The sequence below is a fragment of the Streptomyces sp. NPDC037054 genome, from assembly GCF_055606745.1.
The window spans coordinates 339,025-394,232 of sequence record NZ_JBVJSJ010000005.1; the positions used below are offsets into that span (position 1 = coordinate 339,025).

General features: G+C 71.4%; 51 protein-coding genes, 1 tRNA gene and 1 pseudogene (1 of these 53 running past the window's edge). 31 read left to right on the forward strand and 22 right to left on the reverse strand.

Annotated features, from left to right (window positions below):
* Nucleotides 1-89: 89 nt before the first annotated feature.
* The 7 genes from sepX to ACZ7D7_RS15000 all read left to right on the forward strand — a co-directional run bounded on the left by sepX (nucleotide 90) and on the right by ACZ7D7_RS15000 (nucleotide 3,758).
* The gene (gene sepX, locus ACZ7D7_RS14970) at nucleotides 90-1,358 is read left to right on the forward strand and encodes a divisome protein SepX/GlpR (protein WP_470824619.1); all 1,269 of its coding nucleotides are present in this window, start codon (nucleotides 90-92) and stop codon (nucleotides 1,356-1,358) included.
* Between the two features lie 72 nt (nucleotides 1,359-1,430).
* A tRNA-Ala gene (locus ACZ7D7_RS14975) sits at nucleotides 1,431-1,504 on the forward strand.
* Nucleotides 1,505-1,618: 114 nt separating this feature from the next.
* The gene (locus tag ACZ7D7_RS14980; protein WP_470824621.1) at nucleotides 1,619-2,239 is read left to right on the forward strand and encodes a TetR/AcrR family transcriptional regulator; all 621 of its coding nucleotides are present in this window, start codon (nucleotides 1,619-1,621) and stop codon (nucleotides 2,237-2,239) included.
* On the forward strand, nucleotides 2,190-2,666 hold the full coding sequence (locus ACZ7D7_RS14985; RefSeq protein WP_470824622.1) for a DUF6463 family protein: 477 nt from the start codon (nucleotides 2,190-2,192) through the stop codon (nucleotides 2,664-2,666). Before ACZ7D7_RS14980 ends, ACZ7D7_RS14985 begins: the two co-directional genes overlap by 50 nt.
* Before the next feature lie 165 nt (nucleotides 2,667-2,831).
* Nucleotides 2,832-3,059 (forward strand): transposase, encoded by a 228-nt coding sequence (locus ACZ7D7_RS14990; protein ID WP_470824624.1) that lies wholly within the window; start codon nucleotides 2,832-2,834, stop codon nucleotides 3,057-3,059.
* Complete coding sequence (locus ACZ7D7_RS14995; RefSeq protein ID WP_470824626.1) at nucleotides 3,043-3,453, forward strand: IS3 family transposase; 411 nt, start codon at nucleotides 3,043-3,045, stop codon at nucleotides 3,451-3,453. Before ACZ7D7_RS14990 ends, ACZ7D7_RS14995 begins: the two co-directional genes overlap by 17 nt.
* A gap of 29 nt (nucleotides 3,454-3,482) precedes the next feature.
* A complete protein-coding gene (locus ACZ7D7_RS15000) occupies nucleotides 3,483-3,758 on the forward strand; it encodes an integrase core domain-containing protein (protein WP_470824627.1) in 276 nt (91 codons plus the stop codon).
* Nucleotides 3,759-4,015: 257 nt separating this feature from the next.
* Here the strand turns inward: ACZ7D7_RS15000 and ACZ7D7_RS15005 are convergent, their stop codons facing one another.
* From ACZ7D7_RS15005 to ACZ7D7_RS15020, 4 genes are all read right to left on the reverse strand, one after another.
* Nucleotides 4,016-4,615, reverse strand: a complete 600-nt coding sequence (locus tag ACZ7D7_RS15005; protein ID WP_470824628.1) for a hypothetical protein — start codon at nucleotides 4,613-4,615, stop codon at nucleotides 4,016-4,018.
* On the reverse strand, nucleotides 4,612-6,540 hold the full coding sequence (locus tag ACZ7D7_RS15010) for an alpha/beta hydrolase (protein ID WP_470824630.1): 1,929 nt from the start codon (nucleotides 6,538-6,540) through the stop codon (nucleotides 4,612-4,614). The genes ACZ7D7_RS15005 and ACZ7D7_RS15010 overlap by 4 nt, the downstream gene beginning before the upstream one ends.
* 7 nt (nucleotides 6,541-6,547) lie before the next feature.
* Entirely contained in the window at nucleotides 6,548-7,012 is a 465-nt protein-coding gene (locus tag ACZ7D7_RS15015) for a hypothetical protein (protein ID WP_470824631.1), read from the reverse strand.
* A gap of 298 nt (nucleotides 7,013-7,310) precedes the next feature.
* On the reverse strand, nucleotides 7,311-7,787 hold the full coding sequence (locus tag ACZ7D7_RS15020) for a GNAT family N-acetyltransferase (protein WP_470824632.1): 477 nt from the start codon (nucleotides 7,785-7,787) through the stop codon (nucleotides 7,311-7,313).
* Between the two features lie 75 nt (nucleotides 7,788-7,862).
* Between ACZ7D7_RS15020 and ACZ7D7_RS15025 the strand changes: the two genes are divergently transcribed.
* Nucleotides 7,863-8,666, forward strand: coding sequence for an exodeoxyribonuclease III (locus ACZ7D7_RS15025; RefSeq protein WP_470824634.1), 804 nt, complete (start codon nucleotides 7,863-7,865; stop codon nucleotides 8,664-8,666).
* 48 nt (nucleotides 8,667-8,714) lie between these two features.
* On the opposite strand, the gene ACZ7D7_RS15030 is transcribed toward ACZ7D7_RS15025, so the two are convergent.
* Entirely contained in the window at nucleotides 8,715-10,046 is a 1,332-nt protein-coding gene (locus tag ACZ7D7_RS15030) for a recombinase family protein (RefSeq protein WP_470824636.1), read from the reverse strand.
* 311 nt (nucleotides 10,047-10,357) lie between these two features.
* Here ACZ7D7_RS15030 and ACZ7D7_RS15035 point away from each other — a divergent pair.
* A pseudogene (locus tag ACZ7D7_RS15035) lies at nucleotides 10,358-10,642 on the forward strand (IS5/IS1182 family transposase); the annotation flags it as partial.
* 42 nt (nucleotides 10,643-10,684) lie between these two features.
* Here the strand turns inward: ACZ7D7_RS15035 and ACZ7D7_RS15040 are convergent.
* Entirely contained in the window at nucleotides 10,685-11,200 is a 516-nt protein-coding gene (locus ACZ7D7_RS15040; protein ID WP_470824638.1) for a DinB family protein, read from the reverse strand.
* 80 nt (nucleotides 11,201-11,280) lie between these two features.
* Complete coding sequence (locus ACZ7D7_RS15045) at nucleotides 11,281-11,901, reverse strand: MerR family transcriptional regulator (RefSeq protein WP_470824836.1); 621 nt, start codon at nucleotides 11,899-11,901, stop codon at nucleotides 11,281-11,283.
* A gap of 175 nt (nucleotides 11,902-12,076) precedes the next feature.
* Between ACZ7D7_RS15045 and ACZ7D7_RS15050 the strand changes: the two genes are divergently transcribed.
* The 4 genes from ACZ7D7_RS15050 (at nucleotide 12,077) to ACZ7D7_RS15065 (ending at nucleotide 15,682) form a co-directional block, all read left to right on the forward strand.
* On the forward strand, nucleotides 12,077-13,591 hold the full coding sequence (locus ACZ7D7_RS15050) for a flavin-containing monooxygenase (protein WP_470824640.1): 1,515 nt from the start codon (nucleotides 12,077-12,079) through the stop codon (nucleotides 13,589-13,591).
* Nucleotides 13,588-14,517, forward strand: a complete 930-nt coding sequence (locus tag ACZ7D7_RS15055; protein WP_470824641.1) for an alpha/beta fold hydrolase — start codon at nucleotides 13,588-13,590, stop codon at nucleotides 14,515-14,517. The genes ACZ7D7_RS15050 and ACZ7D7_RS15055 overlap by 4 nt, the downstream gene beginning before the upstream one ends.
* Nucleotides 14,514-15,401, forward strand: coding sequence for an SDR family oxidoreductase (locus ACZ7D7_RS15060; RefSeq protein WP_470824642.1), 888 nt, complete (start codon nucleotides 14,514-14,516; stop codon nucleotides 15,399-15,401). The genes ACZ7D7_RS15055 and ACZ7D7_RS15060 overlap by 4 nt, the downstream gene beginning before the upstream one ends.
* A gap of 101 nt (nucleotides 15,402-15,502) precedes the next feature.
* Nucleotides 15,503-15,682, forward strand: coding sequence for a hypothetical protein (locus tag ACZ7D7_RS15065; protein WP_470824643.1), 180 nt, complete (start codon nucleotides 15,503-15,505; stop codon nucleotides 15,680-15,682).
* A gap of 91 nt (nucleotides 15,683-15,773) precedes the next feature.
* On the opposite strand, the gene ACZ7D7_RS15070 is transcribed toward ACZ7D7_RS15065, so the two are convergent.
* Nucleotides 15,774-19,010 carry a S41 family peptidase gene (locus ACZ7D7_RS15070; protein WP_470824644.1) on the reverse strand — a complete coding sequence of 1,079 codons (3,237 nt, stop codon included), beginning with the start codon at nucleotides 19,008-19,010 and terminating at the stop codon, nucleotides 15,774-15,776.
* 227 nt (nucleotides 19,011-19,237) lie between these two features.
* Between ACZ7D7_RS15070 and ACZ7D7_RS15075 the strand changes: the two genes are divergently transcribed.
* The 4 genes from ACZ7D7_RS15075 to ACZ7D7_RS15090 all read left to right on the forward strand — a co-directional run bounded on the left by ACZ7D7_RS15075 (nucleotide 19,238) and on the right by ACZ7D7_RS15090 (nucleotide 23,321).
* Nucleotides 19,238-19,837: a TetR/AcrR family transcriptional regulator gene (locus ACZ7D7_RS15075; protein ID WP_470824645.1), complete on the forward strand. Its 600-nt coding sequence runs from the start codon at nucleotides 19,238-19,240 to the stop codon at nucleotides 19,835-19,837.
* A 108-nt stretch (nucleotides 19,838-19,945) separates the two neighbouring features.
* The gene (locus ACZ7D7_RS15080) at nucleotides 19,946-22,246 is read left to right on the forward strand and encodes an MMPL family transporter (RefSeq protein WP_470824647.1); all 2,301 of its coding nucleotides are present in this window, start codon (nucleotides 19,946-19,948) and stop codon (nucleotides 22,244-22,246) included.
* A 206-nt stretch (nucleotides 22,247-22,452) separates the two neighbouring features.
* Entirely contained in the window at nucleotides 22,453-22,962 is a 510-nt protein-coding gene (locus tag ACZ7D7_RS15085; protein WP_470824649.1) for a YbaK/EbsC family protein, read from the forward strand.
* An 83-nt stretch (nucleotides 22,963-23,045) separates the two neighbouring features.
* Nucleotides 23,046-23,321 (forward strand): DUF1876 domain-containing protein, encoded by a 276-nt coding sequence (locus ACZ7D7_RS15090; RefSeq protein WP_470824650.1) that lies wholly within the window; start codon nucleotides 23,046-23,048, stop codon nucleotides 23,319-23,321.
* Between the two features lie 40 nt (nucleotides 23,322-23,361).
* Here the strand turns inward: ACZ7D7_RS15090 and ACZ7D7_RS15095 are convergent, their stop codons facing one another.
* The 8 genes from ACZ7D7_RS15095 to ACZ7D7_RS15130 form a co-directional block, all read right to left on the reverse strand.
* Nucleotides 23,362-24,369: an MASE1 domain-containing protein gene (locus ACZ7D7_RS15095; protein WP_470824651.1), complete on the reverse strand. Its 1,008-nt coding sequence runs from the start codon at nucleotides 24,367-24,369 to the stop codon at nucleotides 23,362-23,364.
* Nucleotides 24,370-24,419: 50 nt separating this feature from the next.
* Nucleotides 24,420-25,250, reverse strand: a complete 831-nt coding sequence (locus tag ACZ7D7_RS15100; protein ID WP_470824653.1) for a PP2C family protein-serine/threonine phosphatase — start codon at nucleotides 25,248-25,250, stop codon at nucleotides 24,420-24,422.
* A gap of 176 nt (nucleotides 25,251-25,426) precedes the next feature.
* Complete coding sequence (locus tag ACZ7D7_RS15105; protein WP_470824655.1) at nucleotides 25,427-26,596, reverse strand: serine hydrolase domain-containing protein; 1,170 nt, start codon at nucleotides 26,594-26,596, stop codon at nucleotides 25,427-25,429.
* Nucleotides 26,597-26,678: 82 nt separating this feature from the next.
* Nucleotides 26,679-27,140: an organic hydroperoxide resistance protein gene (locus ACZ7D7_RS15110; protein ID WP_470824657.1), complete on the reverse strand. Its 462-nt coding sequence runs from the start codon at nucleotides 27,138-27,140 to the stop codon at nucleotides 26,679-26,681.
* A 134-nt stretch (nucleotides 27,141-27,274) separates the two neighbouring features.
* Nucleotides 27,275-27,745, reverse strand: a complete 471-nt coding sequence (locus tag ACZ7D7_RS15115; RefSeq protein ID WP_470824658.1) for a MarR family winged helix-turn-helix transcriptional regulator — start codon at nucleotides 27,743-27,745, stop codon at nucleotides 27,275-27,277.
* Nucleotides 27,742-28,539 carry an energy-coupling factor ABC transporter ATP-binding protein gene (locus ACZ7D7_RS15120; RefSeq protein WP_470824659.1) on the reverse strand — a complete coding sequence of 266 codons (798 nt, stop codon included), beginning with the start codon at nucleotides 28,537-28,539 and terminating at the stop codon, nucleotides 27,742-27,744. The genes ACZ7D7_RS15115 and ACZ7D7_RS15120 overlap by 4 nt, the downstream gene beginning before the upstream one ends.
* A complete protein-coding gene (gene cbiQ, locus ACZ7D7_RS15125) occupies nucleotides 28,539-29,300 on the reverse strand; it encodes a cobalt ECF transporter T component CbiQ (protein ID WP_470824660.1) in 762 nt (253 codons plus the stop codon). The genes ACZ7D7_RS15120 and cbiQ overlap by 1 nt, the downstream gene beginning before the upstream one ends.
* A 1-nt stretch (nucleotide 29,301) precedes the next feature.
* Nucleotides 29,302-30,348: an energy-coupling factor ABC transporter permease gene (locus tag ACZ7D7_RS15130; protein WP_470824661.1), complete on the reverse strand. Its 1,047-nt coding sequence runs from the start codon at nucleotides 30,346-30,348 to the stop codon at nucleotides 29,302-29,304.
* A gap of 202 nt (nucleotides 30,349-30,550) precedes the next feature.
* On the opposite strand from ACZ7D7_RS15130, the gene ACZ7D7_RS15135 reads away from it, so the two are divergent.
* Complete coding sequence (locus ACZ7D7_RS15135; protein WP_470824663.1) at nucleotides 30,551-30,928, forward strand: SsgA family sporulation/cell division regulator; 378 nt, start codon at nucleotides 30,551-30,553, stop codon at nucleotides 30,926-30,928.
* A gap of 16 nt (nucleotides 30,929-30,944) precedes the next feature.
* Here the strand turns inward: ACZ7D7_RS15135 and ACZ7D7_RS15140 are convergent, their stop codons facing one another.
* The 3 genes from ACZ7D7_RS15140 to ACZ7D7_RS15150 form a co-directional block, all read right to left on the reverse strand.
* A complete protein-coding gene (locus tag ACZ7D7_RS15140) occupies nucleotides 30,945-32,609 on the reverse strand; it encodes a penicillin-binding transpeptidase domain-containing protein (protein WP_470824664.1) in 1,665 nt (554 codons plus the stop codon).
* A 199-nt stretch (nucleotides 32,610-32,808) separates the two neighbouring features.
* Complete coding sequence (locus ACZ7D7_RS15145) at nucleotides 32,809-34,443, reverse strand: penicillin-binding transpeptidase domain-containing protein (protein WP_470824665.1); 1,635 nt, start codon at nucleotides 34,441-34,443, stop codon at nucleotides 32,809-32,811.
* Between the two features lie 148 nt (nucleotides 34,444-34,591).
* Nucleotides 34,592-36,334, reverse strand: coding sequence for a dolichyl-phosphate-mannose--protein mannosyltransferase (locus ACZ7D7_RS15150; protein ID WP_470824666.1), 1,743 nt, complete (start codon nucleotides 36,332-36,334; stop codon nucleotides 34,592-34,594).
* Between the two features lie 96 nt (nucleotides 36,335-36,430).
* Between ACZ7D7_RS15150 and rsmI the strand changes: the two genes are divergently transcribed.
* The 9 genes from rsmI (at nucleotide 36,431) to ACZ7D7_RS15195 (ending at nucleotide 48,687) form a co-directional block, all read left to right on the forward strand.
* Nucleotides 36,431-37,279 (forward strand): 16S rRNA (cytidine(1402)-2'-O)-methyltransferase, encoded by an 849-nt coding sequence (rsmI, locus tag ACZ7D7_RS15155; RefSeq protein ID WP_470824667.1) that lies wholly within the window; start codon nucleotides 36,431-36,433, stop codon nucleotides 37,277-37,279.
* 492 nt (nucleotides 37,280-37,771) lie between these two features.
* A complete protein-coding gene (locus ACZ7D7_RS15160) occupies nucleotides 37,772-38,662 on the forward strand; it encodes a TatD family hydrolase (protein WP_470824669.1) in 891 nt (296 codons plus the stop codon).
* On the forward strand, nucleotides 38,659-40,029 hold the full coding sequence (locus ACZ7D7_RS15165) for a ubiquitin-like domain-containing protein (RefSeq protein WP_470824837.1): 1,371 nt from the start codon (nucleotides 38,659-38,661) through the stop codon (nucleotides 40,027-40,029). The genes ACZ7D7_RS15160 and ACZ7D7_RS15165 overlap by 4 nt, the downstream gene beginning before the upstream one ends.
* 120 nt (nucleotides 40,030-40,149) lie before the next feature.
* The gene (gene rsmA / locus ACZ7D7_RS15170) at nucleotides 40,150-41,073 is read left to right on the forward strand and encodes a 16S rRNA (adenine(1518)-N(6)/adenine(1519)-N(6))-dimethyltransferase RsmA (RefSeq protein WP_470824670.1); all 924 of its coding nucleotides are present in this window, start codon (nucleotides 40,150-40,152) and stop codon (nucleotides 41,071-41,073) included.
* Nucleotides 41,070-41,963 (forward strand): 4-(cytidine 5'-diphospho)-2-C-methyl-D-erythritol kinase, encoded by an 894-nt coding sequence (locus ACZ7D7_RS15175; protein ID WP_470824672.1) that lies wholly within the window; start codon nucleotides 41,070-41,072, stop codon nucleotides 41,961-41,963. Before rsmA ends, ACZ7D7_RS15175 begins: the two co-directional genes overlap by 4 nt.
* 134 nt (nucleotides 41,964-42,097) lie before the next feature.
* Nucleotides 42,098-43,912 (forward strand): ABC-F family ATP-binding cassette domain-containing protein, encoded by a 1,815-nt coding sequence (locus ACZ7D7_RS15180; protein WP_470824673.1) that lies wholly within the window; start codon nucleotides 42,098-42,100, stop codon nucleotides 43,910-43,912.
* Between the two features lie 214 nt (nucleotides 43,913-44,126).
* On the forward strand, nucleotides 44,127-45,887 hold the full coding sequence (locus ACZ7D7_RS15185) for an outer membrane protein assembly factor BamB family protein (RefSeq protein ID WP_470824674.1): 1,761 nt from the start codon (nucleotides 44,127-44,129) through the stop codon (nucleotides 45,885-45,887).
* 55 nt (nucleotides 45,888-45,942) lie between these two features.
* Nucleotides 45,943-47,769 (forward strand): outer membrane protein assembly factor BamB family protein, encoded by a 1,827-nt coding sequence (locus ACZ7D7_RS15190; RefSeq protein WP_470824676.1) that lies wholly within the window; start codon nucleotides 45,943-45,945, stop codon nucleotides 47,767-47,769.
* A 210-nt stretch (nucleotides 47,770-47,979) separates the two neighbouring features.
* The gene (locus ACZ7D7_RS15195; protein ID WP_470824677.1) at nucleotides 47,980-48,687 is read left to right on the forward strand and encodes a helix-turn-helix transcriptional regulator; all 708 of its coding nucleotides are present in this window, start codon (nucleotides 47,980-47,982) and stop codon (nucleotides 48,685-48,687) included.
* A gap of 22 nt (nucleotides 48,688-48,709) precedes the next feature.
* Here ACZ7D7_RS15195 and ACZ7D7_RS15200 read toward each other — a convergent pair whose 3' ends face one another.
* Together ACZ7D7_RS15200 and ACZ7D7_RS15205 are read right to left on the reverse strand one after the other, a co-directional pair.
* A complete protein-coding gene (locus ACZ7D7_RS15200) occupies nucleotides 48,710-49,024 on the reverse strand; it encodes a hypothetical protein (RefSeq protein WP_470824678.1) in 315 nt (104 codons plus the stop codon).
* 21 nt (nucleotides 49,025-49,045) lie between these two features.
* A complete protein-coding gene (locus ACZ7D7_RS15205; protein ID WP_470824680.1) occupies nucleotides 49,046-50,725 on the reverse strand; it encodes a sodium:solute symporter family protein in 1,680 nt (559 codons plus the stop codon).
* A gap of 191 nt (nucleotides 50,726-50,916) precedes the next feature.
* On the opposite strand from ACZ7D7_RS15205, the gene galT reads away from it, so the two are divergent.
* From galT to galK, 3 genes are read left to right on the forward strand one after another with little or no spacing between them, the layout of a single operon-like run.
* Entirely contained in the window at nucleotides 50,917-51,978 is a 1,062-nt protein-coding gene (galT, locus tag ACZ7D7_RS15210; RefSeq protein ID WP_470824681.1) for a galactose-1-phosphate uridylyltransferase, read from the forward strand.
* Nucleotides 51,975-52,952: a UDP-glucose 4-epimerase GalE gene (gene galE, locus ACZ7D7_RS15215; RefSeq protein ID WP_470824683.1), complete on the forward strand. Its 978-nt coding sequence runs from the start codon at nucleotides 51,975-51,977 to the stop codon at nucleotides 52,950-52,952. Before galT ends, galE begins: the two co-directional genes overlap by 4 nt.
* A gap of 27 nt (nucleotides 52,953-52,979) precedes the next feature.
* Nucleotides 52,980-54,143: a galactokinase gene (gene galK, locus ACZ7D7_RS15220; protein ID WP_470824685.1), complete on the forward strand. Its 1,164-nt coding sequence runs from the start codon at nucleotides 52,980-52,982 to the stop codon at nucleotides 54,141-54,143.
* Between the two features lie 26 nt (nucleotides 54,144-54,169).
* Here the strand turns inward: galK and ACZ7D7_RS15225 are convergent, their stop codons facing one another.
* Nucleotides 54,170-54,625, reverse strand: a complete 456-nt coding sequence (locus ACZ7D7_RS15225; protein WP_470824687.1) for a GNAT family N-acetyltransferase — start codon at nucleotides 54,623-54,625, stop codon at nucleotides 54,170-54,172.
* Between the two features lie 185 nt (nucleotides 54,626-54,810).
* Between ACZ7D7_RS15225 and ACZ7D7_RS15230 the strand changes: the two genes are divergently transcribed.
* A protein-coding gene (locus ACZ7D7_RS15230) for a LuxR C-terminal-related transcriptional regulator (protein ID WP_470824689.1) crosses the window boundary here: on the forward strand, nucleotides 54,811-55,208 show its 5' portion. It continues 370 nt past the right edge of the window; the window shows 398 of its 768 coding nt (coding positions 1-398); the start codon lies at nucleotides 54,811-54,813; its stop codon lies off the right edge, out of view.

The following is a 55,208-nucleotide window of genomic DNA, read 5'->3' on the forward strand; positions in this document are numbered from 1 at the left end:
CAAAAAATGTTCGAAATATCAGCCAGATCGTGCGACACACCGGCGCAATTGGCGGATGGCCTCACGCAAACCCCTCTACCGTGTGAGGCGTGAGCAGCAGCGGCCTCATCTACGCAGTCATCGTCGGGGCCTGGGCCGCCTACTTGGTGCCCATGTGGCTCCGTAGGCAGGACGAGCTGAACGAGGCCCGTCCTACGGAACGCTTCAGCACGGCCATCCGGTTGCTGTCCGGACGGGCCGCCATGGAGCGCCGATACGCCAAGGACCTGCGGGCGCGCTCCACCGACGAGGTGGAGTACGACGTCGAGGACCCGGACGCCGTCACCGACTCGGTGGACGTCCGGGCCTTCGCCGTGTCCAAAACGCGCCCCCAGACCCAGGTGCCCGTCGCCCCGCCCGCCTCCGAGCGGCCGGAACCGGCCACCGCCGCCCCGGACCGGGCGCGCGTCCCGGCAGCCCGCCGCGAGCCGTCGCCCCAGACGGCACAGGCAGCACAGGCAGCGCAGGCGGCACAGGCGGCCGCAGCGCGTGCCCGGCGCTCGAAGGTGCTCGCGCGCCGCCGGCGTACGACGGTCGTGCTGTTCCTCGCCTTCACCCTCGGCGCGATCGTCGCCGCCGTCGGCGGGCTCACCTTCCTGTGGGCGCCCGGCGTGCCCGCGGTGCTGCTCAGCGGCTACATCGCCTACCTGCGCTCGCAGGAGCGGCGCCGCTTCACGTACCAGATGGACCGCCGCCGGGCCGAGGCCGCCGCGCAGCGGCTGCGCGAGCGGCACCGCCAGCCGCGCCGCCGCGCCGCCGCCGAGCCCGTGGCCGACGAACCGGAAGAGGGACCGGCGCCCGAGCCGGACCCCGGTCTGTCGGCGCTCGCTGCCGACCGCCGGGCGCTCGTCGAGCAGACCGACCACGCCGAGTGGGTCGACCAGCAGCGCGAGCGGCAGCGGCTGCCCGGGCAGGGCGAGAGCTGGGACCCGGTCCCGGTGCCGCTGCCGACGTACGTGACCGCGCCGGTCGCGCCGCGCGCCACGGCCGACGTGGACCTGACGGGTCCGGACGCCTGGAGCTCGGCACGGTCGAGCGCCGTCGCCCGGGACCCGGAAGGCGACGCGGCGGCCGACGCGGTGGCCGACGCCACCGCCGAGTCGGAGAAGCCGGGCGCCGCCGAGCCCCGCAGCGGATCCGCCGCGGGGTCCCGCACCGATTCCCGCGCCGAGTCCCGAACGGACGATCGCGCCGGCGAGGCCGGCGGCCGCAGTGACGCCCGCCGGGCCGCGTCCGCCCGCCGGGCCCGGGAGCGGGGCCGGACGCCGCTGTTCGACCAGTACGAGGACGGGGGCCGGCCGCGCGCCGCCAACGAGTAGGCGTCCGCCCCGTCCTCGGGGAACGGATTTCCAAGCACCCCGATCGGGGTGCTAAAGTTCCACTCGTTGCAAGGGCCTGTGGCGCAGTCCGGTAGCGCACCTCGTTCGCATCGAGGGGGCCAGGGGTTCAAATCCCCTCAGGTCCACCGCAACAACTGCCAGGAGCAGTTGGGGAAATCCCGTCCGATCGAAAGATCGGGCGGGATTTTCGCGTTTCCCAGCCCCGTGCTCCATACCATACGGTATGGTACGGTCGAGGTATGGCGAGCAAGCGGGACTGGCTGGAGGCAGGGCTCAGGATTCTGGGCGACGAGGGCGCGCCCGCGCTCACCGTGGAGCGGCTGACCGCGCTCCTCGGGCTGACCAAGGGGTCCTTCTACCACCACTTCAAGGGCATGTCCGGCTTCAAGGCCGACCTCCTCGCGCACTACGAGAGCGAGCACACCAGCCGCTACATCGCCGAGGTTGAGGGCGCAGGCGGCACCGCGTGGGGCAGGCTGCACCGGCTGATGGACCTCGTCCTGGACGACAAGGGCGGCAGCGACCGCCTCGAGACCGCCATGCGCGCCTGGGCGCTCCAGGACGCCGACGCGCGCGCGGTCCAGGAGCGCGTCGACGGGACACGCGTCGGCTACCTCACGTCGCTCGTCCACGACCTCGGCGCCACGGACACGGAGGCGGGCGCCGGGGCGGACGCCGGACCGCTCGCCCGGCTGCTGTACCTCCTGCTGGTGGGGGCCCAGCAGGTACTCCCGCCCGTGCCCGCCGAGGACCTGCGGGAGATCTACGGACTGGCGCTGCGGCTGGCGCCACCGGAGGAAGGGGCACCACATGACGGAACAGATACAGACGCAGGCGCAGGTGCGGGCACCGCGGACTAGCGCGGCGGCCCGCTGGACGCCCAGGCTCATCATCGCGACCGCCGCGCTGCACTTCGTCTGGGCGTTCGCCCAGCCCAACGCCTGGTCGGCGATCGCCGGTGACGGCTTCGTGCGCACCGCCGTCGACACCGGCGCCGCCGACTACTTCGAGCGCGAGGCCAGCATCTGGTTCATGGCCAGCGGCATCGCGCTGCTCGCCCTGGGTACGCTCGCGGGCCACGTGCTGCGGGCCACGGGCCGCCTGCCCGCCCAAGTCGGCTGGTACCTGCTGGCCCTAGGGGTGCCGCTGAGCGTCATCTACTTCCCGGTCACGGGCAGTTGGGCCCTGCTCGCGATCGGCGTGCTCGCCCTCGTCGCCGCACGGCGGGGGAACCGCCCGGGCCAGAAGTCCGCGAGTGGCAGTAGGTGGCTGGCTTCGAGTGAGTAGGAACCCGGTGGCCGACATCTGGCAGGTCGGCCAGGACGTGAGCTTCGCTGTCGCCGAGACCTTGCGGCGAATCCGGGACAAGCATTTTCGTTGAGCTGACCCGGATTTTGTAGCGGCCCTGAAGCCAGGCATGCCCGCCTCGGCAGATGGGAGAACACAGGTCCGGTGCCTGCACCACGGGAGTACCCCGACGCGCTGCGTGAGCGAGCGATCCGCGAGGTTCAGACCTCGGGCTGTCCGGTTGCGCACGTCGCCCGGGATCTGGGCATCCACAAGGAAGCCCTGCGGCAATGGGTCCGTCAGGCCGGGGCCGACCTGGGCGACCGGCCCGACCTGCTCAGCACGGCCGAAAGCGTGAACTCGCCTAACTCCGCAAGTGGAACGCGGAGTTGAGAAAGGCGAACGAGATTGCGAGACCTACGGTGCCCGCAGGATCCACCGCCAGCTGCGACGCGAGGGAGTCACCGCAGGTCGCTACACCATCGAACGCCTCATGCGCGAGGGCGGCCTTGAAGGCGTCATCCGTGGCCGGCGACGTCGCACAACGGTGCCCGAGCCGACCGCCCCGCGCCCGCCGGAGCTGGTCAACCGGCTCTTCACCGCGAGACGGCCGAACCAGCTCTGGGTAGCTGACCTGACCTATGTCCGGACCTGGTCCGGCTGGGTCTATGCCGCGTTTGTCCTGGATGCGTACTCACGGACGATCGTGGGATGGCAGACCGTAACCCACATGCGCACCGATCTCCCGCTGGGACGCCCTGGAGATAGCGCTGTGGCGCCGGGGTAACAAGAAGGGATCGGGCCTGATTCACCACAGTGATCGCGGCAGCCAATACGTTCGATCCGCTGCAGCGAACGACTGATGGACGTCGGCGCGGCCTGCGTCGGTGGGCTCCGTACGACAACGTCATGGCCGAGGCACTCAACGGCACCTTCAAGGCCGAACTGATCGAACACCAAGGCCCCCTGGCGGATGCTGACCAGGCCGAACGCTCCGTCGTGCAGTGGGTCGGCTGGTGCAACACCGAACGCCTGCACTCCGCACTCGACTACCTCCCACCCGAGGAGTTCGAGGCGGCCTACTACCTTTGATCAATCCGAACGCCGCCTGAAACGCACACGATTGGCCGCTACGAAACTCGGGGCAGCTCACTTCACCGCTGAGGAGCTGGTTTGAGGCCTTGCTGAACGGGCTCGGTGGGTGGTGGCGAAGGGCGGCATTGTGGATCTGTCGAGGAGGCGTCACCGCCTCCATGATCGCCGTTCGGCCCACGCAGTCACCGGCAGTGCGACCGAACACAGGGACACGCTGAAGAAACGGCTTGTGGCCAGCCTGTCATTGGTGACTCTCAATCTCCCGGCGTTGACGGCGAGGCAGAAGGGAGGGGAGCGGTTGATGACCAGAAACCTGAGTGAGCATTGGGTCGTGGGATGGGATAATCATAGTCAGGCCCGTTGGCCGGAGTTGTGGGATCGGTGACATCGGATGGCTCGACGCATGGGGAGTCGACTGAAAAGACAACCTGTCCTGCACCGCCGACAACGACGGAAATGCCGAACCCGGCCGACGACTGAGCGAAAATTGCTGGGAATTTTTCACTCTTGTTCACGGACTTGATCCGGTAACCGCTTTTCTCCCAGAAACGCTGTACGACTCCCAGGAAGTTGCCCCGGCGCTCTTTGGAGATTATCGTCATCACTGTGCGTGAGCGAGACACGTCACAGCTTCCCTTGGAAGTACCACTGTGTGTCCACTGAACTTCCGGCTTGACTGCCTTCAAAGTTGCATCGAGCATCGAATCTGCGTGCTCGGCTGCCTGTTGCATGTTCATAGCTGTCCTGCGGCTCTCCTCTGAACCCTGGCTTTGAGTACTGGATGAAGTGTCGCAGCCGACCAGTGCTACGAAGCTTATGGCGAGGGTGAGCAATGTGTGTGATTTCTTGCTCACCGAGGTCGCTCCATCTGAATCTGATCAGAATTTCCCGATACGATCAAAGCGATATTGGTGGCGGACACTTTGTCCTTCTCCGGGTTGAAGTAATTTGAGTGAGCAGGTGTTGGGCCTTCTCCATCGATGAAGGGTCGTGGCCCGTCGTCGACCTCAAAACGACGAGCGCCGAAGTCCTTGCTGGCTGGATCGGTTCCGAACCAGATCTCACTCGGGTCGGTCTGAGCGTCTTGCGCCTCGTGCCCCGCGATTCCACCCACAACGGCACCCGAAACTCCGCCGACCAACCCGCCGATGGGGCCACCCATTCCCAGCCCCAATACCAGGCCCGCAGATCCTCCGCCCGCAGCCCCCGATCCCATCCCTCCAGCCTCGTGCTGATTGGGAAGCTTCGTGACTGGGTCGTTTTCCGCTGCTCCTACGAAGACGTGCTCCTTTCCCACATTGAGGTCCGTTGCGTGGTCAGCTCCCGTTCCTGGGCTGCCGATCAAAATGATGTCGTCGGCGCCGGGGATTCCGCCTTGCTGCTGGGCTGCCTGGCCCACAGTCAGCGATCCGTAGGAGTGACCGATTGCGGTGATATGTGGATCATCGTTTTGGTTCGTCGCCGCAATTCCCGCCATGAATTGATTGTAAGGCGGGGAGCCTGCTTTGGCGTGATCCATGCTCGTCACGTCTGCGTTGTTCAGGAATTCAGAGGCGGGAAGCTGGGGAGCGTCGTACCCCAGCCACACAATTGAAGCCGAGGAGGAATTGTAGACCTGTGCCTCGATTGCCGTGTCACGCGCTCTTTTCAAGTCGTTCGCGGCGAAGTCCGAATCGAGGGATGTTCCTAGGCCAGGCACGTATGCGGATACATTCCTTGAGGCGTCAGGATTACCATAGCTGACGATGGCCCGTCCGTTTCCCTCGTCCCCGATGCCGAGTAGATACATGGGTGGAATTTTAGGGTCAGGGTTTCGCAGTTGTTGATCGATCGATACGAGCCCAGCCAGCATCGTTCTGGATTTCTCGTCGTCCTGAACGGATAGTTTTCCTATGAGGAGCTGCAGGTTTTCTCGGTTGGCCTCGTCCCGGACCGATGCTGGTATGCCGTCCAAATTTCCGATCACATCAGGGTGCAGTGCCAGGTATTCGTCCCGCTGTTCCTGGGTGAGCTGGTCCCACCATTCCTTGCGGGCGGCGGGGGAATCATTGAAGGGGATTTCGTCTTTCAAGTAATCTGCCGCAGCCTTGCCAACAGCTGTGGAGTCGGCGGCGGCGTCGGCCCAAGTCCTTGCGTTGACTGTCAGTCCGGGAGCTGCTTTGAGCTTGCTGAGCGCCTGTTGGTACCGTTCATCGATCTCGGTGGCCTCGCGCAGTGCGTGGGCGATGCGGTCCGCGATGTCCTGGGCACTCGCCGAGTGTGGATTGCCACGGTGAGGGTCGATGTCGCGATTTCCCGTGCCCAGTGTGTACAACCCGTTGGTGTCGGGGCCGGCTAATCCTCTGTTGCTGGGGACTAGCATCCCGTTGTTTCCCGCGGCCGTGCCGCCGGGAAACTTGTCCCCGGTCAGCTCGTTCTTGCCATCGGCGGGAAATGTGACATCGCCGCTCGCGCTGACCGGGTAACCGAGGGCTGCCGCATCCTCAAGCGCCTCGATCAGGCGACGTCTGGGAGCTGAGATTTCTGATGCGAAGCCGTTGAGGGATCCGCTGATCAGGCCGCACTCAACTTGGGCGTAGTGGAAGTTCTCCGAAAGCTTCTTCAACTGCTTTTGCGCCGCATCCGCAGCTTCGCCTTCGTTGGCCTTCTGCATGGCTGAGGAGATCTGTTTGTCAACGCGTTCCCTGGCCGCGTCGGCCATGTTGCTGACTGCACGGTATCCGTCGGCTGCCTCTGCGTACTCGGACGGGTCGAGGGTTTTGAGCGTCTTGACGTCCATCCTTTGATCACTGTCCCCTACTGCCGACAGGGGACGTTTCTTCGGGGCCGATCCTCAGTTTGGCGATCTCTGCCTTGATGGCCTCGTCAGTCCGGAGTTGGTCGCTGCCGGTCTTATGCAGGACGCCGGCCAGTCCTGAACACAGCTCGCTGATGTCCTTCAGCCGACGCTCCCAAGAGGCGTAGACGCCCTTCTGGGCTGAGGCTGTCAGGCACCCGGACCGCCTGCCGAGGCCTGTCTGGCCGTCCTCCAGCTTCGTCAACGCCTTGCCGAGGCTGTCGTGCAGGTCGCTGACGCCTTCCCCTGCTTTTGACCAGGCAGACTTGTCTGACCTCATGACGCCTGACGGGGGGCCGTAGACGTCTCCCGTGCTGGTGCCGCCCCGATCGGCCGGTAGCTGATTGAGTTGCATGTGCGCGGATTGCCGGTCAACTGCCGCTGCCTTGACCTGCTCCCACTCCTCCCACGCCACGTGAACCCTCCCCGTTTTGGTTGTGGACCGTGAGTGTGCGACCGCAATGCTGCGGTGATCGGGACGAAGGTTAGCGTCTCCTCGCGATGTGACCCATCGGTACAGGCCACTCCGGCTCGAGCGGGATTGAGGGGCGTCGCCGATACGCTGGAAGCGTGGCGGCGCCCGATGGGCTCATGGTCGGCAAGTCTGCGGGGGTCATGGTCTGGTGTGGCCTCTAGGGACGTCTCACTCCATTGCGTGAGGTCCCGTGGGTGCGGTTTCCCTGGCCCGGCAGGTCCGCGAGCCCCCGGCCCGGTCAGAGCCGCTTCGCGTAGCAGCGGCTTTCCTTGTGGAAGCGGTAGTAGCCGAACTTCTCGCACGGCTCGTAGCCGCTCGACGTGTAGAGGGCTATCGCCTCCGGCTGCTTCGTGCCGGTCTCCAGGATCATGCGGGTGCGGCCGGCCGCTCGGGCGTCCTCCTCCAGGGCGGCCAGGATGCGGCGGGCCAGGCCGCGACCGCGCATGACCTCGATCACGAACATCCGCTTCAGCTCGGCGTCGCCGTCCCGGTGGCCTTCCTCGCTCGCGTCCTGGGCACGCCAGCCGCCGGTGGCCACGGGGGAGTCATGCTCGTCGTACGCGATGAGATACAGGCCGTTCGGCGGCTCGAAGTCGGCCGGGTCGAGCGGGGTGGCGTCGCCGCCGTCGCCGTAGCGGACGTCGTACTCGGCCTGGACCTCGTTGTTGAGCTTGACGGCGTCGGGGTGGTCGAAGGCGACGCGGCGAATGTTCATGCTAGGCACCGTATATCAATTCATTCGATTCGTTCCAGGACAGGAGCCTGTCCAGTGTGCCGGTATCGTGCCGGGGTGCTGACTGTGACCTCTGTGAACGTGAATGGACTGCGGGCCGCCGCGAAGAAGGGCTTCGTGGAGTGGCTCGCCGACACCTCCGCCGACGTGGTCTGTCTTCAGGAGGTGCGCGCGGAGCCGCAGCAGCTTCCCGAGTCCGTCCGGGAGCCCGACGGCTGGCACGTCGTGCACGCGCCTGCCGCCGCCAAGGGCCGCGCCGGCGTCTCCCTCTACACCCGCCGCGAGCCCGACCGGGTGCGCATCGGCTTCGGTTCGGCCGAGTTCGACGGCAGCGGGCGGTACGTCGAGGCCGACCTGCCCGGTGTGACGGTCGCCTCCCTCTACCTGCCGTCCGGTGAGGTCGGCACCGAGCGGCAGGACGAGAAGGTCCGCTTCATGGGCGAGTTCCTCGCGTACCTCAAGGAACTGCGCGAACGGGCCGCAGCCGACGGGCGCGAGGTCCTGGTCTGCGGCGACTGGAACATCGCCCACCAGCGCGCCGACCTGAAGAACTGGCGCGGCAACACGAAGAACTCCGGCTTCCTGCCCGAGGAACGCGCCTGGCTCGACCAGGTCTTCGACCCGGCCGACGGCGGCTACGTCGACGTCGTGCGCGCCCTGCACCCGGACGTCGAGGGACCGTACTCGTGGTGGTCGTACCGGGGGAGGGCGTTCGACAATGACGCAGGATGGCGTATCGACCTGGCCGTCGCGACGCCGGGGCTGGCCGGTCGCGCGGTCAAGGGCTTCGTGGAGCGGGCGGTGAGCCACGACCGGCGGTGGTCGGACCATGCGCCTGTGACTGTCGTATTCGAGACCTGACCACGGCCTGTGGGAGGGGCAATGCCGCTGCCCGCGGCCCTGATTTTCTCAGGAGTTCGTTGGAGCGGTCGTGTGTTCACCCATTGTGAAGGCGAGGCGTGAGCAGTCTGGCCCGGTCCGCAGGGATGAGGCACCCCCGGATCGGCCCTTGGCCACGGTGACGCGCACGCCATTGAGGAGGAGGTGCTTGCGGGTAGGAGTGTTCGTTGCGCCAGTCGAAGCGCGATATTGGGCGAGCGTGTACTGCTCGAGCCAGTCCGAACGCATGCCGGCAGGTGTCGAGCACGTGTCACCGCGGGCGGTCGCGCGGCACACGTAATCCCCATACGGAAAGCCCTTGCGTGCGGCGAAGTACATGCGTCCATCGCACCCGGCGCAATGTGCGATGCCGGTCAGCAGAGCGGTTGTTCGGCTTTTGGGATGAGAGCCGTTCGACCGAACGGCCAGATGGTCCTGCAGTGTCTGGAACTCTTCCTCGGTCAGGAGCGGCGTGCCGATGAGTACGGGTGCCCCTGTGGCGTCGCGGACGCTGCGTCCCTGGTGTACGCGATGACCCATCAAGGACGGACTGCGCAGTACTTTGGACAGGGTGCCCGATGTCCAGCGAAAGCGCTCGAAGTCCCGCCCGTGGCGTCGGCCGCCCGTGGGGCGCCCCTGAAGCTGGGCGTGGCGGTCACGGGGTACCGGGACGCGGGCATCATTGAGTTTCCGTGCGATTCTGATCAGTGACAGGCCTGCCAGTACGTCTGCCACGATTGCTTGGACGACAGCTACGGCCTCTGGGTCCGGGGCGAGGCACCAGCCGCTGCCGGACGGATGCGGGGCTTTCCGGTAGCCGAAGGGGACAAGTCCTCCTCCGTAACGGCCCATCATGCGCAGGGCCTCATGGCTGCTCGTTAGTCGATTCGAGAGTGTCAGTGATTCGCGCTCTGCCAACTCTGCAAGGTCCATGCACCGCCGGACGGTGGCGCCGTTGGTAACGGGAGCCACGACGAGGGGATTGTCCGGGTCGGCGGTTCCGAAGACGAGCGTTCGTTCGTGTCGACGACCCCATGCGATCAAGTCGACCATGTCAGGGACGGAGCGCACGGCGCGATCCACATGGGCCCACACCAGTACGTCGTACTGGGCGGGGCGGCCGAGCCACGTCGACAGTGACGGACGCTCGAAGGGCGATGTGTCGCGGGCGGAGACGCCGAGATCGGTGGCCTCGGCGATGAGCGTGAGGCCCATCCGGCGGGCGTACCGCTCGATTGCGGCACGTTGCCGCTCGGGTGATGTTGTAACGCTGGTCACATTGCTCAGACGCACTGCGGCGACGGCCTTGGAAGACGGCGAAGGTGAGTGCTGTGGGGAGTTCAGTTGGCTACTCTCAGGCATGTCGGCGCTCCTGGTCAGTGTCGGCCGGGCCCCGGGGCTGGTGGGACAGCCGCCGGGGTCGTTTCGCTCTCACTCTCGGATCACGCCGGGAAATGCGCCTGATGTTCCCCGCAAAGTGCCCGGATAGGGTGAATTGGCGAGAAGTTCGGGACACGTGGAGAAGGGCGGTGCTCGGGTCTGTCAGGTGGGTCTTGCGACCGTCTCGGTCCTGGCTCGGTGGCATGGTCATGGGGCAGGGGATCTCGCCAGGGAGGAATGGGCCCGGGTGAAGCCGCATCTGCCGAAGTCCGGGCAACGCGGGGGGCATTGCGCTCGACTGGTCGACGGTGAGCGTGGACTCCATCTCCTGCCGTCGCTGTTGCCGGAAAGGACGCCCGCCCAGGCAGCACCGCACCGACGAGGGTCTGGGTGATCGCGGGCGGCCTGACCTGCAAAATCCACCTCGCCGGTGAGGGCGGATGCCGTCCACTCGGCCTGATCATCTCGGCGGCGACAAGGCTCACTCCTCCCGTCGTAACCGCCGCTACCTGCGACGACGCAAGATCCACACGATCCCTGATCCGAAGGACCAGCGCACCAACCGACAACGCAGAGGCGGCATGCTCCGGCTCTGACTCCAGTCGGAATCCACTGAGGACCTAGTAATACCCCTTCGCCCCGTCGAGTAGCTCCCTCACGATGTCTGCATGCCCCGCGTGCCGTCCGGTCTCCTCGACGAGATGGACGAGCATCCAGCGGAGGTTGGCGTTGGCGGAGCGGTAGTCGGGGTGGCGGCCGACGTCGTCCAGGGAGGCCGCGGCCACGATTTCGTTACTGCGGGCGCACTGGGCCTCGTACTCCGCGAGCAGTTGCTTCAGCGGGGTGCCGTCGGTACGCCAGTCCGCGTCCTCGTCTGTCTCGTCAAAGGATGGGTTCTGCGTCTTGTCGCCGCCCAGGAACAGCACCTCCAGCCAGGTGTGCTCGACCCACCGCATATGGCTGATGAGGCCGGCCATCGTCATCGTCGGCGAGGTCGGGACGACGGAGCGGTGCGCGTCGGCCTCGTTCAGGCCGTCGCACTTCCATCTCAAGATCTGCCGTTGCAGATCCAGCCAACCGATGAGCGTGGTGCGCTCGTCGGCCTGCATGGGGGGACGCTCAAGTGAAGGTGTCATGCCTGCGGACGTTAGGCGCTCGGTCCCCGACTGTCGCCTGACTTTCGGCCCAGGGTCCGCTGGGCCGGGCCTGGGCGAGCTCAGACCTGCTTGCGCAGCCGCCGGTCCAGCGCCAGTGACAGTTCCGCCTCCACCACGCTCCGGGCCAGTGGGCGCAGGCGCTGGAGGTCCTCCTCCGGGGCGTGGCGCAGGACCATGTCGGCGAAGAGTTCGGCGAGGGCGTCGGCGTGGTCGCGGACGCGGCGGCCCGCCGAGAGGACCTCGGCGAGCGGGATGCCCTCGCGGACCAGGGCGGAGGACACCTCCAGCAGGCGGCGGCTGATGTGGACGAACTCGTCGCCGTCGGTGCCGAGATAGCCGAGTTCCATCGCGGCGGCCAGGTTCTCGGGGGTGACCTCGCCCTCGAAGCGGGCGGCGAGTTCCTCCGGGGTGAGGCGGATCGGCTCCTCCTCGGTGGGCTCGCCGAGTCCGAGGAGGTCGCCGACGTCGCGGCCGTGGTCGAAGGCGTCGGCGAGTTCGGCGATGCCGTTCAGGGTGTGGCCGCGGTCCAGCAGCGCGGAGATGGTGCGCAGGCGGGCCAGGTGGTGGTCGTCGTACCAGGCGATGCGGCCCTCGCGGCGGGGCGGCGGGATCAGCTTGCGTTCGCGGTAGAAGCGCAGGGTGCGCACGGTGATGCCGGCCAGTCTGGCCAGTTCCTCCATGCGGTATTCGCGTCGTCCGGGTCGCTCGCCGTCTTCTGCCACACCGGAAGCCTATGGCGTACCGCCGGTAACTTTCTTTGGACGGACCCCTACCGGGCAGTACGCACCTGCTCTACTCTCCCCATTGCGCCAGTGTTCACTGGCAGAGTCGTGAATGATGCGTGGAGGCGTCGGGATGGCCGAGCACGAGCATGTCAGGGTGGCGGTGATCGGGTCCGGATTCGGCGGACTGGGGGCCGCCGTGCGGCTTCGACGGGAGGGGATCACCGACTTCGTCGTCCTGGAGAGGGCCGACAGCGTCGGCGGGACCTGGCGGGACAACAGCTATCCGGGGTGCGCGTGCGACGTGCCGTCGCACCTGTACTCGTTCTCGTTCGCGCCCAACCCCGACTGGCCGCGCACCTTCTCCGGGCAGGAGCACATCCGCGCCTACCTGGAGCACGTCACCGACACCTTCGGCCTGCGGCCGCACATCCGCTTCGACTCCGAAGTGAAGCTGATGCGCTGGGACGGCGAGAAGCTCCGCTGGGACATCGAGACCAGCAGCGGCAAGCTCTCCGCCGACGTCGTCGTCTCCGCCACCGGTCCGCTGTCCGACCCGAAGGTCCCCGACATCAAGGGCCTCGACTCCTTCCCCGGCAAGGTCTTCCACTCGGCCCGCTGGGACCACGACTACGACCTCACCGGCAAGCGCGTCGCCATGATCGGCACCGGCGCCTCCGCCATCCAGATCGTGCCGTCCATCCAGCCGAAGGTCGGCCGGCTCACCCTCTTCCAGCGCACCCCGGCCTGGGTGATGCCCCGCATGGACCGGCCCGTCAGCGGCGCCGAGCGGGCGCTGCACCGCGCGCTGCCCCTCACCACCAAGCTGCGCCGCGGCCTGCTCTGGGGCATCCGCGAGCTGCAGGTCCAGGCCTTCACCAAGCACCCCAACGAGCTGGGCTTCGTCGAGCAGATCGCCAAGCGCAACATGTACCGGGCCGTCAAGGACCCGGCGCTGCGCGCCAAGCTGACCCCGGACTACCGCATCGGCTGCAAGCGCATCCTGCTGTCCAGCGAGTACTACCCGGCGCTCGCGCGCCCCAACGTCGACGTCGTCGCGAGCGGCCTGAGCGAGGTGCGCGGCTCCACCCTCGTCGCCTCCGACGGCACCGAGGCCGAGGTCGACGCGATCGTCTTCGGCACCGGCTTCCACGTCACGGACATGCCGATCGCCGAGCGCGTCGTCGGCGCCGAGGGCCGCACGCTCGCCGAGACCTGGAAGGGCGGCATGCAGGCCCTGCGGGGCGCCGCGGCGGCCGGGTTCCCGAACTTCATGACGGTCATCGGCCCCAACACCGGCCTCGGGAACTCGTCCATGATCCTCATGATCGAGTCCCAGCTGAACTACATGGCGGACTACCTGCGCCAGCTGAACGTGCTCGGCGGCCGGGCCGCCCTCGACGCCCGGCCCGCCGCCGTGTCCCTGTGGAACAACCGCGTGCAGGAGCGCATGAAGCGCACCGTGTGGAACACCGGCGGCTGCACCAGCTGGTACCTGGACGCCGCCGGCCGCAACACCACCATCTGGCCCGGCACGACCGCCGAGTTCCGCCGGGCGACCCGCCGCGTGGACCTCGCCGAGTACGAGGTGCTGCGGGCGCCGGCGACGCGGACCGCCGACGAGCCGCAGCTGGAGGTGGGCGCGTGAGCCGCCTGACCCGGGTCGCCCTCGGCCCCTACGCCCCGCCCGCGCCCGCCCGCGAACTGACCGCCGTGTCCGCCGACGGCGCCCGCCTGCACGTCGAGGTGCACGGGCCCGAGGACGCGCCCGCCGTCGTCCTCGCGCACGGCTGGACCTGCTCGACCGCCTTCTGGGCGGCGCAGCTCACCGCCCTGTCCGCCGACCACCGCGTCATCGCCTACGACCAGCGCGGCCACGGGCGCAGCCCCGCGAGCCCCGCGTGCAGCACCGACGCGCTCGCCGACGACCTCGAAGCCGTGCTCGCCGCGACCCTCGCGCCGGGCGAGCGGGCCGTCATAGCCGGGCACTCCATGGGCGGCATGACCGTCATGGCGGCCTCGGAACGGGCCGGTTTCCGGGAGCACGCCGCGGCCGTCCTGCTGTGCAGCACCGGCAGCTCGGACCTGGTCGCCGCCTCCACGGTCGTACCGATCCGCCCGGGCCGAATACGCACCTGGCTGACGGGGAAGATCCTCGGCTCCCGGGCGCCGCTCGGACCGGTCACGCCGCTCGCCCGCCGCATCCTCAAGTACGGGACGATGGGCCCCGGTTCGGCACCGGAGATGGTCGAGGCGTGCGCCCGCGTCGTGCACGCCTGCCCCCGCAAGGTGCGGTACGCCTGGTCGCAGGTGCTGGACCTGCTCGACCTCGACCACGGGGTGCGGGAGCTGCGGGTGCCGACGGCGGTCGTCGTCGGCACGGCCGACCGGCTCACCCCACCGGTGAAGGCCCGCGCCGTCGCCGACGCGCTGCCGAACTGCCTCGGGCTGACCGAGCTGCCCGGCATCGGCCACATGTCCCCGGTCGAGGCGCCGGAACTGATCAGCGGCAAGATACGCGAACTCGTCGACACGTACGTCCGGGTCGGCACGCAGCTGAAGGAGGGCGCATGAGCAGGGTGAGCCTGGAGGGCAGGGTCGCGGTCGTCACCGGGGCCGCGCGCGGCGTCGGCGAGCTGCTCGCCCGCAAGCTGTCCGCGCGGGGCGTGAAGGTGGCCCTCGTCGGCCTGGAACCGGACGAGCTGAAGCAGGTCTCGGCCCGGCTGCACAGCGAGAGCGAGCACTGGCACGCCGACGTCACCGACCACGAGGCGATGGCCCGCGTGGCCCGCGAGGTCGTCGAGCGCTTCGGCAAGGTGGACATCGTCGTCGCCAACGCGGGCGTCGCGACCGGCGGTCCGTTCACCGACTCCGACCCGGAGTCCTGGCGGCGCGTCATCGAGGTCAACCTGATCGGTTCGGCGGTCACCGCCCGCGCGTTCCTGCCCGCGCTGATCGAGAGCCGCGGCTACCTGCTCCAGGTGGCCTCCCTCGCCGCGATCACGCCCGCGCCGATGATGACGGCGTACTGCGCGTCCAAGTCGGGCGTCGAGGCGTACGCGCACAGCCTGCGGGCCGAGGTCGGGTACCGGGGCGTGAAGGTCGGCATCGGCTACCTGTCGTGGACCGACACCGACATGGTGCGCGGCGCCGACCAGGACGACGTCATGCGGGAGCTGCGGCAGCGGCTGCCGTGGCCGGCCAGCAAGACGTACCCGCTGGGCCCGGCCGTGGACCGGCTCGTGGAGGGCATCGAGCGGCGGTCCGCGCACGTCTACGGGCAGTGGTGGCTGCGCGGCATGCAGGGCGTGCGCGGCTACCTGCCGGGCGTCATCGGCGTCGTCGGGCAGCGCGAGATGCGGCGGTTCGCGGACCGGCTGGTGGGCATGCGCACCGGTCTGGTCGGGGCGGGCGGCGCGGCCGACGAGCAGACGAGGACGGCCGCACGGCAGGACTGAGCAGGCGTCTTCACGCCCGGTAATTGCTCGAAATGCGCGGTATGTCCAGGCGTGCAAATCTGGTCGAGCCCGATTCCCTACCTGACCGGGAGTGAACCCGCATGGGTATGAAGGACCAGTTCCAGGACAAGTCCGAGCAGTTCCAGCAGCAGGCCAAGGAGCGGATGGAGCAGGGCAAGGACCAGCTCCAGAACCGCGGCCGCGGCAAGGACGAGGAGACGGAGCGCTCGCGCCAGGACCAGGAGTCCGAGGAGCGCTTCGACCAGGACTACGAGTCCTGACCTCGCGCTCGGACGTCAGCTCCTGACGTTGCGTATCGCGTGAAGGGTGTCCCCTCTTCGGAGGGGGCACCCTTTCTCGTGCAGCCCGCGGTCAGTCCGCCGTGCGCGGCGGCAGCTCGGGGCGGGAGCGGTCCGGTACGTCGCTCAGGTCCGGCGGTGTCGCGGGCGGCGTCGTGTCCAGCAGCTCCAGCGCCAGCCGCACCGCGTCGTCCAGTTGGGCGTGCCGGCCCTCCGCCCAGTCCAGCGGGGTGCGCAGCGCCTCCAGGTCGGGGGCGACGCCCCGGTTCTCCACCGACCAGCCGTAGGCGTCGAACCAGGCCGCGTTCATCGGCACCGTGATGACCGTCCCGTCCCCGAGCCGGTGCCGGCCGGTCATGCCGACCACTCCGCCCCAGGTGCGCTGGCCGACGACCGGGCCGAGCCGCAGCAGCTTGAACGCCGCCGTGATCATGTCGCCGTCGGACGACGTCGCCTCGTCCGCGAGCGCCACCACCGGCCCGCGCGGCGCGTTCGAGGTGTACGACACCGGCTGCGCGTCACGCGTCAGGTCCCAGCCGAGGATCGTGCGGGTCAGCTTCTCGATGACCAGCTCGCTGATGTGGCCGCCCGCGTTGCCGCGCACGTCCACGATCAGCGCGGGCCGCGAGACCTCCATGCGCAGGTCCCGGTTGAACTGGGCCCAGCCGGAGCCGCCCATGTCCGGGATGTGCAGATAGCCGCACCGGCCGCCGCTCAACTCCCGTACCACCTCTCGGCGTTTGGCCACCCAGTCCTGGTAGCGCAGCGGCCGTTCGTCGGTCAGCGGGACGACGGCGACGCGGCGCGCCCGCCCGGCCTCGCCGTCGGCCGGGGTGAACGTCAGCTCCACGGTCGTCCCGCCCGCGCCCGCCAGCAGCGGGAACGGGCCCGCCACCGGGTCGACCGGGCGGCCGTCGACGTGCGTGAGGACCGCGCCCTCGCGGATGCCGGTGCCGGCCAGCGGTGAGCGGGCCTTGGAGTCGGACGACTCGCCCGGCAGGATCCGCTTCACGATCCAACTGCCGTCCCGGCACACCAGGTTGGCGCCCAGCAGGCCCTGCCGGCGCTGGTAGTGCGGCGGGCCCTCGTTGCGGCGGGCCGCCGAGACGTAGGCGTGCGAGGTGCCCAGTTCGCCCAGCACCTCGCGCAGCAGGTCGGCGAAGTCGTCCGGGGAGGCGACCTGTTCGACCAGCGGCCGGTACTGCTCCAGCACCGCGTCCCAGTCGATGCCGCACATGCCCGGGTCCCAGAAGTAGGCGCGGGTGAGCCGGCCCGCCTCCGCGTAGGCCTGTCGCCACTCGGCGGCCGGGTCCACCACGTGCAGGATGCGGCGCGTGTCGATCCACACCGTCGAGTCGCCGTCGCCCGGCTCGGTGGCCGGCACCGCCCGCAGGTCGCCCTCGTCGACCACGACCAGCCGGCTGCCGTCGCCGCTGACCGCGAACCAGTCCAGGTGGTCGACCAGTTCGGACTTCTTCGCCTTGACGATGGTGAAGTGCTCCAGGGTCGGCCGCCCGCTGGTGTCGTCCGGATTCGCGAACGTCTCGCCCAGCGCGCCCGAGATCGGCCAGCGCAGCCACACCAGGCCGCCGCCCGCGACCGGGTGCAGCGCCGAGTACTTGGACGCGGCCACCGGGAACGGCGTGACCCTGCTCTCCAGGCCCTCGACCTCGACGGTGACCGCGCTGCCCTCGCCGGGCTCGTCCTCGGCCGGGTCCAGACCGCCCGCGGCCGGGCGGCCCTCGGGGCTGAGCGCGAACGGCGACGGCGTCGCCGACGACAACGGCACCAGGTACGGGCGGCAGCCCAGCGGGAACGACAGGTCGCCGGTGTGCACGTCGTACACCGGGTCGAAGCCGCGCCAGGACAGGAACGCCAGATAGCGGCCGTCCCGCGTGAAGACCGGGTTCTCGTCCTCGAACCGGCCGTTGGTGACGTCCACGACGAACCGGTCCTTGATGCGGGCCAGTTTGATCTGCCGCAGCGACCGGCCGATGCCGGGGTGGGACCAGGCGAGCCAGGTCCCGTCGGAGGAGAACGCCAGATCGCGCACCGGGCCGTTGAGGGACCGGATCAGCTCCGTCACCTCGCCGCCCGAGTCCTCCGTCGCGTCGATGAGCAGCAGCCGTCCGTCGTGCGAGGCCACCGCGAGCCGCTCGCCCTCCGGGTCGGCGACCATCTCCAGCACCCGGCCCAGCGCACCGGACGCGAGCCGCCGCGGGGGACGGTCGCCGGTGGCGCGCGGCAACTGGGCGATCTCCAGGGCGTCCTCGCCCTCGGCGTCCGTCACGTACGCCACCTGCCCGCTCGCGCCGAGCATCTCCGGCAGCCGCACCCGTACGCCCGGGGTGTCGATGAGGGTGCGTGCCGGGCCGTCGCGGTGCGTGAGCCAGTACAGGCTGCCGCGTACGACGACGGCGCTCGCGCGTCCCGTCTCGTCCACGGAGACGCCGTCCACGTGCTGCGCGGCGGGCACCTGGTACGGCCGCCGCCCGGCCCGCGCCCCGCTGAGGCGGACGTCGAGCCGCCGGGCGGTGGAGTCCGGGGCGAGGTCGTCGACGATCCACAGCTCACCGGCGCACTGGTAGACCACGCGCGTGCCGTCGCTCGCCGCGTTGCGGGCGTAGAAGGCGTCGTGGTCGGTGTGGCGGCGCAGGTCGGTGCCGTCGTGGGCGCAGGAGTAGAGGTTGCCGACGCCCTCGTGGTCGGAGAGGAACGCGATGCGGCCCCCGACGAACATGGGGGAGCTCACGTGGCCCTCGATTCCGGCCAGCAGGCGCTGTCCGTGCAGCCACAGGCGGCCCATGGCGCCGCCCCGGTAGCGCTTCCAGGCGGCCGGTTCGTGCGGCGGCGTGCCGGTGAGCAGCAGCGTCCTGCGCTCCCCGTCGAGGTCGGCGACCTGGAGGTCGGTGACCGGGCCCCACGGCAGCTTGCGGCCGGGGTCGCCGTCGGGGGCCAGCTTGTAGGCCCAGGTGAAGTGGGAGAACGGCTCGCCGTGCGAGGCGACGGCGAGGATGTCGCCGTCCGGGGTCCAGCCGCAGACCCGGGTGTCGACGCTGCCCCAGTAGGTGAGCTGCCGGCCGGGCCCGCCGTCGACCGGCACGAGGTGCACCTCCGGCACGAGGCTGCGCCAGCTCGTGTACGCGACGTGCCGGCCGTCGGGGGAGAAGCGCGGGTGGCCGAGTTTCGTGCGGTCGACGGTCAGCCGCCAGGCGCGGCCCGGACCGTCGAGGGGGGCGAGCCAGAGGTCGTCCTCGGCCACGAAGCACAACTGGTCGTCATGGAGATGCGGCAGACGCAGATAGCTCACCTTCCCCATGCTTTGCCGGGGGCCGGGGCACAGCAACTCGTGGGGCGGCCACGGGACGCCGGGACGGCCGTCCGCACGCGGTCTCCGCCGCTCTGACGCGGCCTTCACAAGCGTGAGCCAGACCACGTACGAAACCGTTTCGTTTCGTTAGAGGGCGGGGTTACTCTGGAGGGGCAAGACGGTGTACGAAACCGTGTCGTTCCGACCGGGGAGAGGGGTGAGGATTCATGGCTGACGTCGCAGCGCCGCGCCGCAGTCGGATCACGCCCGAGCGCGAGGCCGAGCTGTACGAGGCCGTGCTCGACCTGCTCCGCGAAGTCGGCTACGACGCCCTGACCATGGACGCCGTGGCGACCCGCACCCGATCCAGCAAGGCCACGCTCTACCGCCAGTGGGGCGGCAAGCCCGAGCTGGTCGCCAAGGCGATCCGGCACAGCAAGCCCGGCCGCACGGCCGACATCGACACCGGGTCCCTGCGGGGCGACCTGTACGCCCTGGTGACCCGCGAGGACGACTGCGCCATGGAGCGGAACTCCGCGCTGATGCGGGGCCTGGTCATGGCGGTGCACCAGAACCCGGACCTCCTCCAGGCGTTCAAGGAACTGCTGATCGAGCCCGAGCTCGACGAGTTCCACGGCGTGCTGCGGCGGGCCGTCGACCGGGGCGAGATCGCCGCGGACAATCCCGCGCTGCACTACGTCGTCCACATGCTGCTCGGCGCGTTCGTCGCCCGCGGCCTGATCGAGGACCGGCCGCCCACGCAGGCCTTCCTCACCTCGTACATCGACGCCGTGGTCCTCCCCGCCCTCGGCGCACCCACCCACTGACCGACTGACGACCCCAACGTCAGCCACCTACCTGACGTCACCGCTCACGTCGTCGGGCTGATCACCCCTGCCCAGAAGAACCCCACGACTGACCGGGAGAACGCCCTCGTGGCCACGTTCCTCTACAAACTCGGCCGACTCGCCTTCCGGCGACGGCACTTCGTCGCCCTGATCTGGGTGGCCCTGCTGACGCTCGCCGGCGTCGGCGCGGCCAGCGCCCCCGTCGCGGGCTCCTCGTCCTTCTCGATACCCGGCACCGAGGCCCAGAAGGCCTTCGACCTGCTGGAGGAGCGCTTCCCCGGCATGAGTGCCGACGGAGCGACCGCACGCGTCGTCTTCAAGGCGCCCGACGGCGAGAAGATGACCGACGCCGGAAACAAGGCGGCCGTCCAGGAGACGGTGAAGGAACTCGGCGGCGGCTCCGAGGTCGCCTCCGTCACCGACCCCTACCAGAGCAGGGCGGTCAGCCGGGACGGCACGATCGCCTACGCCTCCGTCAGCTACAAGGTCTCCGGCATGGAGCTGAAGGACGCGTCCCGGGAGGCCCTGGAGGACGCCGCGCAGGACGCGCGGGAGTCCGGGCTGACCGTCGAGATCGGCGGTGACGCCCTCCAGACCGTGCCCGAGACCGGCACCACGGAGATCATCGGCATCGCCGTCGCCGCGGTCGTCCTCGTCATCACCTTCGGGTCACTGATCGCGGCCGGACTGCCGCTGCTCACCGCGCTGATCGGCGTCGGCATCGGCGTCTCCACCATCGCCGCCCTGGCCAGCGCGCTGGAGCTGGGCTCCACCACCTCCACGCTGGCCATGATGATCGGCCTCGCCGTCGGCATCGACTACGCGCTGTTCATCGTGTCCCGCTACCGGGCCGAGCTGGCCGAGGGACGCGAGCGCGAGGAGGCGGCCGGACGCGCCGTCGGCACCGCGGGCTCGGCGGTGGTCTTCGCGGGCCTGACGGTCGTCATCGCGCTGGTGGGCCTCGCGGTCGTCAACATCCCGATGCTGACCAAGATGGGCCTCGCCGCGGCCGGCACGGTCGCCATCGCCGTCCTCATCGCGCTCACGATGATCCCGGCGCTGCTGGGCTACGCCGGGCGCCGGGTCATGCCGGCCGGCCGCAAGAGCAGGCTGCTGGGCGGCGGCCGGGCGGCCAAGGCGGCGGCGAAGGCCGAGGCGGAGGCCGCGTCCGGGGTCGTGTCCGAGGGCACGTCCGCCGAGCCGGGCGCCCGGGGCGCGACCGCCAAGCCGAACATGGGCACGCGCTGGGCGAGCTTCGTCGTGCGCCGTCCCGTCGCCGTCCTGCTGCTGGGCGTGCTGGGCCTCGGCGCGGCGGCCGTACCGGCGACCTCCCTGGAGCTGGGCCTGCCCGACGACGGCTCGCAGCCGACGTCCACGACGCAGCGCCGGGCCTACGACCTGCTGTCGGAGGGCTTCGGTCCCGGGTTCAACGGCCCGCTCATGGTCGTCGTGGACGCCAAGTCGAGCGACGACGCGCAGGCCGCCTTCACGAAGGTCTCCGACGAGATCAAGGGCCTGAAGGACGTCGTCACCGTCACCCCGCCCGCCCCGAACAAGGCCGGCGACACGGCGACGATCACCGTCGTGCCCGACGCCAAGCCGTCCTCGGTGGCGACCGAGGACCTGGTGCACGCCATCCGTGACGCCGGTGCGGGCATCAAGGCCGACACCGGCGCCGAGGTGCTGGTGACCGGCGCGACGGCGATGAACATCGACGTGAGCCAGAAGCTCAACGACGCGCTGCTGCCGTACCTCGTGCTGGTCGTGGGCCTCGCGTTCCTGCTGCTGATCGTGGTCTTCCGCTCGGTCCTGGTCCCGCTGAAGGCGGCCCTCGGCTTCCTGCTCAGCGTGCTGGCCGCGCTCGGCGCCGTCGTCGCGGTCTTCCAGTGGGGCTGGCTCGCCGGTCTGATGGGCGTCGAGGAGACCGGGCCCATCATGTCGATGATGCCGATCTTCATGGTCGGCGTGGTCTTCGGCCTCGCGATGGACTACGAGGTCTTCCTCGTGACCCGGATGCGGGAGGCGTACGTCCACGGCGAGACGCCCGGCCAGGCGGTCGTGACCGGCTTCAAGTACGGGGCGCGGGTCGTCACGGCGGCGGCCGTCATCATGATCGCGGTGTTCGCCGGCTTCATCGGCTCCAGCGAGTCCATGGTCAAGATGATCGGCTTCGGCCTCGCGATCGCGGTGTTCTTCGACGCGTTCGTGGTCCGCATGGCGATCGTCCCGGCGGTGCTGGCGCTGCTCGGCCGCAAGGCCTGGTGGCTGCCGAAGTGGCTGGACCGCGCCCTGCCCAACGTGGACGTCGAGGGCGAGGGCCTGCGCACCGCCGAGGAGCGCGGGCGCGCGGGCGACGCCGACGAGGACCGCGACATGGTCCGCGTCTGACGGCAGACGTCCGACGGCAGACGTCCGACGGCAGACGTCCGAGGCGCACGTCCGACGGCGCACGTCGGGCGGAACACCCCGTAAGACCAGCCGGTGAGGGCCCCGTGGGGACGGGCAGGCCCTCACCGGCTTCCCTCTTCTGCGTGGCGCGTCCCGCCCGGGAAGTCGTTCGCCCCTCCCGCCGGCCCGCCGCTACGGTGCCGGACATGACCACGAGTGACAGGACCGCGCCCGCCGCCGCCCACCCCCGCTTCGCCGAGGCCCTGAGGGAACTGGGGCTCGACGACGTGGCCGGGCGGATCCGGCGGTTCCCCGAGGCGACGCGCACCGCCGCCGAGGCCGCCGCCGCGATCGGGTGCGAGCTGAGCCAGATCTGCAAGTCCCTGATCTTCGCGGCGGACGGCGTGCCCGTCCTGGTGCTGATGGACGGCGCCTCACGGGTCGACGTCGGCCTGGTGCGGGAAGCGCTCGGCGCGGAGGACGTCACGCGGGCCGACGCCGCAGTCGTCCGCGAGACGACCGGGTACGCCATCGGCGGCGTACCACCCTTCGGGCACCTCACGAAGACCCGCGTGCTCGCCGACCGCGGCCTGCTCGCCCACGAGGTCGTCTGGGCCGCCGCCGGCACCCCGCACGCGGTCTTCCCGATGGCCCCCGGCGCACTGATCGCCCACGCGGGCGCCACGCCGGTGGACGTCCGCGAGCGGACCGCGTGACGCGCGCCGGTGGCAGTCGTGCGTTCGTCCGTGGTGAGGCGCACCCTGGAGACAGGGCTCAAGGCAACCCGGAGGTGATCGTCATGATGCACACCGCAGTGGGATGGCACGTGGAGCTGGAGTTCCAGGAGGACGACCAGCACACGCGCGCCGCCGCGATGGTCCGGCTGCCCGACGGCAGCGAGGTACGGGCGCACGGGCACGCCAGCCGGCACGGTTCCGACGCGAATCAGCCACGGGTCGGGGAGGAGATCGCCGGTGCGAGGGCGCTGAACGAGCTGGCCATGCGGCTGCTGACCAAGGCGCACGACGAGATCGACAAGGCGTCCGGGCGGACGTCCCACCCGATCCACGTGTGAGCCGACCGCACCGCGCCGGCCCGCCCGGCCATCGGCACGTCTAGTGCGGCTGCCCGTCCTCGTCGGGCAGCCGTTCGCGGGGGCCGCGGGGCGGGGCCGTGCCGGTCAGGTGCTCCAGCACCTCGACCAGTTCCTGGCAGGCCCGTTCCACGGACCGCCGGGTGTTGCGCTGCTCGGTGATCACGGCCGACAGCAGCAGTGCCGTGAGCGCCATGGACCCGTTGAAGGCCTGGAGCTTCATCATCACCTCGACGTCGGTCAGCCCCTGGAAGGGGCCGCTCTCGTTCGTCGCCGAGTACGACGCCATCACGGACGCGAACAGCGCGAGCACCATGCTGCCCGCGTGCTGGAAGCTCAGCGCGCCCCACACCAGCAGCGGGAAGACCAGGAACAGCAGGCTGACGGTGCTGTGCGTGGCCAGCCACAGCAGCGGTCCGGTGATGAGGACCAGCGCCAGGGCCTGCACCCAGCGCCGCGGGCGCTCCGGGGGCCACCTCACCCGCCACAGCAGCAGGAGCAGCGGCGTGACGATGACGACGCCCATCGCGTCGCCCACCCACCACGCCAGCCACACCGGCCAGAAGCTCTCCGCGTCGAGCTTGCCCGCGTTGACGAGGGAGCCGACGCCGACCGACGCGCTGATCAGCATGCTGGCCAGCGCCGCGAGGAACACCAGAGCGAGGCCGTCGCGGAGCCGGCCGAGGTCGGTGCGGAAGTCCACCCGGCGCAGCAGGAGCAGCGCGCAGACGGGCCCGGCGGCGTTGCCGAACAGCGTGAACACCACGCCGGGCGTCAGCGACGTGATGGACATGATCACGAACAGGGCGCCGAGCACGATGCCGGGCACGGCGCGCAGCCCGAGGATCAGCAGAAAGGCGACGGCCAGTCCGGTGGGCGGCCAGACGGGGGTGACGACGGCGTCCTCGACGGCCAGTTGCCGCAGCAGGCCGAGACGCCCCGTCACGTAGTAGGAGGCCGCGACGGCCAGGGTCTCCAGGGCGAGGACGACCGGCCGCGGCCAAGCTCGAATGCCCGCCACAGCAGCCATCAGACACCGGCGGCGCCGGAACGGCGAGGCGGGAGGGTCCGCGTCCCGCCCTACGGCTGAACCTTTCGCCCGTCGTGCGCCACCACCAGCACGGCCGCGTCGTCCTCGTGTCCGACGCGTTCGGCGTTCTTGATGACGGCGGCGGCCAGCGAGTCCGCCGTCAGACCGGCCACGGCGGCTATGCCCGCGAGGCGCACGACCTGGTCGAGCCCTTCGTCGATGCACAGGGCGGGGCCCTCCACCACCCCGTCCGTGAGCAGGACGAAGACGCCGCCCGTGGTCAGCCGGTACCTGCTGACCGGGTATGTGGTGCCCCCGAGGACGCCGAGGGGCGGGCCGCCCTCGTCGTCGGAGACGCCCGACTTGCCGTCGGCGGTGGCCCACACGCAGGGGATGTGACCGGCCCGCGCGCTCTCCACCACCCCGGTGGCCGGGTCGAGGCGCATGAACGTGCAGGTAGCGAAGAGGTCGCCGCCCAGGGATATGAGCAGGTCGTTGGTGCGGGACAGCAGCTCGCCGGGGTCGCTCGTGACGGAGGCGAGCGCCCGCAGGCCGACGCGGACCTGTCCCATGAAGGCCGCCGCGTCGATGGTGTGGCCCTGCACGTCGCCGACGGAGAGGCCGATGCGGCCGTCGGGCAGCAGGAAGGCGTCGTACCAGTCGCCGCCCACGTTGAGCCCGGAGAAAGCGGGGGAGTACCGCATGGCCAGGTGGATGCCGGGGACGGTGGGCATCTCGCCGGGCAGCATGCCGCGTTGCAGCGCGATGGCGAGCTCCACCCGGGAGCGCTGCTGCTCCGCCTGCTCGCGCGCCTGGGCCGTCAGCGAGCCGAGCCTGGCCAGCAGCTCGTCGCCGTCGTCGACCTGACGCTTGCGGGACATCGCGTGCTCCGAAGTGATGGTGACCGCCCGAGATCGACCGGTATAAGGCTTTTGTCCGACTGTTCCGATCGTAGCCGCATCCCGCTCCGTCCTCGGCCCGTCCCCGCTCCGTCCTCGGCCCGTCCCCGGCCCGCCCTCGGTCTGTCTCCGGTCCGCCTGCGGCCGTCCCGGCGCCGCTATCCGCCGAGCGAGGCCCGTACCGCCCGCACCAGCGCCTGGGCCCGCGGGTCCGCCGTCACCGTCTTGCGGAAGCCGTTGGTGACGTAGCCGAAGGCGATGCCGGTCTCCGGGTCGGCGAAGCCGAGGGTGCCGCCGCGGCCCGGGTGGCCGAAGGAGCCGGGGCCGAGCAGGGGGGAGGCGCTGCCGTGCAGCATGTAGCCCAGGCCGAAGCGGGTGTTGACGACGAGGACCCGGTCGGGCCCCGCCGACTCCTCGGCGCGGGCCAGGCCGACCGTGGCCGGCTCGAACAGCCGCACCCCGTCGACCTCGCCGATCAGCGCGGCGTAGAAGCGGGCCAGACCGTCGGCCGTGGCGATGCCGTTCGTCGCGGGCAGGGCCGAGGCGCGGTACGCCGGGTCGTTCTGGTCCGGGAACGGCGTGATCGCGGCGAAGGCGCGCCGCGTCAGGGAGTCCGGGTCCCGGTAGGCCTCGGTGACCGCGCGCCGGGGGCGGGCCCGCAGCACGCCGGAGGCCGACTCGGGCGCCTCGACGCCTCCGACGCGGCCCGCGCGGCCGGCGGCCTCCTCCGCGGCGGGCAGGCCCAGCCACAGCTCCAGGCCCAGCGGCGCGGCGACCTCGGCGGCGATCCACTCGCCGGTGCCGCGTCCGGTCACGCGCCGCACCAACTCGTCCAGCATCCAGCCGTAGGTCAGCGCGTGGTAGCCGTGGTCGGCGCCGGGCTGCCACGCGGGCGTCTGGGCGGCGACCGCCTCGGGGCCGCGCAGCGGGTCCAGCGCCTCGGCGGGCGTGAGCGGCCGGTCCAGCACGGGCAGCCCGGCCCGGTGGTTCAGCACGTGCCGCACCAGCACCTGGTCCTTGCCGTGCGCCTTGAACTCGGGCCAGTACTCGCCGACCGGCGCGTCCAGGTCCAGCTCACCGCGCTGGTGCAGCAGCAGGAGTACGGCGGCGGCGACGCCCTTCGTCGCGGAGCGCACCACCTGGGCGGTGCCGTGCTCCCAGGGCGCGGTGCCGTCGACGTCCTTGGTGCCGCCCCACAGGTCGACGACCTTGCGCCCGTCGCGGTAGACGGCGACCGCGGCGCCCCGGTCCCCGAGCGTCTCGAAGTTCCGCGCGAACGCTTCCCCGACCGGCTCGAAGCCCTCGGCCACTGTGCCGTGCACGTCCACGTCCGTCCGTCCTTCCGATGGGGCCAATCGCCTGCGACAGTGCGTGGAACGCCGCCCGTCCGCCTGCGATTCCTGGGCCCCGCTACCCGAGCACGATCGTTACGTCGATGTTGCCGCGGGTGGCGTTGGAGTACGGGCACACCTCGTGCGCGGCGTCCACCAGCCTGGCCGCGAGGTCCGGGTCCACGATCGGCAGGGACACCGTGAGGGCGACCGCGAGGCCGTAGCCGCGCTGCCGGTTGGGGCCGATGCCGACCTTGGCGGCGACGGTGGAACTGGCCAGGTCGTAGCCGGCGCGGTTGCCGACGAGGATCAGGGCGTTGTGGAAGCAGGCGCTGTAGCCGGCCGCGAAGAGCTGCTCCGGGTTGGTGCCGTCGCCGTCGCCGCCCAGCGCCGTCGGCATCGCGACCTTCAGGTTGATGTGGCCGTCCTGGCTGGTGACATAGCCGTCCCGGCCGCCGTGCGCGGTGGCCTCGGCGACGTACATGATCTTCGTCGGACGGGTGTCGACGGCCGCTGCGTCGACGGCGGTTCCGTCAGTCATGGTGGACCTCCCCCAGAACAGGTGCGCACAAGTACATTGCGCACAAGGTACTGGCCGGTAAGGAGGCGTGCGCCGGCAGGGGGCGCAACCCCGGGTAACCCGGTGACCGGACGGCCGGGCGGCCCGGCGTCGGTTCAGCGCGTGCGGTCGGCCGCCGCCCCGGCCCGCTCGGCCAGCCGCCACAGCTCCTCGCGCAGCCGCGCCACCTCGCCGCCGTCGAAGCCCGTCGCGGCCAGCAGCTCGCCCGGCACCCGCGCCGCCCGCTCCCGCAGCTCCTCGCCGCGCCCCGTGCACGCGACCAGCACCGAGCGCTCGTCGTGCGCGGCGCGCTCCCGGTGCACCAGACCCGCCGCCTCCAGCCGCTTCAGCAGCGGCGACACCGTGCCGTAGTCCAGGCGCAGCGCGGCGGCCAGCTCCTTCACCGTGGTCTCGCCGCGTTCCCACAGCACCAGCAGCACCAGGTACTGCGGGTAGGTCAGGCCCAGTTCGTCGAGGAGCGGGCGGTACGCCGCCGTCACCGCGCGCTGCGCCGCGTACAGCGCGAAGCACAACTGGTCGTCCAGGAGCAGCGATCCGCCCGGTGCCGGGGTCTCCTCGTTCGTCACGTGCCCATTCTCACGGACCGCGGGGCGAAACCGAACGGCAGCTCCAACCGGTTCGCCCGCATCAGCTCCTCGTCGGCCAGCAGATCGGCCGTCGGGCCGTCCGCCGCGATCACGCCGTCGCTGAGGATCAGCGAACGCGGGCACAGCTCGAGGGCGTACGGCAGGTCGTGCGTGACCATCAGCACCGTCACGTCCAGCGAGCGCAGGATGTCGGCGAGTTCGCGGCGGGAGGCCGGGTCCAGGTTGGACGACGGCTCGTCCAGCACGAGGATCTCCGGCTCCATCGCGAGCACCGTCGCCACCGCCACCCGGCGCCGCTGACCGAACGACAGGTGGTGCGGCGGCCGGTCCTTGAACTCCGCCATGCCGACCCGCGCCAGCGCCCGGTCCACGCGGGCCTCCAGTTCCGGCCCCTTCACCCCGGCCGCCGCCGGACCGAACGCCACGTCCTCGCGCACCGTCGGCATGAACAGCTGGTCGTCGGGGTCCTGGAAGACGATGCCGACCCGGCGCCTGATCTCGGCCATGTGCTGCTTGCCGACCGGCAGTCCGGCGACCTTCACCGTGCCGGTGCCGCCGGTCAGGATGCCGTTGAGGTGCAGCACCAGGGTCGTCTTGCCGGCGCCGTTCGGACCGAGCAGCGCGACCCGCTCGCCGCGCGCGACGGTGAAGTCCACGCCGAACAGCGCCTGGTGTCCGTCGGGGTACGCGAAGGCCAGCCCGGCCACGTCGAGTGAAGGCGTCGCAGCCGTCACAGCACCATCGGTCACGGCACCATCGGTCACAGAACCCATCACAGCACCCATCCCAGCAGGCAGACGACGAGGGCGGCCGAGGGGAGGGCGAGGGCGTACGACCACTGCGCCCGGGACGCGGTCACCTCGTCGATCACCGGCATCGAACCGGCGTATCCGCGGCTGATCATGGCGAGGTGCACGCGCTCGCCGCGTTCGTAGGAGCGGATGAACAGCGCGCCCGCCGACTTCGCGAGGACGCCCCAGTGGCGCAGGCCGCTCGCCTCGAAGCCGCGGGACTCGCGGGCGATGCGCATGCGCCGCATCTCGTCCGCGATGACGTCGCCGTAGCGGATCATGAAGGACGCGATCTGCACGAGCAGCGGGGGCAGCCTGAGGCGCTGGAGGCCCAGCAGCAGCTCCCGCAGTTCGGTGGTGGCGGCCAGCAGGACGGAGGCGGCGACGCCGAGCGTGCCCTTGGCGAGGACGTTCCAGGCGCCCCACAGGCCGTTCACGCTCAGGGACATCCCGAGGACGTCGACCCGCTCGCCCTCCGCGACGAACGGCATGAGCACCGCGAACGCCACGAACGGCACCTCGATCAGCAGCCGCTTCAGCAGGAAGCCGGCGGGCACCCGCGCCGCGTACGCGACGACGCCGAGGAGCACGGCGTACAGCCCGAACGCCCACATCGCCTCGCGCGGCGTCGACACCACGACGACCACGAACGCGAACACCGCGGCGAGCTTGGTGTGCGGCGGCAGGGCGTGCACGGGCGAGTGCCCGTGCCGGTAGAGCTTGTGCGCGTGCCCGGCGCCCATGTCAGACCCCGGTGTTCGCGGGGGACACGTCGTCCGTACGGCGCCTGCGGACCGCCCAGAAGATCCCCGTGCCCGCGACGACGGTCACGCCGACGCCGATGACGCCCGCGAGGCCGCCGGACAGCCGGGCGTCCTCGACGTCCTTCACGCCGTAGTCGGCGAGCGGCGAGTCGGCGACCGCGTGCTCCTCGGCGGACTTGTCGAAGCCCTGGTCGGCGGCGACCTTCTCCAGGCCGTCCGGGTCGGCGGAGGCGTAGAAGCTCACGAACCCGGCGAGGACCAGGGACGTCACGAGACCGCCGATCCAGAACGCGCGGCGCGAGGTGCGGGCCGCCACCGGCACCGGCTCGGCCTCGGGGGCGTCGACGAGCTCGCCGTTCACCCGCAGCTTGAGCTTGTGCTGGAGGCCGCGCGCCCCGTGCACGAGGTCCGGGCGGACGGCGACGACGGCGCCCACCGTCAGCGCGGTGATCGCGGCCTCGCCGATGCCGATCAGGACGTGCACGCCGATCATGGCGGTGGCGACCTTGCCGATGGACACGTCCGTGGTGCCGCCGACCGCGTAGATCAGCGTGAACGCGAGCGCGGAGGCCGGCACGGAGACGAGGGCGGCGACGAACGCGGCGCCGGTCACGGACCGACGGGTGCGGGGCAGCACCTTCACCAGGCCGCGGAACAGGGCGTACGCCACGACCGTCGTGACGATCGCCATGTCCGTGATGTTCACGCCCAGCGCCGTCAGACCGCCGTCCGCGAAGAGGATGCCCTGCATCAGCAGCACCACGGAGACGCACAGCACCCCGGTAAAGGGGCCGACGAGGATCGCCGCGAGCGCGCCTCCCAGCAGGTGGCCGCTGGTTCCCGCGGCGACGGGGAAGTTCAGCATCTGCACCGCGAAGATGAACGCCGCCACCAGCCCGGCCAGCGGCGCCGTCCGCTCGTCGAGCTCGCGCCGCGCGCCGCGCAGGCTCACGGCGACGGCACCGGCGGCGATGACACCGGTCGCGGCGGAGGTGGGCGCGTCTATGAATCCGTCAGGCACATGCACCGTTCGATGATAGTGGCTTGTTGCGAAGGCCTTGCAAGAGCGAGGTGCTCGTCATCGAATCGCCGGGGTGCCCGCCGTCGGGCCGCCGTCGCGTGGGGAGAATCTCCCGCTCCGGAGGGCGTGTTCCGGGAAATATGGGACATTGGGTAAGGGCGGGGTGCGGAGTTTGCCACAGAGGTAGCGCAGCGTAAGGGGCCGTCCGATGTCGGTAGTCGAACAGTACGCACGAGCCCACATCGTCACGGACACCGACGACCGTGCGGACGAGGACCGCGGCGCCGTTCGCGTGGCGCTGCGCTACGACCCCGAGGAGGACCCCCGCGCCGTGCACGTGGGCCTGCCGCCCGGGTCCGGCTCGCGCGAATGGACCTTCTCCCGCTCCCTGCTCGAACAGGGGCTGCGCGCCCCCGCCGAGAGCGGCTCGGTCCGGGTGTGGCCCTGCGGGCGCGTGCAGGCCGTCGTCGAGTTCCACTCCGCGCAGGGCTGCTCGGTGGTGCAGTTCGAGACGAAGACGCTGCTGCGGTTCCTGCGGCGCACCTACACGGCGACCGCGGAACCGGCGCACACCGTGCCCGGCTGACCGCCCTGCGCGCCCGTCAGCTGCCGGCCTTCAGCAGCGCCGCGACGAGCGGGCCCGCCGTCTCGCCGCCGTGACCGCCCTGCTGCACCACGCCCGCCGCGGCCAGGTCGCCCTTGTACGCGGTGAACCAGCCGTTCGGCTTCTTCTGGTTGTCGACCTCCGCCGACCCCGTCTTGGCGGCGCCGCCGCTGATCCCCGCCATCGCCTCGGCGGCCGTGCCGTACGACGCCGTGTACGCCATCAGCCCCCGCAGCTGTTTCAGGGTGTCCGCGGACAACTTGCGTGAGGCCGTGGCGAGTTCGCGGTCGTCGACGTCGGGCGACACCAGGTACGGCTGGCGGAACGTGCCGGACTGCACGGTCGCCGAGACCGACGCCATGTTCAGCGGGTTCATGCGCACCCCGCCCTGCCCGATCAGGGACGCGGCCATCGGCGCCGCCGACTGCACCGGCACCGCGCCGTCGAACGACGGCACCCCGATCGCCCAGTCGTTGCGCCCGAGGCCGAAGACCTCCTGGGCCTGCTTCGTCAGGTCGTCGTTCTTCAGCTTCGGGGCCTGGCTGATGAAGGCGGTGTTGCAGGAGCGGGCGAAGCTCGCCGTGAACGTGCCGTCCTTGATCTCGAACTTGTCGTCGTTCTGGAACTTCCAGCCGCCGTAGCTGAAGTACTTCGGGCAGGGGTGCTTCTTGTCCGCCGACGCCAGGCCCTTCTCGATCAGCAGCGACGACGTGATGACCTTCATCGTGGAGCCCGGCGCGAGCGAGCCCTGGAAGGCGACGTTGAAGCCGTGCGAGGAGTTCGCCACGGCCAGGATCTCGCCCGTCGACGGCCGCACCACGACCACCGAGGCGCGCTTGCGCTCGGCGACCTCCTTCTCGGCGGCGGCCTGGAGGTCCGGGCTGAGCGTGGTCTTCACCGTGCCGGGCGTGCCCTCGCTCAGCTCCAGCAGCGTCTTGTCGGCCAGCTCGGCGGCCTTGGACTTCTTGCCGCGCGCCACGCGCAGCTCGATGCCCGGCGTGCCGCCGGCGGTCTTGCCGTACTTCTCGCGCAGCCCGTCCAGGACCGTGCCGAGCGAGGGGTACTTCTTGGCGGTCAGTTCGTCGCCGTCCCGGTCGAGCGCCTTGACCGGCGGGGTGCCGGCCTCGCCGGTGACCAGCCGGTCGCCGTCCCGCAGGTCGGGGTGCACGACGGAGGGCTGCCAGTCGACGAGCGGCCTGCCGTCCTTCGCGCGGACCACGGTGAGCGCGCCCTCGTAGCCGAGCGGCTTGCTGATGTCGTCGTACTTCACCGTGCCCTTCACCTTGAAGGGAAGCTTGTCGTCCAGGGGCCGGCCCGGGGTGAACGTGGCGTCCTCGACGCGGGCGTCCTTCGCGAATGCGGTGAGCATCGCGCCGGCCGCCTCGGGGTCGTCGGTGGCCCTCGCCGCCTCGGACACCTTGCCGTCCTGCCAGGCGGTGAGGAAGCGCCGGGCGGCGGTGGTGACCTCCTCCGACGACAGCGGGCCGGGCTTGAAGGTCCTCACCACGGACTCCTCGTCGCCCTGCCCGCCCCACAGCGCGTAGCCGCCGGCGCCCGCGCCGACGACGACCACCGCGATCGTGGTGCCGAGCACGGCCGGCTGCCTCATGTACCGCGTGTACCGCGCGGACCGCCGCTCGGCGACGCGTCTTCTGTTGCCCACTGCTGTCCGTCCTTCGTACGACCCCTGGTGCCGCCGCGTTGTCCTCACGTCCAACGACGGCGACCACACTAGGGCGTGCCGTCAAACTCCCGCCCCGCCCCCGCCCGCCCCGCCCGCCGACCGGGACGGGCGGAGGCGCGTGCCGGGTGCCGGGGCCGGGCCGCGTCGCGGGGGCGGGCCGCCGCCGTACGTCCCGAGGTCAGCCCGCCGCCAGGACCGCGCGGACGATCGGGCCGGCCGTGTCGCCGCCGTGGCCGCCCTGCTCCGCCATGGCCGCGGCCGCGACGTCGCCCCGGAAGCCGGTGAACCAGCTGTTGGGCGCGGTCTGCCCGTCGACCTCGGCGGAACCGGTCTTGGCGCCGATGTCGCCGCCGAGGCCCCGCATGGCGTCCGCGGCGGTGCCCTGCGTCGCGGTGAGCCGCATCATCTGCTTGAGCTGGGCCACGGTGCCCGGCCGCAGGTCCTTGGCGGTGGCGAGGGGACGGTCGTCGACATCGGGCGAGATCAGGTAGGGCTGGCGGAAGGTGCCGGTGATGGCGGTCGCCGTCACGGACGCCACGTTCAGCGGGCTCATCTGGACCTGGCCCTGGCCGATGGCATTGGCCGCGCGGTCGGGACCGGCGGACGCCGGGACGCGGCCGTCGAAGGACGCGATGCCGGTCTTCCAGTTGTCGCGGCCCAGCCCGAAGCGCTCCTCGGCCTCCGCCGTCAGGGAGGCGTCGGTGAGCGGCTTCTCGTCGACGAGCTTGACGAAGGCGGTGTTGCAGGACCGCAGGAAGCTGTTGGCGAGGGTGGCGTTCTCGTTGGCCGGCAGGGTCGAGAGGTTCTTGAAGGTCTGGCTCTGCCAGGTCGCCGTGTCCGGGCAGGGCGCCGGGCCGTTCATCGAGGTCACGCCGTTGTCGATGAGCATCGCGGCGGTGACGATCTTCATGGTGGAGCCGGGCGCGACCTGGCCCTGGAACGCCGCGTTGAAGCCGTCCGCGCGGTGGTTGGCGACGGCCAGGACCTCGCCGGTGCTGGGCTTGACGGCCACCACGGACGACTCGTCGTGTCCGCGCACCGCCTTCTCGGCCGCCGCCTGCACGCCCGCGCTGATCGTCGTGCGCAGCTTGCCGGGCCTGCCCTCGGCGAGGGTCAGCAGCGGGGTGTCCGGGGCGTCCTCGGCGGCGGGGCGGACGACCAGCTCGACGCCGGGCTCGCCACCCGCCTTGTCGCCGTACCGGTCGCGCAACTGGTCGAGGACCGGCCCGAGCGACGGGTACTTCTCCTTCGTCAGGACGGCGCCACCGCGGTCGACGGCCTCGATCGGCGCTTTCGCCGACTCCTCCGTCACGAGCGTGTCGCCCGCCCTCAGCTCGGGATGCACGACCGACGGCTCCCAGTCGACCAGGGCCCGCCCGGTGGTGACACCGCGGACGACGGTCAGCTCGCTCTCGTACGACAGCGGCTTCGACTTCCCGTCGTAGGACACCTTGGCATCGACCGTGAACGGCACGGTCGTGCCGCGCGCCCTGCCCGGCGTGATGCGGACGCCGGTGATGTGCGCGTCCTCGCCGTAGGCGGTGAGCAGCGGTTCGGCGGCGCCGTCGTTGTTCGTGTACGACGCGGCGGTCACGGCGTCGCCGTTCTCCCAGGCGGTGAAGAACTTGCCGGTGGTCTCCCTCACCTCGTCCCCGCTCGGCGTCCCGGACTTCGCGGACGTCGTCCCGATCCCGCCGCCCCCGCCCCCGTCGCCGCTCAGCGCGCTCACGACGTTGAACGCGCCGTACCCGGCCCCGCCCACCATCACCGCGAACACCCCGCCGACCAGGCCGACCTTGACCCCCTTGCGCATGACGCGCCCCTCCCCGTTTCCCCCACCCCCGCACCTTCTTGAACATGTTCAGAAAAGGCGCCTGTGTGTGCACTGTAAGCGCAGGGAGTGACAGAAGGGGATACGTGCCCTGTGAAGTTGACCGAAAGTCAGCCTGTCCCGCGCGGTCTCAGACCCAGGTGTCCAGCCACATCCGCGCCCGCCAGTCGTCGATCGGGATGGCGGTGCCGGTGTGGAGGGGCCAGAAGTAGATGAAGTTCCAGGCGATCAGCAGGACCAGCACTCCCGTGGTCGTCGCGCCCGCCACCCTGCGGGTGTCCGAGGAGCGGTCCGGGCCGATCAGGGCGCCCAGGAGCATCGCCACCGCCAGGCACAGGAACGGCAGGAAGACGATCGCGTAGAAGTAGAAGATCGTGCGCTCCTGGTACAGGAACCACGGCAGGTATCCGGCCACGACCCCGCAGACGATCGCGCCCGCCCGCCAGTCGCGGCGGAACGCCCAGCGCCACAGGACGTACAGCAGCGCGAAGCACGCCACCCACCACAGCAGCGGCGTGCCGATCGCCAGCACCTCGCGCGCGCACTTCGCGCCGGCGTCCACCGGGCAGCCGTCCTTGCCGGGGGCCGGCGACTCGTAGAAGTACGACACCGGGCGGCCGGTGACCAGCCAGCTCCACGGGTTCGACTCGTAGGTGTGCGGCGAGGACAGGCCGACGTGGAACTCGTAGACCTGCGCCTCGTAGTGCCACAGGCTGCGCCACCAGTCGGGGAACAGCCACGACCAGGCGCTGTCCTTGCCGTCGGTGGCGGCCCAGTTGCGGTAGTAGCCGCCCTTGCCGTTCGTCGCCGACATGATCCAGCCGGTCCAGGACGCGATGTACGTGGCGATCGCCACCGGCACCGTCGCCAGGAACGCCAGGCCCAGGTCGTGCCGGATCACCGCCGTGTACGGCTGCCGCGCGCCCGCCACCCGGCGGGAGGCGACGTCCCACAGCACCGTCATCACGCAGAACGCGACCATCACGTAGAGGCCGTTCCACTTCGTGCCGATCGCCAGGCCCAGCATGAGGCCCGCCGCCCAGCGCCACGGCCGCCACAGCAGCGACGTCGTCTCCGCCGTGTGCGCGTCGGGCCGGACCCCGCCCTCCTCGTCGGCGGGCAGCGCGGCGGCGAGCCTCTCGCGGGCCTTGTCCCGGTCGATCACCAGGCAGCCGAACGCCGCCAGCACGAAGAACATCAGCACCCCGTCGAGCAGCGCGGTGCGGCTCATCACGAAGTGCAGCCCGTCCACCGCCATCAGCGCGCCCGCCAGGCAGCCGAGGAACGTGGAGCGGAACAGGCGCCGCCCGATGCGGCACAGCATCAGGACGGACAGCGTGCCGAGCACCGCCGTCATGAAGCGCCAGCCGAACGGGTCGAAGCCGAACATCAGCTCGCCGAGCCCGATGACGTACTTCCCGACCGGCGGATGCACGACGTACGCCGCGTCCGCCGGGATCGGCACGTCGCCGCCCGTCGACAGGATCAGGTCGTTGGCGTTCTTGTCCCAGTTGACCTCGAAGCCGCGGTGGACCAGCGCCCACGCGTCCTTCGCGTAGTACGTCTCGTCGAATATCACCGCCTTCGGGCTGCCCAGGTTCCAGAACCGGAGCACCCCGGCCAGCAGCGTGACGAGCAGCGGACCGAGCCAGCCCGACCAGCGCGTCAGCCGCGAGGTGAGCGGCTTCGGCAGGCCGAGCGCCGCCCACATCCGGGGGCTCGGCTCGTTGTACGGCGGCACCAGCCGGTCCCGGACGTCACCCGCCGGCCGGGCCGTGTGTCCGAAACGGCGCAGCCGCTGCTGCCAGGACGGCTGCTCGTCGCGCGGTTCCTGGTCCTGCCGGATGTCCGTGGAGGACGCGGTACTGGTCACCGCGCCATCGTAGGGAACCCTTCCGCGCGAGTCCCGCGCATGCCCCGTACTGGTCCGGATGCGTGCGCCGGGCGGCGCCCCTGCGAGGATGGAAACGTGACTGGAACCCTTGTTTTGGCGGGCACTCCCATCGGCGACGTCCAGGACGCCCCGCCCCGGCTCGCCGCCGAGCTGGCCGGCGCCGACGTGGTCGCCGCCGAGGACACCCGCCGGCTGCGCCGCCTCACGCAGGCGCTCGGCGTCACGCCCAAGGGGCGCGTCGTGTCGTACTTCGAGGGCAACGAGTCCGCCCGCACACCCGAACTCGTCGAGGAACTCGTGAGCGGCGCGCGCGTGCTGCTCGTCACCGACGCCGGGATGCCGTCCGTGTCCGACCCCGGCTACCGGCTCGTGGCCGCGGCCGTCGAGAAGGACATCCGGGTCACCGCCGTGCCGGGCCCCTCCGCCGTGCTCACCGCCCTCGCGCTGTCCGGGCTGCCCGTCGACCGGTTCTGCTTCGAGGGCTTCCTGCCGCGCAAGGCCGGCGAGCGGCTGTCCCGGCTGCGCGAGGTCGCCGGGGAGCGCCGCACCCTCGTCTACTTCGAGGCGCCGCACCGCCTCGACGACACCCTCGCCGCGATGGCCGAGGCCTTCGGCCCCGACCGGCGCGCCGCCGTCTGCCGGGAGCTGACCAAGACGTACGAGGAGGTCAGGCGCGGCCCGCTGGGCGAGCTGGCCGACTGGGCGCGCGAGGGTGTGCGCGGGGAGATCACCGTCGTCGTGGAGGGTGCCCCCGACAAGGGCCCCGAGGAACTCGACGCCGCCGAACTGGTGCGCCGGGTCCGGGTGCGCGAGGAAGCGGGCGAGCGCCGCAAGGAGGCCATCGCCGCCGTCGCCGCCGAGGCGGGCCTGCCCAAGCGCGAGGTGTTCGACGCGGTGGTGGCGGCGAAGAACGCGGCGGGCTGAGGCGGCGGGGGCGGCGGGGCGACGGGGGCGGAGGCTGCCGGGTTCGCCGGGTCCTCCACCTCCGGCGGGGCGGCGGTGGGCCGGGCGCCGGGGACGGGGTGGTCGGGGCCCGGGGCCGCGGGGTGACTTCTGCCGCGTCGGCCGGCCGGGACTGCCGGGCCCCAAGGCCGACGGGCGACGAGGTCGCGGGGCCGGCGGGGTCGGAGGTCGCGGGGCGCCGCCTCCTGCGGGGGCGGCGGTGGGCCGGGCGGTCGGGGCCGAGGTCGCGGGGCGACTTCTGCCGCGTCGGCCGGCCGGGACCGCCGGGTCCCGGGGACGCCCCTGGGGCCGCGAGTTTTGAGGCCGGCGGGTCCGAGGCCGGCGGGTCCGAGGTCGCGGGGTCTGCGGCCGGCGGGGCCGAGGTCGGCGGGGCCGAGGTCGGCGGGTGTGGCGAGGGCGTACGGGCGATGGCTGCCCCGTCTGTCCGCCGGAGGGCTTTCGTAGGATCGGGGCATGCCTGCCAACGCCGCCGACCCGGCCGAGAAGAACGCCGCGCCGCCCCTGCCGGAGCCGCTCCGGGTGCCCGTCGCCGACTCCCACACCCACCTCGACATGCAGTCCGGCACGGTGGCGGAGGCCCTCGCGAAGGCCGCGTCGGTCGGGGTGACGACGGTCGTGCAGGTCGGCTGCGACATCGCCGGCTCCCGCTGGGCCGCCGAGACGGCCGCCGCGTACGACGCCGTCCACGCCACCGTCGCCCTGCACCCCAACGAGGCCCCGCGCATCGTGCACGGCGACCCCGACGGCTGGTCCCGGCAGGGCGCCCGCGAGCCCGGCGGGGACGCCGCCCTGGACGAGGCGCTCGCCGAGATCGACCGGCTGGCCGCGCTGGAGCAGGTCAAGGGCGTCGGCGAGACCGGCCTCGACCACTTCCGCACCGGCCCCGAGGGCAAGGAGGCGCAGGAGAGGTCCTTCCGCGCCCACATCGAGATCGCCAAGCGGCACGGCAAGGCCCTCGTCATCCACGACCGCGACGCCCACGCGGACGTGCTGCGCGTGCTGAAGGAGGAGGGCGCGCCCGAGCGGACGGTGTTCCACTGCTACTCGGGCGACGCCGAGATGGCCGAAGTCTGCGCCCGCGCCGGGTACTTCATGTCCTTCGCCGGCAACGTCACCTTCAAGAACGCCCAGAACCTGCGCGACGCCCTCGCCGTGGCGCCGCTGGAGCTGGTCCTCGTCGAGACGGACGCGCCGTTCCTGACACCGGTGCCCTACCGCGGACGGCCGAACGCGCCGTATCTCGTGCCGGTCACCGTACGGGCGATGGCCGCCGTGCGCGGCATCGGGGAGGACGCCCTGGCGACGGCGCTGGCGGCGAACACGGCACGGGCGTTCGGCTACTGAGGGTACGCGCGTCGCTTTGGAGAGTGACCGTCGCTCCACTAGGTTCTGGCCCCGATCCGGAGACCCCTCTGTGGCCCGGATCGGTCCGGACCCCCTCCGGTCCGGCTCATCGGCCTTGGAGCGTCGGCGTGAGCGATACGCAGTACGAGACGGGTCCGTACGACACGGACCCGTACGACACGGATCCGGACCACACGGACCCGTCCGGCACGGGCCCGCACGGCAGACCGCCGTCGGGGCGCCGGCGCAGGGCCCGCTCCGCCGAGCGCGCGGAGGGCGGTCCCCTGCGCCGCCTGCTGCCGCAGGCGCTGGTCGTCGCCTTCCTCGCCGGCGGCACGAGCGCGTTCGTGGCCAAGGACAAGGCGATCGAGCTCAGCGTCGACGGCCGCACCCGCACCCTGCACACCTTCGCCGACGACGTCGGTGAACTCCTCGCCGAGGAGGGCCTGCGGGTCGACTCCCACGACGTGGTGGCGCCCGCGCCCGGCGCGGAACTGGACGACGGCGACGAGGTCGTCGTGCGCTACGGGCGCCCCGTGCGGCTCACCATCGACGGCCACCGCCGCGAGGTGTGGACGACGGAGCCCACCGTCGAAGGGGCGCTCCGCCAGCTCGGGGTGCGCGCCGAGGGCGCCTACCTCTCGGCGTCGCGCTCCCGGCGCATCGGGCGTACGGGCCTCGCGCTCGACGTGCGCACCGAACGCACGGTGACGATCCTGGCCGACGGCCGCGCCCGGACGATCCGCACCAACGCCGCGACCGTGCGCGAGGCCGTCGAGGCGGCCGGGGTGACACTGCGCGGGCAGGACACGACGTCCGTGCCCCAGGACGCCTTCCCGCGCGACGGACAGACGGTGACCGTGCTGCGGATCACCTCGGGCAAGGAGATCCGCGAGGAGGCGATCCCGTACCGGGTGCGGCGGGTGGAGGACCCCTCCCTGTTCCGCGGCACGGAGGTCGTCGAGCGCGCCGGCCGGCCGGGCGTGCTGCGGGTCACGTACGCCGTGCGCACCGTCAACGGCGTCCGGCAGAAGCCGCGCCGCACCGGCTCCGAGGTGGTGCGCGAGCCGCGGTCGCAGCTGGTGCGGGTCGGCACGAAGCCGCAGCCGCGGTCGGTCGGCGGGGCGGACGGCCTGAACTGGCCGGCGCTCGCCCGGTGCGAGTCGGGCGGACGGCCCGACGCGGTGGACCCCTCGGGGACGTACGGCGGCCTCTACCAGTTCGACCGCCAGACCTGGCAGTCGCTCGGCGGCACCGGCCGCCCGCAGGACGCCTCACCGGCGGAGCAGACGTACCGGGCGAAGCTGCTCTACAAACGGCAGGGCGCCAGTCCGTGGCCGCACTGCGGCAGCCGCCTGCACGGCTGAGCGGGGTGAGCGGCCGGCCGGGCACCCGCGTCGCCGAAGCCGGCCCCCGCCGACGCCGGCGCAGGGGGACCGCGGGCGACACCGGCGAAGGCGCCCGCCCGCGCCCCGTACCCTTGTCCCGTGACCAGCCCCACCCCCGACGCCCTCCTCGGGCCCGCCGACGTGCGTGAGCTCGCCGGCGCCCTCGGTGTGCGTCCCACCAAGCAGCGCGGCCAGAACTTCGTGATCGACGCGAACACCGTCCGCCGTATCGTCCGTACCGCCGACGTCCGCCCCGACGACGTCGTCGTCGAGGTGGGCCCGGGGCTCGGCTCCCTCACCCTCGCGCTGCTGGAGGCCGCCGACCGCGTCACCGCCGTCGAGATCGACGACGTGCTCGCCGGCGCGCTGCCCGCCACCATCGAGGCCCGCATGCCGGACCGCGCCGACCGCTTCGCGCTCGTGCACCGCGACGCCATGCAGGTCACCGAGCTGCCCGGCCCGGCCCCGACCGCCCTCGTCGCGAACCTCCCCTACAACGTCGCCGTGCCCGTCCTGCTCCACATGCTGGAGACCTTCCCGAGCATCGAGCGCACCCTGGTGATGGTCCAGGCCGAGGTCGCCGACCGCCTCGCCGCCGCCCCCGGCTCGAAGGTGTACGGCGTGCCGTCCGTGAAAGCCAACTGGTACGCCGAGGTCAAGCGGGCCGGCGCGATCGGCCGCAACGTCTTCTGGCCCGCGCCGAACGTCGACAGCGGACTGGTGTCCCTGGTCCGCCGCGCCGAGCCGCTGAAGACCACCGCCTCCCGCAAGGAGGTCTTCGCGGTCGTGGACGCCGCGTTCGCGCAGCGCCGCAAGACCCTGCGCGCCGCCCTCGCCGGCTGGGCCGGGTCGGCGCCCGCCGCGGAGGCGGCCCTCGTCGCCGCCGGGGTCTCCCCGCAGGCCCGCGGCGAGTCCCTCACCGTCGAGGAGTTCGCCCGCATCGCCGAGCACAAGGCAGCCGCCCAGCACGCCGCCGAGCCGCACGAGGCCGCCGCCCAGCACGAGGAGCCCGGTCAGCCGTGAGCGTCACCGTCCGCGTCCCCGCCAAGGTCAACGTCCAGCTCGGAGTCGGCGCCGCCCGCCCCGACGGCTACCACGACCTGGCCAACGTCTTCCTCGCGGTCGGCCTCTACGACGAGGTCACCGTCACCCCGGCCGACGAGCTCCGCGTCACCTGCGCGGGCCCGGACGCCGGCCAGGTGCCGCTCGACCGCACCAACCTGGCCGCCCGCGCCGCCGAGGCGCTCGCCGCCCGGTACGGCCGGGCGCCCGCCGTGCACGTCCACATCGCCAAGGACATCCCCGTCGCCGGCGGCATGGCGGGCGGCAGCGCGGACGGCGCGGGCGCGCTGCTCGCCTGCGACGCCCTGTGGGGCACCGGCGCCTCCCGCGAGGAACTCCTCGACATCTGTGCCGAACTCGGCAGCGACGTGCCGTTCAGCCTGGTCGGCGGCGCCGCCCTCGGCACCGGACGCGGCGAGAGACTGACCGCGCTGGACGTCGGCGGCACCTTCCACTGGGTGTTCGCGATGGCCGGGCGGGGCCTGTCCACCCCGGCCGTCTTCCGCGAGTTCGACCGGCTGGCCGAGGGCCGGGACGTCCCCGACCCCGTCGCCTGCCAGGACCTCCTCGACGCCCTCGCCAAGGGCGACCCGGACGCGCTCGCCGCCGCCGTCTCCAACGACCTCCAGCCCGCCGCGCTCTCCCTCTTCCCGCAGCTCGCCGACACCCTCGCCGCGGGCCGCGCCGCCGGAGCGCTCACCGCGCTGGTGTCCGGCTCGGGCCCGACCACGGCGTACCTCGCCCGGGACGCGGAGTCGGCGGCGCGGATCGCGGACGCGCTGCGCGCCTCCGGCACCTGCCGCACCGTCCGCACGGCGTCCGGACCGGCGCCCGGAGCGATCGTGCTGTAACCCCACCCAGGCCACCCGCCCCGGCCACCCGGCCGCCGAGGCCACCGCACCCGGGCCCCACCGGTTCCCGGCCCGTCACCCGACCGGCGCACACTACGCTGGGAGGCTGACCGACCCCCCTGCGCAGGAGAAAAATGGCCGTCAACCTGGTCAATGTCGAGAACGTCAGCAAGGTCTACGGCACCCGTGCCCTCCTCGACGGCATCTCGCTCGGCGTCTCGGAAGGGGACCGCATCGGCGTCGTCGGCCGCAACGGCGACGGCAAGACCACCCTCATCCGGATGCTGGCCAAGCTGGAGGACGCCGACTCCGGCCGCGTCACGCACTCCGGCGGGCTGCGCCTCGGCGTGCTCACCCAGCACGACTCCCTCGACCCCGCCGCGACCGTGCGGCACGAGGTCATCGGCGACATGGCCGACCACGAGTGGGCGGGCGACGCCAAGGTCAGGGACGTCCTCACCGGTCTGTTCGGCGGCCTCGACCTGCCCGGCTTCCCCAAGGGCCTGGACACCGTCATCGGCCCGCTGTCCGGCGGCGAGCGGCGCCGCATCGCGCTCGCCAAGCTCCTCATCGAGGAGCAGGACCTGATCGTCCTCGACGAGCCCACCAACCACCTCGACGTCGAGGGCATCGCCTGGCTCGCCGGACACCTGCGCGAGCGCCGCTCGGCGCTGGTCTGCGTCACCCACGACCGCTGGTTCCTCGACCAGGTCTGCACCCGCATGTGGGACGTCCAGCGCGGCGTCGTCCACGAGTACGAGGGCGGCTACTCCGACTACGTCTTCGCCCGCGCCGAACGCGAGCGCATCGCCGCCACCGAGGAGGTCAAGCGGCAGAACCTGGTCCGCAAGGAACTGGCCTGGCTGCGGCGCGGCGCACCCGCGCGGACCTCCAAGCCGCGCTTCCGCGTCGAGGCCGCCAACGAGCTGATCAAGGACGTGCCGCCGCCCCGCGACACGAGCGAGCTGATGAAGTTCGCCTCCTCACGGCTCGGCAAGACCGTGTTCGACCTGGAGGACGTCACCGTCCAGGCCGGCCCCAAGGTGCTCCTCAAGCACGTCACCTGGCAGCTCGGCCCCGGCGACCGCGTCGGCCTCGTCGGCGTGAACGGCGCCGGCAAGACGACCCTGCTGCGCGCCATGGCCGACGCCGCCCGCACCCAGGGCGAGACGCAGCCCGTCGGCGGCAGCGTCCGCGTCGGCAAGACCGTGAAGCTCGCCTACCTCTCCCAGGAGGTCGCCGAACTCGACCCCGCCTGGCGGGTCCTGGAGGCCGTGCAGGCGGTGCGGGAGCGCGTCGACCTCGGCAAGGGCCGCGAGATGACCGCCGGGCAGCTGTGCGAGACGTTCGGCTTCGGCAAGGAGAAGCAGTGGACGCCGGTCGGCGACCTGTCCGGCGGTGAGCGGCGCCGGCTCCAACTGCTGCGCCTGCTCATGGACGAGCCCAACGTCCTCTTCCTCGACGAGCCCACCAACGACCTCGACATCGAGACCCTCACCCAGCTCGAGGACGTCCTCGACGGCTGGCCCGGCTCGATGATCGTCATCTCCCACGACCGGTTCTTCGTCGAGCGCACCACGGACCGGGTGTTCGCGCTGCTCGGCGACGGCACCCTGCGGATGCTGCCGCGCGGCATCGACGAGTACCTGGAGCGCCGCCGGCGCATGGAGGAGGCCGCGGCCGCCGCCGGCCCGGTCGCCACCAGGACCGACACCTCGGCCGCCCCCGAGAAGAGCGCCGCCGACCAGCGCGCCGCGAAGAAGGAACTCCAGAAGATCGAGCGGCAGTTGGACAAGATCTCCGAGAAGGAGTCCCGCCTCCACGCGCAGATCGCCGAAAACGCGACAGACTTCGCGAAGGTGGCCGAACTGGACGCGGAGCTGCGGGAGCTGGCCGGTCAGCGCGAGGAGCTCGAGATGCGCTGGCTGGAACTCGCGGAGGACGCGTAGCCGTCCGTGAAGGGCGCGTGAAGGGACGTAACAAGGGCATCACGGGCCGGTCCTCCCTTGGGAACAGGGCAGGATCCGGCCCCGTGGTATGTCGGAGCCGGTGATAGAAAGAGCCGACCGAGAACCGACCAGAACTGTCTGAGTACGACTCTGAGTGGCGCTTCCGTACCTCAGGGCGTGGCTAAAAATCAGTGAGTAGAGGGGGAACGAGCTGATGACTCAGCCGCCCAACCAACCGCCGCACGGCGGTTTCGGAGCACCGCAGGATCCGCCGCCGCAGGGAGGCTTCGGGGCACCGACCCCGCCGCCCCCGCAGGGCGCGCCCGGCACTCCGCCGCCTCCGGGGACCCCGCCCGGGGCGCCGCAGCCCGGCTACGGCTACCCGCAGCAGCCCGGCCAGCCGGGCCCCTACGGCCAGCCCGGCCCCTACAACTCCGGCCCCTACGGCCAGCCTCAGCAGCCGGGGCCGTACGGCCAGCCCGCCGGGTACGGCTACCCGCAGCAGCCGCAGTACCCCGGTGCGCCCGGCACACCGCCGCCCGGCTCGCGCAACCCGTTCAGGAACAAGACGGCGCTCGTCGTGGGCGGCGCGGTCGCGGCGCTCCTCGTCATCGGCGGCACGGTGTTCGCCGTGACCGGCGGCGACGACGAGAAGAAGGACGGCAAGCCGGTCGCGGGCAAGAGCGACGACCCGAAGCCCTCGGCGTCCGGCGCTCCGGTCAACCCCGGTGACGGCAGCGGCGACGGTGGCGAGGACCCGGAGGACCTCAACGCGGGCCGCAAGGCCGGCGAGGCCAAGGTCCTCTGGTACAAGGAGGCGCCCGACGCTCCCGGCTCCGGTGCCGAGGCCGAGGGCCTGTGGATCACCGACAAGACCGCGGTGAAGCCGGCGTACAAGCAGCTCTTCGCGTACAACGTCGGCGACGGCAAGCCCACCTGGGACCCGATCACCTTCCCGCAGAAGATCTGCGCGACGACGCCGCAGAAGACGTCCGACGACAAGATCGTCGTCGCGTACATGAGCGGCAGCAGCGACCGCGCCAAGTGCAACCAGCTCCAGCAGATCGACCTCAACACCGGTGAGAAGGGCTGGGAGGGCGAGGTCGCCGAGGGCGGCCTGTTCGACTCCACGCTCTCGCTCGGACTGACCATCACGGGCGACACGCTGATGGTGGGCCGCTCCCAGTCCGGCACGGCGTACGACGTGAACTCCGGCAAGAAGCTGTGGGACAAGAAGAAGTACGGCGACGCCTGCTTCCCGACCGCGTTCGCGGGCGGCGAGAAGCTCGTCGCCGTGTCGTCCTGCGGCGCGAGCACCTCCAACGAGCACGACGAGGTGCAGGAGCTCGACCCGAAGACGGGCCAGGCCAAGTGGACCCAGAAGTTCGACAAGGGCTGGCGGGTCGAGCGCACGTACTCGGTGGACCCGCTGGTGGTCTACAGCACCAACAAGGACAAGAAGGCCTGGAACATCTCCACCATCGGCGACGGCGGCAGGTTCCGCTCGCAGGTGAAGGTCGACGAGGACTTCGCTCCCGAGTGCGGCTGGGCCATCCTGACGCGCGACCTCCAGGGCTGCCTGGGCGTGGCCGCCGACGCCAACACGCTCTACCTGCCCACCAAGGCGACGGCGAGCGCCAACGAGATCGTGGCGATCAGCCTGGACACCGGCAAGGAGAAGTGGCGCGTCAAGTCCCCGGCGGACGAGACGATGCTGCCGGTCAAGGCCGAGGGCGGCAAGCTCGTCGCGTACGTGCAGCCGTCGTACGACGCCGGCGGCCAGATCGTGTCCATCGGGTCCGGCGGCGGCGCGCCCACGAAGCTGCTGCAGAACCCGGAAGGCACCGCCGACATCGAGAACGGCTTCTTCTCCAAGCAGATCGACTGGGTCGACGGCCGCTTCTACATCTCGACCAGCCGGCTCAACGGAAACGACGACGCCAAGGAGAAGTTGATGCTCGCCTACGGCAAGTGACCCGACTTCTCCCCTTCCGTCCGCCGCTCGACCCGTCTTCCGAGGTGCTCACGCCATGACTCAGCCGCCCCCGCCGCCCAACCAGCCCCCGCCCGGGGGAGGTTTCGGCCCGCCGCAGGACCCGCCGCCGCAGCCGCCGCAGGGCCCGCCCTCCGGCGGACCCGACCTCGGCAAGGCCCCGCAGCAGCCGCAGCAGCCTCAGCAGCAGCCCGGTTACGGCTACCCGCAGGCGCCCCAGCCCCAGGCGCCGGGGACCCCGCCGAGCACCCCGGCCTACGGCCAGCCCGGCGCGTACGGCCAGCAGCCGGGCGGGTACGGCCAGCCCGGCGCCTACGGTCAGCCCGGCGCCTACGGCCAGCAGCCCGGCTACGGTTACCCGCAGCCGCCCACCATGCCGCAGCAGCCGCAGGTGCCCGGCGGCGGCCGGAGGATCAACTCACAGGTGGCCATCATCGTGGCCGCCGTCGTCGCGATCGCCCTGATCGTCGGCGGTGGCATCTGGTACGCGTCCGGCAAGGACGACGGCAAGAACGACACCGCGAACTCCAGCGGGGGCACCGGGGGCACCAACCCGAAGGGCGGCTCCGCCCCGGGCGGCGGCGGCTCGACGGGCGGCAAGGAGAAGGTGCCGTCCGATCCGAGCTCCAAGGTCCTCTTCCAGGTGCCGGCGCCCGAGGTCAAGGGCGACAGCAGCGTCGTCGTCTCCGGCTCGTGGGCCACCGACAAGGTGTACGCCAAGAGCGGCGTCGCCGAGATCGTCGGCTACGACCCCGTCAAGGGCACCAAGCTGTGGACGATCGACCTGCCCGGCCCGGTCTGCCAGGCCAGCAAGCACGTCACCGAGGACAACAGGACGGCGGTCACCTTCCAGCCCGCCATGCCGACCAAGGCCGACCCCTCGCACGGGTGCAGCCAGGTCGCGGCGATCGACCTGGCCGCCGGCAAGAAGCTGTGGACGAAGACCCTCAAGACCGGTGACCAGGACGTCCGCTTCGACAACGTCACCGTCAGCGGCAGCACGGTCGCCGTGGGCGGCACCAGCGGCGGCGGCGCCTTCGACATCGCGTCCGGCAAGACGCTTTGGAGCCCGAAGCCGACCGACTCCTGCTACGACGCCGGGTACGGCGGCGGCGAGAAGCTGGTCGCGCTCCGCAAGTGCGGCTCCTACGACAACCGTCAGCTGCACGTCCAGACCATCGACCCGAAGTCCGGGAAGGTGATCTCCGAGTACAAGATGGCGGCCGGCATCGAGTACGCCAGCATCGTCTCCACCGAGCCGCTGGTGGTCGCGTCCGACGTCGGCGACACCGCGGGCGACGGCAGCGGCATCTCGGACTTCTTCTCCATCGACAACAAGACCGGCAAGCTGCGGGCGCGCATCTCGGCGCCGGGTGAGCAGTACGCCGCCAAGTGCGACGGCATCTCCCGCATCGAGCACTGCCTGATGCTCGCCGTCGGCAACGACCGGCTGTACGTGCCGACCGAGGAGCACGACGGCGACGGCGAGCTGGGCCGCACCAACGAGATCGTCGCCTTCGACCTGGCCACCGGCAAGACGACCGGCCAGCGCGCCGACGCGGGCGACGGCTACTCGATCACCCCGCTGCGCATGGACGGCGCCAACCTCCTGGCGTACAAGCGCCCGCCCTACGACAAGGGCGGCCAGGTCGTCAGCATCGACGGCGGCTCCTTCAAGCAGACGACGCTGCTGGAGAACCCGTCGACGAAGTCGGTGCGCGACGCGGAGACCAGCCTGCTCCCGGACTACGCGGAGCTGCTGTTCCACCAGGGCCGCTTCTACATGTCGGCGGTGTACGCCAGCAACAGGCGACCCATCTCGGGCGACGAGGAGTACTTGGTGGTCGCGTTCGGTACGAACTGATCGCTCACCGGTCACCACCGCGGCCCCGCACCCGTCCAGGGTGCGGGGCCGCGGTCGCGTGTCCGGGTCTTTGTCGCCGGTAGGGGCAGCGCGGGGCGGAAGTTGCGTGTAGCTTCCGGGGGCACTGACGCTTCCACACTGGGGGATTCACGGTGGGGCGTTCATAGTGGGACCCACGAGGGTCCGCTGGGGGGACTGGGGGGTTGCTCGATGGGAGTGCGGCTCATGGTGGTCGACGACCACCGTCTGCTCGCCGAGGCGCTGGCCTCGGCGCTGAAGCTGCGCGGGCACCGGGTGCTGGCCGCGGCGGCGCCGACCACCGGGGCGGCGGAGCTGGTGATCGGCCGGGCGCCGGAGGTGTGCCTGCTGGGGACGGCGACACCGGCGGAGCCGGGCATCTTCGACCCGGTGGCGCGGATCAAGCGGGAGCGTCCGCAGGTCGCGGTGGTGGTGCTGGGCCCGGTGCCCAGCCCGCGCGGCATCGCGGCGGCCTTCGCCGCCGGGGCGTCGGGGTACGTGCGGCACGACGAGCGCATCGAGGGCGTCGAGCGGGCGATCATGAAGGCGCGGGCGGGGGAGGCGGCGATCGCTCCGCAGCTGCTGCAGGGCGCCTTCAGTGAGCTGCTCAACCCGGCCGCCCAGCCGGACGACGAGGGCCGGCGCCTGCTCCAGATGCTCACGCCGAGGGAGGTCGAGGTCCTGGTCCGGGTCGCCGACGGCGAGGACACCCGCGTGATCGCCGCCGGCATGGGCATCGCCCCGTCCACGGCCCGCACCCACGTCCAGCGGGTCCTGATGAAGCTGGGGGTGGGCTCCCGCCTGGAGGCGGCGGCCCTCGCGGCGCGGACGGGCCTGCTGGACAGGGCGGGCCCGGTGCGGGGACCCGGCGCCCTGCCGGACACCGGGCCCCCGCCGTGACGCCGGGGTCAGGCCGACGGCGTCACTCCCGTTCCTTGTCCTCCGGCACGAGGTCCGGCGTCGGCGGAGCCACCGGCCTGAGCTTCAGCCAGGCCAGGAAGAACAGGCCGAGCAGGAGCATCCCGAGCCCGGTCCACAGGTTGATGTTGACGCCCTCGGCCTTGTCGATGTCGGCGTCGGACGCCGTGAGGCCCGCGATCGTCACGATCACGCCGTAGAGCACGAACAGCCCGCCGATGATCCGCCGGATGTCGAACAGCCGCGCGGCCGTGGTCGACTTGGTCTCCAGCTCGGAGACCTCCCGGTGGACGTCCTTCTCGGAGTAGTGCTGGGACATGGTCTCTCCATCCTCCCGCGATCAGAACGAGAACGGGATGTAGCAGGCGGCGGCGAGGATGACCGCGCCCCAGCCCAGCAGGGCCGGCTTGCGGTACCAGGCGTCGTCGCCGGTGGCGGGCGGCTCGGACATGCCGGGCGAGGTGGTGCCGTACACCAGTCCCTGGAGTTCCTCGGCCGGCTTCGGCTTCGTGAACAGCGAGACGGCCACCATGACGACCGCGCCGGCGACGAATCCGGCGATCGCGGAGACGAAGTTGGCGCCCTGGTCGGAGGGGATGTCGATGACGCCCTGCTTGTAGAACCAGAAGTAGTTCACCATCGCGGCCGTCGTGCCGGCGAGCAGACCCCAGAAGCCGGACTTCATGGAGGCGCGCTTCCAGAACATGCCGATGATGAAGACGACGAACATCGGGACGTTGAAGAAGGAGAACAGCGTCTGGAGGTAGCTCATGATGTTCGAGAACGACGACGCCAGGAACGCCGTGCCGATCGAGGCGAGCACGCCGATCGCGGTGATGATCCGCCCGAACCGCACGTAGTAGCCGTCCTCGCGGCCCTTGACCACGTACTTCGCCCAGATGTCGGTCGTGAACACGGTGTTGAAGGACGACACGTTCGCCGCCATGCCCGCCATGAACGCGGCCAGCAGACCGGTCACCGCGATGCCCAGCACACCGTTGGGCAGCAACTGCTCCATCAGGTAGGGGATGGCGTCGTTGTACTGGAGGTCGGAGCCGGGCGTGCCGATCTTCGGCACCAGCACGGCCGCGACCAGGCCCGGGATCATCACCAGGAAGACGATGAAGATCTTCGGGAACGCGGCGATCAGCGGGGTGCGCTGGGCGGCGGAGAGGTTCTTCGCGGACAGCGCGCGCTGCACCTCGGCGAAGTTCGTCGTCCAGTAGCCGAAGGACAGCACGAAGCCGAGGCCGAGGACGATGGTCAGCCAGTTGGCGCCGAGCGGGTTGTCGCTGCCGATGCCGGTGCCGCCCCACGAGGTCATGAAGTCGGCGCCGCGCGACTGGGTCAGCGAGTCGGACAGCCCGTCCCAGCCGCCGACGCTCTTCAGGCCGAGCACCGTGATCGGGATGAGCGCGGCGAGGATCACGAAGAACTGCAGGACCTCGTTGTAGATCGCGGAGGACAGGCCGCCGAGGGTGATGTAGGCGAGCACGAAGAAGCCGGCGACGACGATGGCCACCCACTCGGGCCAGCCGAGCAGCGCCTCGACGACGATCGCGAGGGCGTACAGGTTGACGCCGGCGATCAGGATGGCGGCGAAGGCGAACAGGACCGAACTCAGCAGGTGGGCCGCCTTGTCGAAGCGCAGCAGCAGGAACTCGGGGACCGACCGGACCTTGGAGCCGTAGTAGAACGGCATCATCACCAGGCCCAGGAAGACCATCGCGGGGATGGCACCGATCCAGTACCAGTGGGTGGTGTAGACGCCGTACTGCGCGCTGTTGGCGGCCATGCCCAGGATCTCGGTGGCGCCGAGGTTGGCGGCGATGAAGGCGAGACCGGTGACCCAGGCGGGCAGGGAGCGCCCGGAGAGGAAGAAGTCGAGGCTGGTCTTCACCGACCGGCGGGCGGCGAAGCCGATGCCGAGGACGACGACGAAGTAGATGCCGAGGATCGTGTAGTCGAGCCAGTTCGTGGGGAGCCGCAGCTCCGCGGCCAGATATGTGGGGGTTTCCATTCATCACTCGCTTCGTTGCGCGAACTGATCCGGTGCGGAACCTACGCCTCCGCCTTCAGTAATTGAACACTTCCGATGGTGCTCTTTGTTTGATTGTGATGTGCGTGCTTCCTTGGTGAGTTGTGTTTTGGTATGTTGGGTTATGTTTGAAGCATGTGGCAGCCCGATGCGGCTCGAACGAGGAGTCCGGCGTGAAGAAGACCTCGACCCGGCTGGCCGACGGTCGCGAGCTGATCTACTACGACCTGCGTGACGACACCGTGCGCGGCGCGGTCGACCGCCGCCCGCTGGAGCGGACCGTCACCACGTCCGAGGTCCGCCGTGACGCGCTGCTCGGCGACAGCGTCGCCGTCGCCTCGCACCGCCAGGGCCGCACCTACCACCCCCCGGCCGACGAGTGCCCGCTGTGCCCCTCGGCGGGCGACCGGCTGAGCGAGATCCCCGACTCCTCGTACGACGTGGTGGTCTTCGAGAACCGCTTCCCGTCCCTGGCGGGCGACTCCGGCCGCTGCGAGGTCGTCTGCTTCACCTCCGACCACAACGCCTCCTTCGCCGACCTCGGCGAGGAGCAGGCGCGACTCGTCCTCGACGCGTGGACGGACCGCACGGTGGAGCTGTCGCATGTGCCCTCCGTTGAGCAGGTGTTCTGCTTCGAGAACCGCGGCGCCGAGATCGGCGTGACACTGGGTCACCCGCACGGGCAGATCTACGCCTACCCGTTCACCACTCCGCGCACCGCCCTGATGCTCCGTTCACTCGCGGCCCACAAGGAGGCGACGGGCGGGGAGAACCTGTTCGACGCCGTGCTGGCGCGCGAACTCGCCGACGAGCGGGTCGTCCTTGAGGGTGAACACTGGGTGGCGTTCGTGCCGTACGCGGCGCACTGGCCGTACGAGGTGCACCTCTACCCGAAGCGCCGGGTGGCGGACCTGCTCGGGCTAGACGAGGCGGCGCGCGCGGAGTTCCCCCGGGTCTATCTGGAACTCCTGCGGCGCTTCGACCGGATCTTCGGCGAGGGCGAGCCCCCCACCCCGTACATCGCCGCCTGGCACCAGGCGCCGTTCGGCGCGCTGGACGAGTTCGACGGCGTCACGCGCGACGACTTCGCGCTCCACCTCGAGCTTTTCACCATCCGCCGCACTTCCGGCAAGCTGAAGTTCCTCGCGGGTTCCGAGTCCGGCATGAACGTGTTCATCAACGACGTGCCGCCGGAGCGCGCGGCAGAGCGACTGCGAGAGGTAGCGAGTTCATGAGCGGGAAGTACCTGGTGACGGGCGGCGCGGGTTACGTCGGCAGCGTGGTCGCCCAGCACCTGCTGGAGGCGGGCCACGAGGTCGTCGTCCTCGACAACCTCTCCACCGGCTTCCGCGAGGGCGTGCCCGCCGGTGCCGCGTTCGTCGAGGGCGACATCCGCGACGCCGCCAAGTGGCTGGACGCCTCCTTCGACGGAGTGCTGCACTTCGCCGCGTTCTCCCAGGTCGGCGAGTCCGTCGTGAAGCCCGAGAAGTACTGGGACAACAACGTCGGCGGCACCATGGCCCTGCTCCAGGCCATGCGCACGGCCGGCGTCCGCAAGCTGGTGTTCTCCTCCACCGCCGCGACCTACGGCGAGCCGGACGAGGTCCCGATCGTCGAGACCGCCCCCACGCGACCGACCAACCCCTACGGCGCCTCCAAGCTCGCCGTCGACCACATGATCACCGGCGAGGCGGCGGCGCACGGCCTGGGCGCGGTGTCGCTGCGCTACTTCAACGTGGCGGGCGCGTACGGCGCGTACGGCGAGCGGCACGACCCCGAGTCGCACCTCATCCCGCTGGTCCTCCAGGTCGCCCAGGGCCGGCGCGAGGCCATCTCCGTCTTCGGCGACGACTACCCGACGCCGGACGGCACCTGCGTGCGCGACTACATCCACGTCGCCGACCTCGCCGAGGCCCACCTGCTGGCGCTGGCCGCGGCGGCCCCGGGCGAGCACCTCATCTGCAACCTCGGCAACGGCAACGGCTTCTCGGTCCGCGAGGTGATCGAGACGGTCCGCCAGGTCACCGGCCACCCCGTCCCCGAGGTGGTCGCCCCCCGCCGCGGCGGCGACCCGGCCGTGCTGGTCGCGTCCGCCGGCACCGCGCGCGAGAAGCTGGGCTGGAACCCGTCCCGCGCGGACCTCGCGGGGATCGTCGCGGACGCGTGGGAGTTCGCGCAGAAGCACGCCGGCCGGCGCGCCGGCAACTAGAACGTACGGAAGGTCAGGGGTCAGGGCATGAGCGAGGCTGTTGCCGACGCGGTCGCCGAGCGGTTCGCCGAGCTGTACGGGTCCGCGCCGGAAGGGGTGTGGGCGGCGCCGGGCCGCGTCAACCTCATCGGCGAACACACCGACTACAACGACGGCTTCGTCATGCCGTTCGCGCTGCCGCACACCGCGGTCGCCGCCGTCTCCCGCCGCACCGACGGCGTCCTGCGCCTGCACTCGCAGGACGTGCGGGGCGGCGTGGTGGAGCTGGGCCCGGACGCCCTCGCCCCCGAGTCGGACAAGGACTGGACGGCGTACCCGGCGGGCGTGGTGTGGGCGCTGCGCGAGGCCGGACACACGGTGACCGGCGCGGACATCCACCTCGCCTCGACCGTCCCGGCGGGCGCGGGCCTGTCCTCGTCGGCGGCCCTGGAGGTCGTCGTCGCCCTCGCGCTCAACGACCTGTACGGACTCGGCCTGCGCGGCTGGCAGCTGGCCCGCCTGTGCCAGCGCGCGGAGAACGTCTACGTCGGCGCCCCGGTCGGCATCATGGACCAGACCGCGTCGGCGTGCTGCGAGGAGGGCCACGCCCTCTTCCTCGACACCCGCGACCTGTCCCAGCGTCAGATCCCCTTCGACCTGGCGGCCGAGGGCATGCGCCTGCTCGTGGTCGACACGCAGGTCAAGCACTCCCACAGCGAGGGCGAGTACGGCAAGCGCCGGGCCGGCTGCGAGAAGGGCGCGGCCCTGCTGGGCGTCGACGCCCTGCGGGACGTCCCGTACGACGGGCTGGACGCGGCGCTGGACCGCCTCGGCGACGAGGAGGAGGTGCGCCGCCTGGTGCGTCACGTGGTCACGGAGGACCAGCGCGTGGAGCGGGTCGTCGCCCTGCTGGAGTCGGGCGGGACGCGCGCGATCGGCCCGGTGCTGGTCGAGGGCCACGCCTCGCTGCGCGACGACTTCCGCATCTCCTGCCCGGAGCTGGACCTGGTCGTCGACACGGCCCTCGCCGCCGGCGCCCTCGGGGCCCGCATGACGGGCGGCGGCTTCGGCGGCTCGGCGATCGTGCTGGCGGAGGAGGCCGACGTCGAGGCGATCACGAAGGCCGTCGAGGAGGCCTTCGCGGCGTCCGGCTTCACGGCCCCGCGGGTCTTCGAGGCCGTGCCCGCGCCGGGCGCGCACCGGGTGCGCTGAGACGGGCGCGCCCGGGGAAGCGGCGGTCAGCCCAGCCGCTTCGTCAGCGTGTACTCCGTGATCCCCGGCGGATAGTCGGGGATCACGCACACCACCTCGTACCCCTGCTTCCGGTAGAAGCCGGGCGCCTGGAAGTCCCACGTCTCCACGCGCGCCGAGCCGCAGCCGCGCTCCTCGCGGGCGGTCCGCTCGGCGCGGGCGAGGAGCCCGGCGCCCAGGCCCGCGCCGCGGTGCCGTGCGTCGACCCACAGGTACGTCACGTGCAGCCAGGTCGCCCAGGTGTGGCCGACCAGCCCGCCCGCGAGGCCGCCCTCGGCGTCCAGGGCCCAGACGTGCAGCGGCGTCTCGCGCTCGCCGGGGCCGCCGCGCAGGGCGCGCAGGACCGGCGACGCGGCCGTGTTCGTGTCCCGCAGCCGCGCCCGGAGCAGATCACGTCGGGCCTTGTCGACTTCTGTCTCGAAACGAAACATGCGGCACACCATAAACGCGGCCCCGGGACAGTTTGGCAAAGAGGCTTCCGCTCCCCGGCCCCGTCCGTACTCTGATGAACAGCGCGCCGGTGGGGGCCGGCGCCGAGGTGGGGGCGGGCCGGCGGGTACGGGGCCCGAAGTGGGGGTAGCAGTTTCCGCACGGCGGCCGCTGTGCGGCTGCGGCGGAAGGGGGTTTCGTGGTTCGCATCCGGGTCCTGGTCGTCGACGACCACCGCATCTTCGCCGAGTCGCTCGCCGCGGCCCTGGCCGCCGAACCCGACGTCGAGGTGTCCGCGGCCGGCAGCGGCCCCGCGGCGCTGCGCTGCCTGGAGTGGGCGGCGGGCGAGGGACGCCGCTTCGACGTGCTGCTCGTGGACGCCGACCTCGGCGGCAAGGTGCCCGGGGCGCGCCCGGCGGCTCCGGTCCGCGAGGGCGACGCGGACGGTCTGGTCGACGGGATCTCCCTGGTCGCGGGGGTGCGCTCCGCGCAGCCGTACGTCCGCACCGTCGTGCTCGCCGAGAAGGACGACCCGCGCCGCGCCGCGCTCGCCCTCCAGGCCGGCGCCTCGGGCTGGGTGGCCAAGGACTGCTCCCT

Coding starts and splice junctions, on each gene's coding strand:
- ACZ7D7_RS14980 (WP_470824621.1), top strand. CDS start 1,619: ATGGCGAGCAAGCGGGACTGGCTGGAGGCAGGGCTCAGGATTCTGGGC.
- ACZ7D7_RS14985 (WP_470824622.1), top strand. CDS start 2,190: ATGACGGAACAGATACAGACGCAGGCGCAGGTGCGGGCACCGCGGACT.
- ACZ7D7_RS15010 (WP_470824630.1), bottom strand. CDS start 6,540: ATGGACGTCAAGACGCTCAAAACCCTCGACCCGTCCGAGTACGCAGAG.
- ACZ7D7_RS15020 (WP_470824632.1), bottom strand. CDS start 7,787: ATGAACATTCGCCGCGTCGCCTTCGACCACCCCGACGCCGTCAAGCTC.
- ACZ7D7_RS15030 (WP_470824636.1), bottom strand. CDS start 10,046: ATGCCTGAGAGTAGCCAACTGAACTCCCCACAGCACTCACCTTCGCCG.
- ACZ7D7_RS15040 (WP_470824638.1), bottom strand. CDS start 11,200: ATGACACCTTCACTTGAGCGTCCCCCCATGCAGGCCGACGAGCGCACC.
- ACZ7D7_RS15045 (WP_470824836.1), bottom strand. CDS start 11,901: ATGGAGGAACTGGCCAGACTGGCCGGCATCACCGTGCGCACCCTGCGC.
- ACZ7D7_RS15050 (WP_470824640.1), top strand. CDS start 12,077: ATGGCCGAGCACGAGCATGTCAGGGTGGCGGTGATCGGGTCCGGATTC.
- ACZ7D7_RS15060 (WP_470824642.1), top strand. CDS start 14,514: ATGAGCAGGGTGAGCCTGGAGGGCAGGGTCGCGGTCGTCACCGGGGCC.
- ACZ7D7_RS15065 (WP_470824643.1), top strand. CDS start 15,503: ATGGGTATGAAGGACCAGTTCCAGGACAAGTCCGAGCAGTTCCAGCAG.
- ACZ7D7_RS15075 (WP_470824645.1), top strand. CDS start 19,238: ATGGCTGACGTCGCAGCGCCGCGCCGCAGTCGGATCACGCCCGAGCGC.
- ACZ7D7_RS15085 (WP_470824649.1), top strand. CDS start 22,453: ATGACCACGAGTGACAGGACCGCGCCCGCCGCCGCCCACCCCCGCTTC.
- ACZ7D7_RS15090 (WP_470824650.1), top strand. CDS start 23,046: ATGATGCACACCGCAGTGGGATGGCACGTGGAGCTGGAGTTCCAGGAG.
- ACZ7D7_RS15095 (WP_470824651.1), bottom strand. CDS start 24,369: ATGGCTGCTGTGGCGGGCATTCGAGCTTGGCCGCGGCCGGTCGTCCTC.
- ACZ7D7_RS15100 (WP_470824653.1), bottom strand. CDS start 25,250: ATGTCCCGCAAGCGTCAGGTCGACGACGGCGACGAGCTGCTGGCCAGG.
- ACZ7D7_RS15110 (WP_470824657.1), bottom strand. CDS start 27,140: ATGACTGACGGAACCGCCGTCGACGCAGCGGCCGTCGACACCCGTCCG.
- ACZ7D7_RS15120 (WP_470824659.1), bottom strand. CDS start 28,539: ATGGGTTCTGTGACCGATGGTGCCGTGACCGATGGTGCTGTGACGGCT.
- cbiQ (WP_470824660.1), bottom strand. CDS start 29,300: ATGGGCGCCGGGCACGCGCACAAGCTCTACCGGCACGGGCACTCGCCC.
- ACZ7D7_RS15135 (WP_470824663.1), top strand. CDS start 30,551: ATGTCGGTAGTCGAACAGTACGCACGAGCCCACATCGTCACGGACACC.
- ACZ7D7_RS15145 (WP_470824665.1), bottom strand. CDS start 34,443: ATGCGCAAGGGGGTCAAGGTCGGCCTGGTCGGCGGGGTGTTCGCGGTG.
- ACZ7D7_RS15160 (WP_470824669.1), top strand. CDS start 37,772: ATGCCTGCCAACGCCGCCGACCCGGCCGAGAAGAACGCCGCGCCGCCC.
- ACZ7D7_RS15180 (WP_470824673.1), top strand. CDS start 42,098: ATGGCCGTCAACCTGGTCAATGTCGAGAACGTCAGCAAGGTCTACGGC.
- ACZ7D7_RS15185 (WP_470824674.1), top strand. CDS start 44,127: ATGACTCAGCCGCCCAACCAACCGCCGCACGGCGGTTTCGGAGCACCG.
- ACZ7D7_RS15190 (WP_470824676.1), top strand. CDS start 45,943: ATGACTCAGCCGCCCCCGCCGCCCAACCAGCCCCCGCCCGGGGGAGGT.
- ACZ7D7_RS15195 (WP_470824677.1), top strand. CDS start 47,980: ATGGGAGTGCGGCTCATGGTGGTCGACGACCACCGTCTGCTCGCCGAG.
- ACZ7D7_RS15200 (WP_470824678.1), bottom strand. CDS start 49,024: ATGTCCCAGCACTACTCCGAGAAGGACGTCCACCGGGAGGTCTCCGAG.
- ACZ7D7_RS15205 (WP_470824680.1), bottom strand. CDS start 50,725: ATGGAAACCCCCACATATCTGGCCGCGGAGCTGCGGCTCCCCACGAAC.
- galE (WP_470824683.1), top strand. CDS start 51,975: ATGAGCGGGAAGTACCTGGTGACGGGCGGCGCGGGTTACGTCGGCAGC.
- galK (WP_470824685.1), top strand. CDS start 52,980: ATGAGCGAGGCTGTTGCCGACGCGGTCGCCGAGCGGTTCGCCGAGCTG.
- ACZ7D7_RS15225 (WP_470824687.1), bottom strand. CDS start 54,625: ATGGTGTGCCGCATGTTTCGTTTCGAGACAGAAGTCGACAAGGCCCGA.